The sequence below is a fragment of the Leifsonia sp. GW821-FHT13C09 genome (assembly GCF_058806435.1).
The window spans coordinates 274,784-328,462 of sequence record NZ_JBXAPS010000004.1 but is presented as its reverse complement, the minus strand read 5'-3'; the positions used below and the strand labels follow the sequence as shown (position 1 = coordinate 328,462).

Below are 53,679 nucleotides of genomic sequence, written 5' to 3'. Positions count from 1 at the left end.
AGCGCGAACACGAAGAACAGCGACTGCGCCGGCAAGAGCTGGAAGGCCGACACCAAGAACGTCCCGACCACGACCACGGCGACCAACAGGACCGTCACCAGCAACAGCGGCTCGCCGAGCACCGCGACCAGGACGCCGAGCGCGATGCACGTCAGCAACGCGACCGCCGCCACCGAGACGCTGCGCAGGCGCAGCCGGTACGGCTCGTTGCGGCCGTACAACGCGGTGAATGCGCCGAACGTCGCGTACGCGGCGAGGTCGAGACGACCGACGGCGAACAGCACCAGCAGCGGCACCGCGACCGCAGCAGCTGCCCGGAAGCCGACCTCGACGCTCATCAAGGCGAGGTGGCGCCTCACAGCTTGTCGATCGGTGCGATCTTGATGAGGAGCTTCTTCGCGCCCACCTTCTCGAACTGGACGTGCGCGACGCGCTTGGCGCCCTCGCCGGTGACGTTGGTCACCCGGCCGTCGCCGAAGTCGGAGTGGCGGATGCGGTCGCCCGGCGCGAGCTCCAGGTCGCCGTTGTCGCGGACCTTGCCGGTCACCCGGTTCGGCCACTCCGCCTTGGGGCGCTCGGCCGGGGCGCTGCCGCCGACCGGGTAGCTCTCATTCCAGCGCCCGGCCGTGCCGCCGCCGAGGCCGGGCCGGCGGGCGTTCAGGGCGCGCGACTGCGAGCCGCCACGTCCGTTGGCCGCGCCAGGCGACTGGCGCCAGTCGATCAGATCGGCCGGGATCTCCTGCAGGTACCGGCTCGGCATCGCGACCGCGGTCTCGCCGAACTGCGCGCGCGTCATGGCCAGCGACAGGAACAGACGCTTCTTGGCACGCGTGATCCCCACGTAGAACAGCCGCCGTTCCTCCGCCGGGCCGCCCGGCTCGTTGGCCGACATCCGGTGCGGGAGGAGGTCCTCCTCGATGCCGGTCAGGAACACCGCGTCGTACTCCAGCCCCTTGGCCGTGTGCAGGGTCATCAGGGACACCGAGCCGCTGGAGTCGTCGATCTCGTCCGCCGCGGCGACGAGCGACACCTCCGTGAGGAAGTCGACCAGAGTGCCGTCCGGGTTGTTGCGCGCGAACTCCTTCGTCACCGCGACGAGCTCGTCCACGTTCTCGGCGCGCGCCTCGTCCTGCGGGTCGCGGCTGTTGCGCAGCACGTCGAGGTAGCCGCTGCCGTCGAGCAAGAACGTGAGCACGTCCGCGACCGGCGCGACGCCTGCCGGGTTGGCCGGGTCGATCTTCGCCGCCGCCTCGTCCAGCAGCCCGGAGAGCTGCAGGATCGCGCCGGTCACCTTGGGGCCGAGGCCCAGCGAGCCGGCGTCGCGCATGGCGTCGCGGAACGTGAAGCCGTTGTCTTCCGCGTAGCTCGCGAGCTGCGTCTCCGTCGCCGGGCCGATGCCGCGCTTCGGAGTGTTCAGGATGCGGCGGAGCGCGAGGGTGTCGTCCGGGTTGGCGACCGTGATCAGATACGCCATCGCGTCCTTGATCTCGGCGCGCTCGTAGAACTTGGTGCCGCCCATGACCTTGTACGGCAGCGCCGAGCGGATGAAGATCTCCTCCAGCGCACGGGTCTGCGCGTTGGTGCGATAGAAGACCGCCATGTCCTTGTAGTCCATGCCGGCGGCGTGCAGCTTCTCGATCTCGTCGGCCACGAACTGCGCCTCGTCGTGACCGGAGTAGCCGGTGTAGCCGACGATCTTGTCGCCGTCGCCGACCGCCGTCCACAGCTTCTTGTCCTTGCGGTCGAAGTTGTTGGAGATGACGGCGTTGGCCGCGCTCAGGATGTTCTGCGTCGACCGGTAGTTCTGCTCCAGCAGCACGACCTTGGCGCCGGGGAAGTCACGCTCGAACTCCACGATGTTGCGGATGTCCGCGCCGCGGAACGCGTAGATGGACTGGTCCGAGTCGCCCACCACGGTCAGCGAGGCCCCGGGGATCGCGCCGACCACATCGCGCAGCTTGCTGACGTTGCGGCCGTGCTGCTCCATCTCCTCGGCGACGTCCGGCGCGACCGGCATCGTCAGTTCGCGGATGAGCGAGTACTGCGCGTGGTTCGTGTCCTGGTACTCGTCGACCAGGATGTGCCGGAACCGCGTCTGATACAGCGCGGCGACCTTCGGGAAGGCGCGGAACAGGAACACCGTCTCGGCGATGAGGTCGTCGAAGTCGAAGGCGTTGGCCCGGCGGAGCGCCCGGGTGTACTGCCGGAAGATCTCGAGGAACATCACCTCCTGCGGGTCGCTCAGGTTGGCCGAGCGCGCGAAGGTCTCGATGTCGGTCAGCTCGTTCTTGAGCTTGGAGATACGGCCGGCGGTCCCCGCCACGGTGAAGCCGAGCGTGTCGGCGTCCAGCTCCTTGATGATGCGCTTGAGCAGCGCCCGGGTGTCGCCGGAGTCGTAGATGGTGAAGCTCTGCGTCTTGCCGATCGTCTCGGCCTCCCGGCGCAGGATGCGGACGCACGCCGAGTGGAACGTCGAGATCCACATGCCCTGCGCCCGGCCGCCGAGGAGCTGCTCGACGCGCTCGCGCATCTCGTTCGCCGCCTTGTTGGTGAACGTGATCGCGAGGATCTCGCTCGGCCAGGCCTCCCGGCTCTCGATGAGCCCGGCGATGCGGCGGGTCAGCACGCTGGTCTTGCCCGAGCCGGCGCCGGCGACGATGAGCAGGGCGGCGCCACGGTACTCGGCGGCCTCGCGCTGCTGCGGGTTGAGGCCGGCGAACAGGCGCTCGTCGGGCCCGCGCCGGCCGCCGGCGTCGCCGTTCCCGCCGCTGGAGCCGCCACGCGCGGCGCCGTCGCCGGGGCGCACGTCGCCCTCCCAGCCGTCGAGGATGATCGGCACGGAGGAGGGCACCGTGGAAGAGGAGGAGGGGGCGTCGGGGAGGCTCGTCATGTCTCCAGCCATTTTAGCCGCCGCCACCGTCATCGCGGCCGGGAGCCGGGACCGCGCGCGTTCGCCGGGAGGCCGCCCCGCTCAGCGCCCGTCGCGCACGGCCACCGCGAGGTCCGGATGGTCGGCGAACACCCCGTCGACGCCGGAGTGCAGCAGGATCGCGTACAGCCGCCGCCAGTCGCCCCACTCGTCGTCCCGGCCGGCCCGGCGGAAGTCGGCAGGCAGCATGCCGTTCTCCGGCCGGAGCGTCCAGCAGTAGACGAACAGCCCGGCGGAGTGCGCCAGGTCGACCAGGTCGGAGGTGACGGCGCCGATGTCGACGCCGCCCTCGTCCTCGCCGAACAGGCCCACCGCCACCGAGCCCGAGTGCAGGATCTGCGTGACATCCACGCTGATCCCGTCGACCCGCTCGGCGGGAGCGGCCGCCGAGCCCAGGGCGTACAGCCCGCGCAGCGTCAGGTCGGAGGCGTAGCCGGGCGCCGCCGCTCCCAGCGACGCGACACGGTCGGCGGGAGCGCCCTCCGACTCGAGGAGGTAGACGCGGCGTCCGCGGAAGCCGCCGTCATGCAGGCGGCCGAGCACCGTCTTCTCGAAGCTCTCCGCGACCAGCCCGGGATGGTCGGACCAGCCCGCCGCGGCGAGTTCGCCCAGGAACAGCTCGTGCAGAGGCAGGCCCGCCGCCTCGAAGTAGGTGGCGTGCTTCAGCTCGGCGACCAGGCCGAGCGCCCGGCCCGCGGAGTCCGAGGCCGCGTCCACGACCTCCAGCACGTCCGAGAGCCGGAGGATCGGGTAGCGGTCGTCGAACGTCGCGCTCGCCTGGCGCAGGCGCGGCACCCGCTCCCTGGCACGCAGCGTCGCCAGCTCGGCCCACGTGAAGTCCTCGGTGAACCACCCGGTCAGCGGCATCCCGTCGACCTCCTTGGTCGTGCGCCGGGCGGCGAACTCGGGATGCTCGGCCACGTTCGTCGTGCCGGAGATCTCGTTCTCGTGCCGCACGACCAGGACGCCGTCCTTCGTCGCGACGACGTCGGGCTCCACCGAGTCGGCGCCGAGCGCGAACGCCAGCTCGTAGGCCGCGCGGGTGTGCTCGGGACGGTAGCCGGGCGCGCCGCGGTGACCGATGACGGACGGTCGCGAGCGGGCACGCATGTGGCGATACTAGCCGGGCGTCTGACCCGTTCCGGTGCGCACTCCCGGGTGAAACAATCGGAGTGTGCCCGACCCCGATGGTCTCCCGGCCCCGATGCCGGAAGCTGCAGCGCCGCCCGAGGCGGCAGCGCAGGCGCCCTCCGCGTTCCACGCCGAGGCGCCTGTGCCGACCCGCGCCTGGCGCGAGCCGACGCGCTCGCTCGACCTGCGCTGGGGCACGTACCGCTCCCGCTGGATCGCCGGGCTCGCGATGATCGTGGTCGGCACGGCGTGCGTCCTGGTCACCACCGCATACAGCCTGCCGTTCCTCCTGGTCGGCTCGCTCCTGCAGCCCGCCGGGTGGGCGGTCATGCCTTCGACCATCGGCCGGAGGGTCGCCGTCGTCGTCCCTGTGCTCGGCTTCACCTGGCTCATGCTCGGCGGCTCCGGCTTCGCCTGGTGCTACGCCGTCATGCTGGCGGCGTGGCTGCTGGTGCGGCTTCGGCCGCTCCCGTCGTTCGCCGTCCTCGTGCTGCCGATCGCCGCCAGCCTGATCCTCCCGTCGTTCGTGACCACGTACGGGCAGGGCTGGATCACCATCCTGGTCATGAGCGTCGTCGTGGTGGGCTCGGCGTGGCTGGCCCGCGCCGGCGCCATCGCAGTCGATTCATGGCAAGCTGTCAGAACTCTCAGAATTCGACCCGATAGATTTGACGGACCGAGACCGTAAGCGGTCCCCGACAGAGCGAGGAACCCATGGCACTCACCAACCCGGCATTCTCCACGAATCCGGCCTTCCAGAACAACGGGCAGGCCGCGACGGCCACCACGGTCAGCGCCGAGAACCTCGAGCAGATGTACCAGGCGCCGTCCGCGACCTCCGCGGACACCGATCGCATGACGATCGAGGACACCATCAACAAGAGCGCGATCTCGTTCGCCCTCCTGGTCGCGGGAGCGGTCGTGGGCTGGATGGTCCCGGCGCTCGTGCTGCCCGCGGCGATCGTGGGCTTCGTCCTCGCGCTGGTCAACATCTTCAAGAAGAAGCCGTCGCCCGCGCTCATCCTGAGCTACGCCGGCGCGCAGGGAATCTTCGTCGGCGGTATCTCCGCCGTGTTCGAGTCGCTGTACCCGGGCATCGTCATTCAGGCGGTCATCGGCACGCTCGCGGTCGTCGGCGTGACGCTCGCTCTCTTCGCCTCGGGCAAGATCCGCGCGTCGGCCAAGGCGACCAAGGTCTTCCTGATCGCGATGGTCGGCTACCTGGTCTACTCGCTCGTCAACGTCGTCCTGATGTGGACCGGCGTGACCCACGGCATGTTCGGCCTGAGCAGCGATGTCAAGCTGTTCGGAATCCCGCTCGGCGTGCTGATCGGTGTGGTCGTCGTCATCATGGGCGCCTACTCGCTCGTGCTCGACTTCGACTTCATCCAGCGCGGCGTGAAGAACCGCGCCCCGCGCGTCTACGGCTGGTCCGGCGCGTTCGGGATCATGGTCACCGTGATCTGGCTGTACCTCGAGATCCTGCGACTGCTCGCAATCTCCCGTAACTAGCCGCGGCACACGCAGAAGGGCCGGGATGCTGTAGCAGCATCCCGGCCCTTCTCACGTCTCAGGGAGACTCACTCCCATTCAATGGTCCCCGGCGGCTTCGACGTGACGTCGAGCACCACTCGGTTGACCCCGTCGACCTCGTTGGTGATCCGGTTGGAGATGGTGGCCAGCAGGTCGTACGGCAGGCGCGTCCAGTCGGCCGTCATGGCGTCCTCGCTGGAGACCGGGCGCAGCACGATCGGGTGACCGTAGGTGCGGCCGTCGCCCATCACACCGACCGAGCGGACGTCCGCCAGCAGCACGACCGGGCACTGCCAGATCTCGGCGTCGAGGCCCGCGGCGGTCAGCTCGGCGCGCACGATCGCGTCGGCGTCGCGGAGCAGGTCGAGACGCTCCTGCGTCACCTCGCCGACGATGCGGATGCCGAGGCCGGGGCCGGGGAACGGCTGGCGGCCCACGATGACCTCCGGCAGGCCCAGCTCGCGGCCGATCGCGCGCACCTCGTCCTTGAACAGGGTGCGCAGCGGCTCGACGAGCTCGAACTGGAGGTCCTCCGGGAGGCCGCCGACGTTGTGGTGGCTCTTGATGTTGGCCGTGCCGGTGCCGCCGCCCGACTCCACCACGTCGGGGTAGAGCGTGCCCTGCACCAGGAAGCGGATCGGGTCGCCGTCGTGCTCGGCCTCGGCGATCAGGTCGGCCTGGGCCTTCTCGAACACGCGGATGAACTCGCGGCCGATGATCTTGCGCTTGGTCTCCGGGTCGGAGACGCCCGCGAGTGCGGACAGGAACTGCTCCTGCGCGTTCACGGTGACGAGCCGCACGCCCGTCGCGGCGACGTAGTCCTCCTCCACCTGGCGCGCCTCATCCTTGCGGAGCAGGCCGTGGTCCACGAACACGCAGACGAGCTGGTCGCCGACCGCCTTGTGCACGAGCGCGGCGGCGACCGCGGAGTCGACGCCGCCGGACAGCGCGCAGAGCACGCGCCCGCTCCCCACCTGGGCGCGGATCGCGGCGACCTGGTCGGCGATGACGTTGCCGCTGTTCCAGTCGGCCGGGATGCCCGCGGCGCGGTGCAGGAAGTTCTCCAGCACGGCCTGGCCGTACTGCGAGTGCTTGACCTCGGGGTGCCACTGCACGCCGTACAGCCGGCGCTCCTCGTTCGCGAACGCGGCGACCGGGGTGTCCTCGGTGGAGGCGAGCACCTCGAAGCCCTCGGGCGCCCGGGAGACCGAGTCGCCGTGGCTCATCCATGCGGTCTGCTCGGCGGGCTGGCCGTCGAGAAGGCTGCCCGAGCCGTCTGCGGCGGCGCCGGTGACGCGCACAGCGGTGGAGCCGTACTCGCGGCGGCCGGTCCGCGCGACCTCGCCGCCGAGGGCGGTGGCCATCACCTGGAAGCCGTAGCAGATGCCCAGGACGGGGACGCCGAGCTCGAAGATCGCCTCGTCGAGGTGCGGGGCGCCCTCCTCGTACACGCTGGAGGGGCCGCCGGAGAGGACGATGCCGGCCGGACGCTTGGCCGCGACCTCCGACGCCGTCACGGTGTGCGGCACGATCTCGGAGTAGACGTTCGCCTCGCGCACGCGGCGCGCGATCAGCTGCGCGTACTGGGCGCCGAAGTCGACCACCAGGACCGGCCCGGCGGGCGCGGCCGAGTCGGCTCCCCCGAGGATGTCCGAGAACACTGCGTCGGTGCTAATTTGCGGCCTCCACGTACGTCGCTGCCTCGGCCTCGCGGCCGGCCAGATAGCTCTTGACCTGCTTGCTGATCCTGGCCTCCACGAAGAAGGACAGGAAGGGGATGACACCGCCGAGGGCGATGGTGATGAACTTCGAGAACGGCCAGCGCATCAGGCTCCAGAGCCGGAAGTCCGAGAACAGGTACACGACGTACAGCCAGCCGTGGGCGATGAGGATGCCCGTGCTCAGGTCCACGCCGGTCGGGGCGACGGCGGTCTTGACGGGCACGAGCGTGAGGGCGCCGTAGTTGCTGAAGGCGAAGAGCTGGTAGCCGAGGCCGTACTTCACGATCATCTCCACGCAGAGCAGCAGGAGCATGATTCCGGTGACGTAGGCGAACACCTGGTAGAACTTCAGCGCCCCGCGGACCTTCGGGAAGTCTTCGAGCTTGGGAGCGAGGGGCATGGAGTCTATTCTACGTTCCCGGCGTGTGCCCTCGCGCCGTCGCCTGCGCCACCGTCTGCGGCCGCCTCGGCCGCCAGCTCGCGCTCCTCGTCCTCCCGCTGCTTGGCGTCGCGGACGAGCCGGTACCAGAGGAAGATCGCGAACCCGGCGAAGATGATCCACTCGGCCGCATAGAACAGGTTGAGCCAGTTGAGCTCGGTCTGCTGGATGGGCGGCGGCGAGTCGATCCTGTCCAGCCCGGCGGGCGGGGTCCGGTCGACCACGTACGCGTTGTAGACGTCCATGCCGTCCACCCCGGTCCACAGGTTGTAGAGCTGGCCGACGCCGAGGCTCTTCATCGCGGTGGGGTTCTTCTTGTCGTCCGGGACCTGCGGCTGCTCGTCGGGGAGGATGCGGCCGACGATCTTCTGCGGATCCTCGGGCTGCTCGGCGAGCCGGGCCATGACCGACTTGGCGGTCGCCTCGTCGGGCGCCCAGCCGCGGGCCACGGCGAGCGCGATGCGGTGGCCGTCGCCGGCGTCCACGTCGACGTGGGAGACGACCCACCAGCCGGTCCTGCCGAGGTTGATCCGGTCGTAGAGGAGCTGGTCGTCGCCTGCGACGAACGTGCCGGTGAACTCCACGAGCTGGCCGACCGACTTGTCGGTCATCGGCCCGTTCGGCTTCGCGACCCGCGCGAGCGGGAGCACCGTCTCGGTCGGGGCCACGACCGCCTTGCCGGACTCGATCGCGCGCTCGAGCTGCCACTGCCCGAGGCCGGCGAACCCCGCGGCGAGCGCGAGGGCGAACACCAGCGCCCCGATCCAGCGGGGACGCAGCATCATCTGCAGCATGGTGGAGCCGCCCTGGGGCGCCTGCGCGCCGGACGGACTGCCGGGGGTGGTGTCGATGGGTCAGTCCCGCTTTCGTTCGACGGTCGTGTCCTGCTGCTGCATGGCCTGCTCGACGATCCGGTCCACAGCCTGCCGCGAGTCGTGCGCACGCGCGTCGTCACGGCGCGTGTCGGAGTCGAGGTCCTCGGTGGCCGCCTCGACGAGTGCGATCTCCTCGTCGAACATGGGATCGCGCTTCTTCCGCCGGTCGCGCCGCTTGGACGATCCGGACCGGAGAATCATCCCACCGATCTTCTCGGAGTTCGCTGCGAGGATCGGCCCGAGCACGGACATGATGAGCACGTAGAGGCCGGCGAACGGCGCGATGCGGGGATCGAGTCCGGCGCTGAGCGACAGCGTCGCCAGGATGAGCGCGAACTCCCCGCGGTTCTGCAGGATGACGGCGGTGTTGATCCCGGCCTGCGCACCGAAGCCGTTCAGCCAGGCGACGAACTGCCCGGCCAGGATGTTCAGCACGATCGTCATCGCGACCGCGATGAGCACCGGCCCGAGCACCGCCGGGAACTTCGCCGGGTCGAGCGCGAGCCCGAAGTTGAGGAAGAAGAACGCCGCGAACACGTCGCGCAACGGGAGGGCGATGTGCTCGATCTTGTTGCGGTACTTGGTCGCGCCCAGCACGAGCCCGATCAGGAACGCGCCGATCGCGTCGGTCACGCCGAGGATCTCGCCGATTCCGGCGAACAGCACCGCCAGCCCGAAGAACAGGATGGTGAAGAGCTCGTCGTCCTTCGTCCGGAACAGCCGGGAGACGTACCTCCCGCCGAACCGGGCCAGGGTGAACATCGCGACCAGGAACAGGAACGCCACCGTCAGCTTGCCGACCACCGGCCAGAAGTCGGTCTCCCCGCTGAGGACGACGGAGACGATCGCGAGGTAGATCGCGATGAAGATGTCCTCTACGACCGTCACGCCGAGGATCATCGGCGTCTCGGTGTTGGGGAGGCGGCGCAGCTCGATCAGCAGCTTGGTCACGATCGCGGACGACGACGTCGCCGTCATCCCGGCGATGATGAGCGCCTCCCTCGTGCCCCAGCCGACCCAGAAGCCGAACGCGAGGCCGACGCCCATGTTGATCAGGATGTAGGAGCCGCCGGAGACGACCAGCTTGCCGAAGTTGCCGAAGAACTCGTCCTGGTCGAACTCCAGGCCCAGGTTGAACAGCAGCAGGATGAGCCCGAAGATCGCGATGAGCTCGATGTAGTTGCTCTCGAAGTCGAGCGGGAACCAGCCGGTGTGCGGGCTCGCCAGCAGGCCGACGAGCATGTAGATGGGGATCGCGGGGAGCCCCACCAGCTTGCCGAGGCGTCCGAGCACGTACGCGACGAGCAGCAGGATGCCGAGGATGACGAGGTCTTCTCCGAGATGCATGGATCAGCCTCCCGGCGGAGCGTCGGAAGTGGCCCGCGCGGTCTGACCGGTGCGGAAGAACGCGAAGGCCTTGGCGACCTTCTCGGGGGTGCCCGCGACGACGAGGGTGTCGCCGGGGAAGACCTTGAAGTCGGGGGCGGGCGCCGGATTGGCGGAGTCCCCGCGGACGACGGCGACGACGGTGAGCCCGACGAAGCCGCGGTCGCCGGGGGCGCCGAGCTGCTGCCCGGCGATGTAGTCCTCGTAGTCGACGGTGAACCAGTCGATGCTGAGCCCGGGGATCTGGTCGAGCGCGGTGAGCGACTCGGTGATCTGGGTGCCGCCGAGGAGTTCGGCGAGGGTGTGCGCCTCATCCTCGTTGAGCCGCAGGGAGACCTTGGTCACGTCGGCGCCGTCCTCGTGATCCGAGAACGTGATCAGGTCGCTGTGCCCCGAGCGGTGCGCGATGACGCCGACCTTGCCCCCGTCGTCTGTGACGAACGTGTGCAACACCCCGACGCCGGGCAGTTTGACCCGTCGAACGTCAACCATTTTCCGTCTCCATCCGTCGCGGGCACTGGTGTCCAGTTTACCGGAGGAGGCGGGCGATCGTACAAACTACACGTATTGCAGCAAAATGTACAAAATGGTGCTATCGTCGGCGTATGAGCCAGATCGCCATTTCCGAGGCCCGGGCACGGCTCTCGTCGTTGATCGACGAGTCGCACACCGAGCCGGTCTACCTGACGCGCCGCGAACGCGCCGTCGCGGCGATCGTGGACGCCGACCAGCTCAAGCGCCTCTTGGAGGACGCGGAAGAGCTCGCCGACATCCGCGCGGTCGACACCGCGTGGGAGGAGACCGAACGGCTGCGCGAGACCCCCATCCCGTGGGAGGACGTCAAGCGCGAACTCGGCCTTTCGTGACCTACGACGTTCGGCTCCTGCCCGCAGCGATCCGTTCGATCAAGAAGCTTCCTCCCGAGGGCAAGCGACGGGTCCAAGCCGTCATCGAACTGCTCGGGGACGACCCGCGACCTCCCGCAGCCAAGAAGCTGACCGGCCGCGTGGAATGGCGGGTGCGCACGGGCGACTACCGCGTGCTCTATCGCATCGAGGACCACGTGCTGACCGTCGTGGTCGTCGATGCGGGTCACCGCCGCGAGAGCTACCGCTGAGGCGGCTCACCCCTCCTTCGGCGACGCGTCCGCCGACTTCCCCGCGGCCGCCTTCGCCGCCGGAGTCTTCGCCGACGCCGCCTTCGCCGTGCGCGTGACCGCGCCCGCCTTCGCGGCGGCGGCGTCCACGTCCACGATGTCCGGGGCCTCCAGTCGCACGCGGTCGGCGGACTCGTCGTCCGGCTGCTGCTGGCTGGCGCGCTCGGCCGCGACCCGCTTGAGGTAGGTCTGCACCTCGCGCTCCTCGCGGGCGGTGTCCCAGCCCAGGACTCCCGCCATCAGCGACGCGGCCACGGGCGCTGCCGAGACGCCGCGGTCCCAGGCCTCGATCGAGATGCGGGTGCGGCGGGCGAGGACGTCCTCCAGGTGCAGGGCGCCCTCGTGGCTGGCCGCGTAGACGACCTCCGCGCCGATGTAGTCGTCCGCGCCGGGCAACGGCCGGGCCAGCGTCTCATCCGCGCGGATCAGGGCGAGGATGTCCTCGGTCATGGTCCCGTAGCGGTTGAGCAGGTGCTCCACGCGCGCCGGGTGGAGGCCCGACTCGCTCGCGATGCGGCCGCGCCGGTTCCACGCGGCCTGGTAGCCCTCCGCGCCGACGAGCGGGATCTCCATCGTCGTGCTGGCCGGGATCTTGCCGTCGAGCGCGTCCACCGCCGCGTCGATCGCATCCTTCGCCATCACCCGGTACGTCGTCCACTTGCCGCCGGCGATCACGACCAGGCCCGGCACCGAGTGCGCGACGAGGTGCTCGCGGGACAGCTTCGAGGTCTCCTCCGACTCGCCCGCCAGCAGCGGGCGCAGACCCGCGTAGACGCCTTCCACGTCCTCCCGGGTGAGCGGGACGTTGAGCACCTCGTTGACGTGCGCGAGCAGGTAGTCGATGTCGGCCGCCGTCGCCGCCGGGTGCGCTTTGTCGAGGTGCCAGTCGGTGTCGGTCGTGCCGATCAGCCAGTGCCGGCCCCACGGGATCACGAAGAGGACGCTCTTCTCGGTGCGGAGGATGAGGCCCATCTTCGACTGGAACCTGTCGCGCGGGACGACCAAATGGATTCCCTTGGACGCGCGGACCTTGAACTGGCCCCGCTCCCCCACCATCGCCTGGGTGTCGTCCGTCCACACGCCGGTCGCATTGACGACCTGCTTGGCGCGGATCTCGAACCGCTCGCCCGTCTCCTGGTCGACCGCCTGCACGCCGACGACGCGCTCGCCGACCTTGAGGAAGCCTTCCACGCGGACGCGCGGCGCCATGTGCGCGCCGTAGTGGGCGGCGGTGCGGGCGAGCGTCGCGGTGTAGCGCGCGTCGTCCACCTGGGCGTCGTAGTACGTGATCCCGCCGACCAGCGCGCTCGGGGACATGCTGGGGATCGCCTTCAGCACCTGCCGCTTGCTGAGGTGGCGGTGGTGCGGCACCCCCGGCGGGCGGAGGCCGCTGTAGGAGAAGATGTCGTACAGCATCATGCCGGCGCCGATGTAGAAGCGCTCCCACACGTGCTTGTGCAGCGGGTAGAGGAACCGGACCGGCTTGACCAGGTGCGGGGCGATGCGCTGCAGCAGCAGGCCGCGCTCGATGAGCGCCTCCCGGACGAGCCCGAAGTCGAGCTGCTCCAGGTAGCGGATGCCGCCGTGGACGAGCTTGGACGATCGGCTGGACGTGCCGGACGCGAAGTCGCGGGCCTCCACCAGGCCGACGCTCAGGCCGCGGGTGACCGCGTCCACCGCGCTGCCGACGCCCACGATGCCGCCGCCGACGACGAGGATGTCGAGCTCGGTGCTCTTGAGGGCTTCGATCGCGGCGGCCCGCTCGGCGGGGCCGAGCCGTGAGGGGTAGGCCACCGCCGTGTTACCGGAAGCCGCCGTGTTACCGGAAGCCGCAGTGGAGCCGGACGGAGATGCTGTCGCCATCGTTTCCTCCTCCCCGGCCGCCTTCGGCCGGAAACTAATGCCCTTGGTACGGCGCGACGACCACCTCGACGCGCTGGAACTCCTTCAAGTCCGAGTATCCCGTCGTTGCCATGCTCCTGCGCAAGGCCCCCACCAGATTCGCAGTTCCCTCCGCGACCGCCGCGGGGCCGTACAGGATCTCCTCCAGCGGGGCGACCTGCCCGACCGAGACGCGGTTGCCACGCGGGAGCTGCGGGTGCTGCGCTTCGGCGCCCCAGTGCCAGCCGCCTCCGGGAGCGTCGGTCGCGCGCGCGAGAGTGGTGCCGAGCATGACCGCGTCGGCGCCGCACGCGATGGCCTTGACGATGTCGCCCGAGCTGCCGAGGCCGCCGTCGGCGATGACGTGCACGTAGCGACCGCCCGACTCGTCCATGTAGTCGCGGCGGGCGCCGGCGACGTCCGCGACGGCCGTGGCCATCGGGGCGTGGATGCCGAGGGTGGAGCGGGTGGTGGAGGCTGCGCCCCCGCCGAAGCCGACGAGCACGCCGGCCGCCCCCGTGCGCATGAGGTGCAGCGCCGCCGTATAGGTCGCGGCGCCGCCGACGATCACGGGGACGTCGAGCTCGTAGATGAACTTCTTGAGGTTGAGCGGTTCGACGTTCTTGGAGACGTGCTCGGCCGAGACGGTGGTGCCGCGGATGACGAACAGGTCGACCCCGGCCTCCACAACGGTCTGGTAGAGCTCCTGGGTGCGCTGCGGCGAGAGCGCGCCGGCGACGGTGACACCGCCCTCCCGGATCTCGGCGAGCCGGCGCGTGACCAGCTCGGGCTTGATCGGCTCGGAGTAGATCTCCTGCATGCGCCGGGTCGCCGTCTCGGCGGGCAGCTCGCGGATCTCGGCGAGCAGGGGCTCCGGGTCCTCGTACCGGGTCCAGACGCCCTCCAGGTCGAGGACGCCGAGTCCGCCGAGCTGGCCCATCATGATCGCGGTGGTCGGCGAGACCACGGAGTCCATCGGGGCGGCCAGGAACGGGATGCCGAACTGGTACGCGTCGATGGTCCAGGAGACCGAGACGTCCTCGGGGTCGCGCGTGCGCCGGCTGGGCACCACCGCGACGTCATCGAAGGCGTACACGCGGCGGGCACGCTTGGCCCGCCCGATCTCAATCTCCATACTCACGGGTTCAGTCTATGGCGCGGCACTGGCAGAGTAGGCAGGTGACCGTCGACGCCGAGCCCCTCGCCCGCCTCCGTCAGCGCACGAGCGAGAAGTGGTCGCTCTATCCGGACGACGTGCTCCCGCTGTTCGTGGCCGAGACGGACTACCCGCTGGCCCCGCCGATCGCCGCAGCCCTGCACGCGGCGATCGACCGCGGCGACACCGGCTACATCGGCGAGGACGACCGCGCCAAGAGCGCGTTCGCCCGCTACGCGCACGACACCTGGGACTGGGAGGTCGAGCCGTCGTCTGTCCTGACGACGACGGACGTGAGCGTGGTCATCGCGGAGGCGCTGCGCATGCTGATCGCACCGGGCGACCGGGTCGTCATCACGCCGCCGGTGTACCCGCCGTTCTTCGAGTTCATCCCGGAGGCGGGTGGTGTGGTCGAGGAGGTGCCGCTCCTGGATGACGGAACGACCTGGTCGCTCGACCTCGACGGCCTGGAGCGCGCCTTCGCCGGCGGCGCCCGGGCGTTCCTGCTGTGCCACCCGCACAACCCGCTCGGCCTCGTCCATCCGCGGGCGGACCTGGAGGCGGTCGCGGCGCTGGCGGCGCGGTACGACGTCGCGGTGGTGAGCGACGAGATCCACGCGCCGCTGACGCACTCGGACGCAAGCTTCACGCCGTTCCTGTCGGTGTCGGACTCGGCGCGTCGGGTCGGCGTGGCGGCGCACTCGGCGAGCAAGGCGTGGAACCTGGCGGGGGTGAAGTGCGCGCTGATGATCGCCGCGTCGCCGGAGCGCACCGCGCAGCTCCACGCCTTGCCGGTCGAGGTGGAGGTGCGCACGAGCCTGCTCGGCCGGATCGCGACGGAGGCGGCGTTCGACGACAGCCGCGACTGGTTGGCGGGGACGCTGGAGTCGATCGAAGCGAACCGCGTCTTGTTCGGGCGCCTGCTCGCCACGTATCTTCCCGAGGCGGTCTACCGCGAGCCGCACGCGAGCTACCTCGCCTGGGTCGACTTCCGCGGCCTCGGCTGGGGCGACGAGCCGGCGGCGCGCATCCTGTCGGAGGCGAGGGTCGCGCTGGTGCGCGGGCTGGACTTCGGGAAGGAAGGCGCGGGCTTCGCGCGGCTGAACCTGGCGTGCTCGCCCGAGGTACTGATGGAGGCGGTTGAGCGCATCGCTCGGTTGCGCTCTGAGTAAAATACTGAAGTGCAGATTCTAAATCTCTAAGCTGGTTGAGAGGCCCGCGATGGTCCTCGACAGTAGAAAGCAGAATCTGTAACCTCATGTCCGGCGCGGCAGCCTCAGCGATTACCTGGCCCGAGAAGATCGGCGCCAATCCGGTGAACTCGACCAAGTGCGGGATCACCGATCTCTACCTCATCGATACCGACAGACCTCAGGTGGTCCTCATGACCATCCGAGTCCTCGCCTCGTGGGCGACCAACATCGATCGGCTGATTACCGCGTACCCCACGTCGAAATCGTCCTGCTGAGGCTCGGGCGCCGGCGGCTTTCATCGCCTTCGGCGCCCTAACAGCCCGCGCGACCTCCCGTTGCTCGCCCACGCCCGCTGCCCCGCTGCCGCAGCGCGGCCTCGTCGTCCGGGAAGCGGAACGCCCTGATCGCGGTCGCCCGCCCAGCCAGCTCGTCCACCAGCCGCACCAGCAGTAGATCGCCCTCGTCCTCCCACTTCGCCAGCGCGGCAGTACCCACCCACCGTCGTTCGGGGTCTCGCGAGTAGAGGTACTCCCACCGGGCATGCCACTCCCGAAGGGCGTCATCCAGCTCGGCGCTCAACCCGAGTTCCTCGCCGTCCAACGGCCCTTCGACACCCCAGAGCGGCCAGAAGTGCCCCCACTCGTTCCAGATCCAGACCTCGCGCAACTCCACCATCACCGCACCCTCTCCACCCGCCCCTCATCCCACACCGGCTCCCCCGCCTCGTACACATTCCCATCCGCCCCGAACACCAGGTACCGGTCGAACCCCCCGCGCGAACCACCGGTCGTGCGTCACCGCCACCACGGTCCCCTCGTACCCCGCCAGCCCGTCCTCCAGCGCTTCCGCCGACACCAGATCCAGGTTGTCCGTCGGCTCGTCGAGCAGCAGCAGGGTCGCGCCCGACAGCTCCAGCAGGAGGATCTGGAGCCGCGCCTGCTGGCCCCCTGACAGCGACTCGAAGGTCTGCTCCGCCGACGCCGCGAGACCGTAGCGGTCGAGCACGCGGCTGGCCGCCTCCCGCGGCATCCCGGCCCGGCGGTCGTCGCCGCGGTGCAGGATGTCGAGGAGCGTCCGCCCGACCAGCTCGGGGTGCTCGTGGGCCTGCGCGAACAATCCCGGGGCCACTCTCGCGCCGAGCTTTGCTATGCCGGAGTGCGGCACCGGGGCGCCCGCGACGTCCGCGGAGGCCAGGTGACCGGCGGACGGGTCCGGGTCGGTTCCGCCGGCCGCGAGGAGCCGGAGGAAGTGCGACTTTCCGGAGCCGTTGGAGCCGAGCACGGCGATGCGCTCGCCGAACCAGACCTCCAGGTCGAAGGGGCGCATCAGGCCGGTCAGTTCCAGGTCGTCGCACTCGATCACCCGGCGGCCGGTGCGGGAGCCGGTGAGGCGCATGCGCACGTTCTGCTCGCGCGGCCGCTCCTGCGGTGGTCCGGCCTGCTCGAACTTGGCCAGCCGGGTCTGCGCAGCCTGGTAGGCCGAGGCGAGGTCGCTGTTGTATTTCGCCTTCTCTTTGAACCGCAGCACCAACGCCTTCAGCTTCGCGTGCTCCTCGTCCCAGCGCCGGCGGAGCTCCTCCAGCCGCGCCATCCGCTCCTCGCGGGCGGCGTGGTAGCTACCGAACCCGCCGCCGTGCGTCCAGGTGGTGTTGCCGGCTGCGCCGAGCTCCAGCGTGACGATGCGGTCGGCGGCGCGCGCCAGCAGCTCCCGGTCGTGCGAGACCAGCAGCACGGTTTTCGGTGTCGCGCGCAGCTGCTCCTCCAGCCAGCGCTTGGCCGGGACATCGAGGTAGTTGTCCGGCTCGTCCAGCAACAGCACCTGCTCGGGACCGCGCAGCAGCGCCTCCAGCACGAGCCGCTTCTGCTCGCCACCGGACAGCGAGCGGACGCTGCGGTGCTGGGCGCGCTCGAACGGGATGCCGAGGGCGGCGACGGTGCAGTGGTCCCAGACGACCTCCTGGTCGTAGCCGCCTGCGTCGGCATAGTCGGTGAGCGCGGTCGCGTAGCGGAGCTGCGTGGCGGTCTCGTCGCGCTCGGCGATCGCCTCCTCCGCGGCGGCGAGCGCCTCCGCCGCCCGGCGGACCGCGGGCGGCGCGACCAGCACCAGGAGGTCGCGGACGGTACGGCCGTCGCGGACGTGCCCGACGAACTGGTCCATCACCCCGAGGCCGCCGTCGATGACGACGCCGCCGCTGTCCGGCCGCAGCTCGCCGCGGATGATCCGCAGCAGCGTCGACTTGCCCGCGCCGTTCGCGCCGATCAGCGCGGAGACACTGCCGTCGCCGACCCGGAACGACACGTCGTCCAGGAGCGGCCTCCCGTCGGCGAGTGCGTACGAGACGCCCGAGACGTCGATGTGACCCATGACCGTTCCTCTTCCCCCGTGGACAAAGCCTTCCAGCTTAGGGGCCGGCGGCGGCGCCGACAACGGAGGAGATCCGGGTCGGGACACCCCCGAAACGCAGACAACGGAGGAGATCCGGGCCAGAGGAGGCCGGATCTCCTCCGTTGTCGGAGGGGTGGGTGCGTCAGCGGCGGTAGTTGGGCGCCTCGACGACCATCTGGATGTCGTGCGGGTGCGACTCCTTGAGCCCGGCCGCGGTGATCCGGACGAACCGGCCGCGCTCCTTGAGCTCGGGGATGGTGCGCGCGCCCACGTAGAACATCGACTGGCGGAGGCCGCCGACGAGCTGGTAGGCCACCGCGGAGAGCGGGCCGCGGTACGGGACCTGGCCCTCGATGCCCTCGGCGATGAGCTGCTCGTCGCTGGGGACGTCCGCCTGGAAGTACCGGTCGCGCGAGTACGAGGTCTTCTTGCCGCGGGTCTGGAGGGCGCCGAGCGACCCCATGCCGCGGTAGTTCTTGAACTGCTTGCCGTTGACGAACACGAGGTCGCCGGGCGACTCGGCCGTCCCCGCCAGCAGCGAGCCGAGCATGACGCTCTCCGCGCCCGCGACCAGCGCCTTGGCGATGTCGCCGGAGTACTGGAGGCCGCCGTCGGCGATGAGCGGGACGTCCGCCGCGCGTGCGGCCAGCGACGCCTCGTACACCGCGGTCACCTGCGGCACGCCCACGCCCGCGACGACGCGGGTGGTGCAGATGGAGCCCGGGCCGACGCCGACCTTGATGGCGTCCGCGCCCGCGTCGATCAGCGCCTGGGCGCCGGAGCGGGTCGCGACGTTGCCGCCGATGACGTCGACATGCGAAGCCCGCGGCTCGTGCTTGAGCCGGTGGATGATGTCGAGCACGCCGGCGGAGTCGCCGTTGGCGGTGTCGACCACGATGACGTCCACGCCCGCATCGACCAAGGTCATCGCGCGGTCCCAGGCGTCGCCGAAGAAGCCGATCGCCGCACCGACGCGGAGGCGGCCCTCGTCGTCCTTGGTGGCGTTCGGGTACTTCTCGCTCTTGTCGAAGTCCTTGACGGTGATGAGTCCGCGGAGCCGGCCGTCCGCGTCGACCAGCGGGAGCTTCTCGATCTTGTGCTCGGCGAAGATGGCGACCGCAGAGTCCGGGTCGATGCCGACCGGCGCCGTGATGAGCGGCATGCGGGTCATGACGTCGCGCACGAGGGTGGTGGACCGCTCGAACGGGGAGACGAAGCGCATGTCGCGGTTGGTGATGATGCCGACGAGCTTGCCGTCGCCCTCCACGACCGGGAGGCCGGAGACGCGGAACTGACCGCAGAGGAGGTCGACCTCCTCGACGGTGGCGTCCGGCGTGGTGGTCACCGGGTTGGTGATCATGCCCGACTCGGACCGCTTCACCTTGTCCACGTTGGTGGCCTGGTCCTCGATGGAGAGGTTGCGGTGGATGATGCCGATGCCGCCGTGCCGGGCCATGGCGACGGCCATGCGCGACTCGGTCACGGTGTCCATGGCGCTGGACAGGAGCGGGGTCGCCATGCTGATCCGCTTGGTCAGGCGAGTCGAGGTGTCCGCCTCACTCGGGATGACGTCGGTGTGCCCGGGGAGGAGCATGACGTCGTCGTAGGTCAAACCGATGAATCCGAACGGATCCGCCTGGTCCATTTCACCCCTATCAAGGTCGCGCGAGTTGTGGATGATCCATGGTAACGGCACAAGCTGGGCGGTTATTCCGCCCGCGTATCACTCCACCGTCGCCAGGTCCAGCTCCGCCTGCTTCCGCCCTTGCCGGGCCGCCACGATCATGTCGACGCTGAGGATGGCGAGGGCCAGCCAGACGATCGCGAAGCCGACCCAGCGCTCGGGCGGCATCGCCTCGTGCAGCACGGCTACGCCCACCAGGAACTGGATGAACGGCGCGAAGTACTGGATGAAGCCCATGTAGACCAGCGGGAGCCGACGGGAGGCCGCGGCGAAGAACAGCAGCGGCACCGCCGTGATCACGCCCGCGCCGACCAGGGCGACCGTGTGCCACGCGCTCACCGTGCCGATCGTCAGGCCGGCCGTGAGGCTCACGACGACGAGCTGCACGATCGCGACCGGGGTCAGCCACATCGTCTCCAGGGTCAGCCCGGAGACCGCGTCCACCCGCCCTCCGACGCGCTTCTTGATGAGACCGTAGAAGCCGAACGAGAACGCCAGGATGAGGGCGATCCACGGGACCTGCCCGTAGCCCACCGCGAGCACGACGACCGCGACCACGCTGACGCCGACCGCCACCCACTGCGCGATGCGGAGCCGCTCGCGCTGGACGATGACGCCGAGGAAGACGGTCACGATCGGGTTGATGAAGTAGCCGAGGGCGGCCTCCACCACGTGCCCGCTGACGGTGGCCAGCACGTAGGTCTGCCAGTTGACGTAGATGAGCGCGCCGGCGAGACCCATCGTGAACAGGACCCTGCGGTCCCTCAGCAGTGCGCCGAACGTCCGCCACGCGCGCGTCACCGTGAGAGCGATCGCGCAGAAGACCAGCGAGAAGATCACGCGCCAGGCGACGATCTCCCAGGCGCTGGACGGCGCGAGCGCGAGGAAGTAGACGGGGAGGATGCCCCAGAGGACGTAGGCGGAGACCGCGTAGGTCAGGCCGGACCTGCGGTGTTCGGTGAGGGGCTGCGGCACTCCCACGACACTACTCCGAACCGGCGACACGGACGGACCCGTCGACAGCGTCGCCGGCGGCGGTGGAGGCCGCACCGCGAGCCCCGGAGGGACGACGAAGGCCCGGGCGCAGCAGCGCCCGGGCCTCGGCCGAAAGAAGGTGCGTCAGCGGACGACGACCGCGAGGACGTCGCGGGCCGAGAGGACCAGGAAGTCCTCGCCGCCGAACTTGACCTCGGTGCCGCCGTACTTGGAGTAGATCACCTTGTCGCCGACGGCGACGTCGAGCGGGACGCGGTTGCCGTTGTCGTCGATGCGGCCGGGTCCGACGGCGACGACCTCGCCCTCCTGGGGCTTCTCCTTGGCGGTGTCGGGGATGACCAGACCGGAAGCAGTGGTCTGCTCAGCCTCGACCTGCTTGATGACGATGCGATCTTCGAGCGGCTTGATGGAGACCGACACGGTTGACCTCTTTCTTTGGTGAACTCAGTCTTGCGAACTCAATGCTTAAGCGCGGCTTGCGTTAGCAAACTCGCACGGAGAGTGCTAACACGAGTCTAGGGGGTGCGTTAGCAGTCCCGCAACGTGAGTGCCAGAAGGTACCGTGGTGCACATGGACCGGTCCGAACTCGTCGAGCTGCTGAGCCCCGAAGGACTCCGGCTGCTCGATTCGCTGCCCCCGTACCGGTCCGAGAAGGACGTGCTCGCGATGGTCACCGACCTCCGCAAGCAGGGCCACTCCCCCGGGCTGGTCGCGGCGGTGCTGACGCAGGCGAAGCTGCGCAAGAAGGCGGTCGGCAAGTTCGGCGAGTTCGCCTCGCGGATGCTGTTCACCGAGGCCGGACTGGAGCAGGCGACGCGCCTCTCCGTCGCCGCCCGCCACGCCGGACGGTTCCGCGCGGCGGGGCTGACCCGTGTCGCGGACCTCGGCTGCGGCATCGGCGGCGACGCGCTCGCCCTGGCGGCCCTCGATCTGGAGGTCACGGCGGTGGACGCCGACGAGGTCACGGCCGCGATCGCCGCCTTCAATCTCGCGCCCTTCCCTTCGGCGACCGTGGAGCACCGCCGGGCGGAGGACGTCAGCCTCCGGGCGATCGACGGCGTCTTCCTGGATCCGGCCCGCCGCACGGCCGGCCACACGGACACCGACCGGCTCACCGACCCGGACGACTACACACCGTCGCTCGGCTTCGCCTACGAGCTCGCGACCGGCCGGTCGGTCGGGCTCAAACTCGGCCCGGGCTTCGACCGCGACCTCATCCCGTCGACCGCCGAGGCCCAGTGGGTGTCCGCCGACGGGCAGGTCGTCGAGCTCGGGTTGTGGTTCGGCGCGCTCGCCCGCACGGGCATCCGGCGCGCGGCCCTGGTGCTGCGCGGCGACGAGGCGAACGAGCTCACGGCGGAGGCCGACAGCGAGGACGCCGAGACCGGCGACCTCGGCGAGTACCTCTACGAGCCGGACGGGGCGGTCATCCGCGCGTGCCTGATCGGAGACCTGGCCCGGCGGCTCGACGGGCGGATGCTCGGCGACGGCATCGCCTACATCATGGCGGACGCACCCGTCGCGACGCCGTTCGCGGCGGGATTCCGCATCCTGGAGACGCTGCCGTTCGCAGAGAAGGACCTCAAGAAGGCGCTGCGGTCACGCGGGATCGGCACGCTCGAGATCAAGAAGCGCGGCGTGGACGTCGACCCCGCCGCGCTGCGGACGCGCCTCAAACTGTCGGGCGACCGCCCGGCGACCCTGATCCTCACCAGGGTCGCCGGACGTCACACCGCGTTGCTCGCCGAGCGCGTCTGATCCGCCCGCTCAGCGCGGGCCGGTCAGTACCCGCGATAGTTGTTCAGGTTGGCCAGCAGGATCCCCCAGAAGATCCAGAAGACGATCGCGATGGCGATCGCCACGAATCCGAGGATGATGCCGGTGAGCCAGAATCCCTTGGCCTGCGGCTCCTTGCTGCGGCCGAGGAAGCCGAGGACGACTGCGGCCACGGCGAACAGGGCGCCGATCCCGAACGCAAAGTTCAGGATGATGCCGGCGATGCCGGCGACGAGGGACAGGATGCTGAGGATCGGCGACTTGGTGGCCGGCGCCGTCGCGTAGGGCTGCGCGTAGCCGGGCGCGGGCTGACCGTAGGCCGGCTGGCCGTAACCGGGCTGGCCGGGCTGGCCGGGCTGCTGGCCGTAGGGCTGCTGGCCGTACGGCTGCTGCGGCTGCTGGCCATAAGGCTGCTGGCCGTAGGGCTGCTGCGGCTGCTGCCCGTACGGCTCCTGCTGGCCATACGGCTGCTGCGGCGCGCCGTACCCGGGGGCGGGCGGCGTGGGCTGAGCCGGCGGCGCGGGAGGCGCGACCGGGGGCGTCGGCGGGACGCCGTCGGGCGCCGCCGCGGGCGGGATGTCGGAGGACGGCGGAACCGGCTGGGCCGGTGTGCTGCCGTCCGTCCCTTCGGGCTCTGCGGCGCCGGACGGGGTGTTCGGATCGGACATGCTGCCCATCTCCTTCTCTGGTGAGTTCCTGAGAAATGTCTGTACCGAAACCATCGTCTCAGCGGCGCGACAGCGTGTCAACGCATGCAATTCTGCGCGGGCTCAGACCTCCGCGACCTGGATGTCCGTCACCGGGAGCGTGGAGTCCGCGCCGAAGTCCAGGCGGCTCGGCGCGCGGCCTGCCATGATGAGCTGAGCGCCGAGTGCGGCGATCATCGCGCCGTTGTCGGTGCACAGCGAGAGGGCCGGAATCCGCAGGGCCACACCCGCCTCCGCCGCCCGCTGCACCGCGAGCTGGCGCACCCGCGCGTTCGCGACGACACCGCCGCCGAGCAGCAGGCGCGGCACGTCGTGGTCGAGGCACGCGGCGATGGCCTTGGTGATCAGGACGTCCGCCACCGCCTCCCGGAACGACGCGGCGACATCCGCGACGGGAACCTCCTCGCCGGCGTCCTGGCGCTGCTCGACCCAGCGCGCGACCGCGGTCTTCAATCCCGAGAACGAGAAGTCGTAGCGGTGCCGCTCCAGGTCCTTCGGCTTGGTCAGCCCGCGCGGGAACCGGATGGCCTTCGGATCGCCGTCCGCCGCGACGCGGTCGATCTGCGGACCGCCCGGGTACGGGAGGCCGAGCACGCGGGCCACCTTGTCGAACGCCTCGCCCGCGGCGTCGTCGATCGTCTCGCCCAGCAGTTCCACGTCGGAGACCAGGTCGCGCACGAGCAGCAGCGAGGTGTGGCCGCCGGAGACCAGCAGTGCCACGGTCGGCACCTCGACCGGGTGCCCCGGCCCGCCCGCCGCGTCGAGGACGTCCGCGCCGACGTGCCCGACCAGGTGGTTGACGGCGTACAGCGGCTTGCCGAGCGACAGCGCGAGCGCCTTCGCGGCGCCGACGCCGACCATGAGCGCGCCGGACAGCCCCGGACCGCTCGTCACCGCGACCGCGTCGACGTCCGCGAGCTCGATCCCGGCGTCCGCGACGGCGGTGCGGAGCGTCGGGGTCAACGCCTCCAGGTGTGCCCGCGCCGCGACCTCCGGGACGACGCCGCCGTACCGGGCGTGCTCCTCCATCGAGGAGGCGATGGTGTTGGAGAGCAGGGTCGTGCCGCGCACGATGCCGACGCCGGTCTCGTCGCAGGAGGTCTCGATGCCGAGCACGAGCGGCCCGTCGCCGTGCGTTCCGTGCTGAGCGTCGTTCATGCGATCGTGGTCTCCGGGGTCGGGACGGTCAGACGCATGACGATCGCGTCCACTCCGTCGGGCTGGTAGTACCGCGGGCGCACGCCGATCTCCTCGAAGCCGAGCATGCGGTAGAGGTTCTGGGCGCCGGGGTTGTCGGCCCGCACCTCCAGGAACACCTCGCGGGCGCCGCGGTTGCGCGCCTCGCCGATGAGGGCGAGCATGAGGGCGCGCCCGAGGCCGTGGCGGCGCGCGTGCGGAGCGACGGCGATGGTCTGGATGTCGCCCTCGCCCGCGTCGCGCGGGGCGAGCAGTCCGGCGTAGCCGTCGATGCGGTCCGGGTCGTCGAGGCCGACGGCGACCAGGTAGTAGCCGTGGGCCCCGGTCACCTCGGAGCGCATCGACTGCTCGGACCAGGCGTCGCTGACGAACGTCGCGCGCTCCAGCAGCATGATCGCGTCGACGTCCGCCTCGGTGGCGCGGCGGAGCTGCCACGACGGAGCGGCGGTCGGCTCGCTCACGCGCTCACCCGCTTCGGGCCGGCGGAGAGCGTGACGTCCGGCGAGCGCAGGTAGAGCGGCTCGTCGCGGTCGAAGGGGAGGCCGGCGGCGAAGCGCAGCTCTGCGATCATGCCGAGCAGCCCCGCGGAGACCGTCGCGGCCTCCTCGCGCGGCAGCTCGGGGTGCGGCAGCGCGTCCGGCTTGTCCAGGCCTGGTCCGTCGAGCCGGATGGGGAGGCCGTGCTCGTCGACGCCCGAGTAGGCCGTCCAGTAGCGCTCGCGGCGGCGCGCGTCGGTCACGACCAGGAGCGGCCCCGCGTGCCCGGCCAGGTAGCGCTCGTAGGCGACGGCGTCGTGACTGACGACGGGGACCAGCGGGCGCCGGGCGCCGAACGCGAAGGCGGTCGCGGCCGCGATGCCGACCCGCAGCCCGGTGAACGGGCCGGGTCCCATCCCGGCGACCACGCCGGAGAGCTCGCCCGCCCGCGTGCCGGACGCGTCGAGCGCCGCGGCGATCAGGTCGCCGATCACCTCGGCGTGCCGCATGGTGTCCGGCTCCGTCACTTCGACGAGGATGCCGCCGTCCCTGTCGACCACGGCGACACTCGTGCCGGCGGAGGTGTCGATGGCGAGGAGCATGCCTCCAGCCTAGGCGGGATGCGCTTCCACTGCGGAGTCAGGCGCCGTCGCGTGTGCGAAGCTGTCGGCATGGCGTCCTCACCGTCCGGTTCTCTCGTCTCGGCCGACGTCCGCCGCCACAATCTGGCGCTCGTGGCGCACCGGCTCGCGCAGCACGGCCCGCTGTCGCGCAGCCAGCTCGCGGACGCCACCGGGCTCGCCCGCGGCTCGGTGACCGCGCTGGTCGCCGCGCTCGTGGCGGCCGGGGTCATGCGCGAGTCGGAGGAGCCGGAGACCACGCCGCGCGGGTCGGCCTCCCGCGGCCGGCCGGTCACGCTGCTGCGCCTGGCGGCCGACGACGTCGCCGTGCTCGTCCTCCAGCTCGACGCCGACCGGGCGACGGCCGCTCTCACGGCGGTGGACGGTCGCGCGCTGTTCCGGGCGTCGGAGCACCACGGACGCCCGATGGGCGACCCCGCCCCCGTGCTCGACGTGCTCGCGCGCGTGCTGGCGCGCGCCCTCGAGGCAGCGGCCGGACTCGCCCGGCGGGTGGTCGACCTGACGGTGGTCGTGTTCGCGCCGGTCGGCGGAACACCTCCCGTGGTGCTGGCCGACACCGACTTCGACTGGGGCGTCGTGGATGTCCTCGACGGACTCCGGCAGCGTGTCCCTGAGCTGCCGCCCGCCGCGCTGACGAGCGACGGCGCCGTCGCAGCGCTGGCCGAGCTCGCCGAGCTGGAGGCGGCGGCCGGGGGCGTCCGCGACCTGGTCTACGCCAAGAGCAACTCGGGCATCGGCGGCGCGGTGGTCGCGGGCGGCGCACTCGTCGCCGGCGCGCACGGCTTCGCGGCCGCCTTCGGCCATCTCGCCGTCGACCCCGGAGGCGCGCGCTGCCTGTGCGGCCAGCGGGGCTGCCTGGTCACCGTCGCCGGGCCGGACGTCGTGCTGGCCGAGGCCGGGCTGACCGCCGAGGTCGCCGAGCACGGGCTGACGGAGGCGCTGCGCGAGCTCGTCGCGCGCGTCCATGCCGGGGAGCCCCGTGCGAGCGGCGCGTGGCAGGCCGCACTGCCGTGGATCGCGCGCGCACTCCGCATCGTGACGATGACCGTCGATCCGGAGCTCGTCGTGCTGGGCGGCTACTGGGCCGAGCTGGCGGAGTCGATCGCGGAGGCGTTCGCGCTGGACGGCCCGGCGATCGCGGGGACGGCGACACGGATCGCCGTCGTGCCGGGCAGGCTGGGCGAGGACGCCGCCCTGGTCGGCGCCGCGCGCGTCGCCCGCGACACTCTTCTGGAGGATCCCCTCGCGCTGACTGCGAACGAGGTGACGTCGTCCACCATTTGATTCGACGCTTGAATTATTCTGCGTCATGAGTCATGCTTACGCGGGTAAGCACACTCGCCCATCCGACCGCCGAGTAGGAGAACACCCGTGACAGACAGCACCCTCGACCGCCCCGAGGTCACCACCACGGCGGGACGCGTGCGCGGCCGCCTCCGCGACGGCTCGGCCGCCTTCCTCGGCATCCCGTTCGCCGAGCCGCCGGTGGGCGACCTGCGCTTCGCCGCCCCCGTCCCGCACCGCCCGTGGGAGGACGTGCTCGACGCCGGCGAGCACGGGGCGACCCCGCAGCGCACGGCGCTTGCAGAGATCACGCTGATCCCCGAGCCGTCCTACCCCGGGGACTCGACCCTCAACGTGGATGTCTTCACCCCGCGTCCCGGCGACACCGACGCCCGGCTGCCCGTGCTGGTCTACATCCACGGCGGCGGTTACGTCGCCGGGTCCCCTGCCAGCCCCTGGTACGACGGCGCCGCCTTCAACCGCGACGGGATCGTGACCGTCAGCGTGTCCTACCGGCTCGGCTTCGACGGTTTCGGCTGGATCGAGGACGCTCCCGCGAACCGCGGCGTCCTCGACTGGATCCTCGCGCTGGAGTGGGTGCGCGACAACATCGCGGCGTTCGGCGGCGACCCCGCGTCGGTCACCATCGCGGGCCAGTCGGCCGGCGGCGGCGCGGTGCTCACCCTGCTGACCGTGCCGAGCGCGGCAAGCCTGTTCCAGCGGGTCTACGCGATCTCCGCCACCACTGCGAGCGTTCCGTTGGAGGACGCCGAACGCTACGGTCGCGCTCTGGCCGCCGCCGCGGGCGTCGCACCCACCCGCGCCGGGCTGTCCACGCTGAGCGAGGAGCGCATCCTGGCTCTCCAGGGCGAAGGCGGCGCGGCCACCTCGGCGGACGCGCCGGCGGACCCGCTGGCCCCGCTGCGGGCGCTGGCCTCCGGAGCGGCTCTGCGCTGGGCGCCGGTGGTGGACGGCGACCTCGTGCCCACCTCGACCGGGGAGGCCATCGCCGCGGGCGTCGGCGCGGACAAGGCCCTGGTGCTCGGCGCGACCGACAACGAGTTCAACATGGCGACGGCCGACCTGCGCGACACTCTGGCCGACGCCGACGCGGCCGGGCTGCTGACCGCGGTCGGCGTCCCGGAGGAGGCCGCAGGCGCCTACGTCGCCGGCCACCCCGGACTCGACACCGCCGGGACTCTCGGACAGTTCGTCACGGACGCCCTGTTCCGCGCGCCGGCCCGAGCGATCGCCGAGTCGCGCGCGGCGACCGGGACGCCCGCGTGGGTCTACAGGTTCGCCTGGACGTCGCCCACCTTCGGCGCGGCCGTGCACTGCCTCGACGTGCCGTTCTTCTTCGACTGCCTCGGCAGCGAGCGCGTCGGCTACCTCGCGGGCGAGCAGCCCCCGGCCACCCTCGCCGACGAGGTGCACGGGGCCGCGGTGCGGTTCATCGCCGCAGGAGACCCGGGCTGGTCGGCCTACGCGATGCCGGAGCGCGACGTGCACGTGTTCGACGTCCCGACCACGACCGCGCGGGACGGGCTGGCCGACGTGGGCGTGCTGCAGGGGGCGCGCTGACGGCAGCGCCTCCGTCGGCGCCCGCGATGGGCCTCAGGCGGCCCAACGGGGCCCGAACCCCGTCACCGTGACCGTCCGCGGCTCGTCCGCGTCGAGGTCGGCATCGCCGGGGTCCGCTGCACCGAGGTCGTCGTGCCCCGCATCGGCCGCGCCCGTCGGCCGCACGATGTCGACCTCCAGCCAGGACTCCGCGACACCGTCGAGCATCCCGCTGCCCCACTCCACGACCACCACCGAGCCGGCGAAGTCGATGTCGAGGTCGTCGAGCTCCACCGCGCTGCCGAGCCGGTACGCGTCGACGTGCACCAGGGGCGCGCCGTCGACGAGGCTCGGGTGGGTGCGGGCCAGCACGAACGTCGGGCTCGTGACCGGGCCGCGGACGCCGAGGCCCTCCCCGATCCCGCGGGTCAGGGTCGTCTTGCCGGCGCCGAGCGGGCCGGTCAGCACCACGAGGTCGCCGGCGGCCAGCATCCCGGCCAGCTCCAGCCCCAGCGTACGCATGTCGTCGCCGGTGTCGACCGTGCGCTCGAACAGGACACGGCTGCTCACGCCGCTCCCCCGCGGTACGTGCGCCGCAGCCGGCCGCCCAGCCGGGTGACGATCTCGTAGTTGATCGTGTCCGCGGCCTCCGCCCAGTCGTCCGCGCCCGGAACACCCGTGGCGGGGTCCCCGAACAGCACGACCTCGTCGCCGACGTGGACCTCGGCGTCGCCGACGTCCACCACGAACTGGTCCATCGCGACCCGGCCGGATATGCGGTACCGCGTGCCTGCGATGGACACCGGGCCCCGGCCGGAGGCGTGGCGCGGGATGCCCTCGGCGTAGCCGAGCGGGACGAGCGCGAGCGTGGTCTCGTTCTCGGTGCGATACGTGTAGTCGTAGGAGACGCCGGTGCCCGCGGCCACCCGCCGCACCGCCGCGACCCGGCCGCGCAGCGTCATCGCCGGCCGGAGCCCGAGCTCGGCGGCCGAGGCGGCGCCGAACGGGCTGAGCCCGTAGACCGCGATCCCGAGGCGCACCAGGTTGAACCGCGACTCCGGAAGGCTGAGCGCAGCGGCGCTGGCGGCGATGTGCCGCAGCTCGGGACGAAGGCCTGCCGCCTCGGCGCGCTCGACGCCCCAGGTGAACCGGTCGATCGCCGCCCGGTCGTCGGCGGGCGACGCGTTCGACAAGTGGCTGAACAGGCCGCGCACGACGAGCGTCCCCGACTGCTCGAGCTCGTGCGCTCGCGCGACGACGCCCTCCCATTCGGCAGCGGGGATGCCGTTGCGGCTGAGCCCCGTCTCCAGTTTGAGCTGCACGAACGCCGGGCGGTCGGCCGCGCCTGCCGCGGCTGCGGCCTCCAGCTGCGCACGCGACGAGATGCCCACATCCAGCGCGGCGGCGATGGCGGACGCGAAGTCCTCGTCGGGGTCGTGCAGCCACGCGAGAACCGGGGCGTCGATGCCCGCCGCGCGCAGCGCGAGTCCTTCGGAGACGTCCGCGACACCCAGCCAGTCCGCGCCGCCGGCGAGCGCCGCGCGGGCGCACTCGACCGCGCCGTGCCCGTAGGCGTTCGCCTTCACCACGGCCATCACGTGCTCGGTGCCGACGAGTTCGCGCAGGCGCACGACGTTCGCGGTCACCGCGTCCAGGTCGACGACGGCCTCACGGAAGGCGGCGCTCACGCGTCGCGCTCCAGCACGACGAACGCCGAGGCGATGCCGGCGTCGTGCGACATCGACACATGGATGTGCGCGATGCCGCGCTCGGCGACCTGACGTCCGACCACGTTGTGCAGCACGAAACCCGGGTTCCTCTCTTCGTCGGGCACGATCTCCATGTCGTGCCAGCGCACCCCCTGCGAGCCGCCGAGCGCCTTGATCAGCGCCTCCTTGGCGGCGAAGCGCGCGGCGAGGGAGTGTACCGGCAGGCCGCGCTCGGCCTCCGTGAAGAGGCGCTCGCGCAGCTTCGGGGTGCGCTCGAGCGATCGGGCGAAGCGCGCCAGATCGACGACGTCGATCCCGATGCCGGCGATCACGGCGGCCTACTCCACAGTGACGGACTTGGCCAGGTTGCGCGGCTGGTCCACGTCCAGGCCCTTGGCCGCCGACAGCTCCATGGCGAAGATCTGCAGCGGCACCACCGACAGCAGCGGCTCGAACAGCGGCGCGGCCAGCGGGATGCGGATGACCTCGTCGGCGAACGGCAGCACGGCGGCGTCCCCGGCCTCGGCGATCGCGATCACGCGGGCGCCGCGGGCGCGGATCTCCTGGATGTTGGAGACGACCTTCTTGTGCAGCTCGTCCGACCAGCGCGGGCTCGGCACCACGACGAACACCGGCTGACCCGGCTCGATGAGCGCAATCGGACCGTGCTTCAGCTCGCCGGCGGCGAAGCCCTCGGCGTGGATGTACGCGAGCTCCTTGAGCTTGAGCGCACCCTCCAGCGCGATCGGGTAGCCGACGTGACGGCCGAGGAACAGCACCGAGCGGGTGTCCGACATCCAGTGCGCGAGCTGAGCGATCGTGCTGTGCGCTTCGAGCACGGTGGCGATCTTCTCCGGCACGGCCTGCAGCTCGGCGACGGCGTCGCGCTGCTGCGCAGGGGTCAGCGTGCCGCGTACGCGACCGAGGTGGAGGCCGAAGAGGTAGAGCGCGGTGATCTGCGCGACGAACGCCTTGGTCGAGGCGACCGCGACCTCCGGGCCGGCGTGCGTGTACAGCGCCGCGTCGGACTCGCGCGGGATGGTCGCGCCCTGGGTGTTGCAGACCGAGATCGCCTTGGCGCCGGCCTCGCGGGCGTACTTGACGGCCATCAGCGTGTCCATTGTCTCGCCGGACTGGCTGATCGAGATGACCAGCGTGCCGGGCGTGAGGACGGGCTCGCGGTAGCGGAACTCGTGGCTGAGCTCGACCGTGACGGGGACGCGCGCCCACTTCTCGATCGCGTAGCTGCCGACCAGGCCGGCGTAGGCGGCGGTGCCGCAGGCGACGATCGTGATGCGGTCGATGCCCTCCAGGAAGGCGTCGCCGATCGCGTCGAGCTCGGGGATGTGCACGGCGTCGTCGACGATGCGGCCGCGCAGTGTGTTCGCCACGGCGTCCGGCTCCTCGGCGATCTCCTTGGCCATGAACGACGACCAGCCGCCCTTCTCGGCGGCGGAGGCGTCCCAGGCGACCTCGAAGGGCTCCACCTCGACCGGGGCGCCGGCGAAGTCCGTGACGGTGACGGAGTCGGGGGTGATCGTGACGATCTGGTCCTGGCCGATCGCGAGTGCGCGGCGGGTGTGCTCGACGAACGCGGCGACGTCGGAGCCGAGGAAGTTCTCGCCCTCGCCGAGGCCGATCACGAGCGGGGAGTTGCGCCGCGCGCCGACGACGACGTGCGGCTGGTCCTGGTGCAGCGCGAGCAGCGTGAACGCGCCCTCCAGGCGGGAGACGACGCGCTGGAACGCCTCGCTCAGGTCGCCGGTGGCGCGGTACTCACGGCCGAGCAGTACGGCCGCGACCTCGGTGTCGGTCTCGGACTCGAAGGCGAAGCCGTCGGCGAGCAGCTCGTCCTTCAGGCTCGCGAAGTTCTCGATGATGCCGTTGTGGATGACCGCGAGGCGGCCGTCGTCGCCCAGGTGCGGGTGCGCGTTCCGGTCGGTCGGTCCGCCGTGCGTCGCCCAGCGGGTGTGGCCGATGCCAGTGCCGCCGTTGGGGATGGGGTTGGCCTTCAGGTCGTCGGCGAGCACGGACAGCTTGCCGGCCTTCTTGGCGGTCCCGAGGTGGCCGTCGGGGGCGATGACGGCGACGCCGGCCGAGTCGTAGCCGCGATACTCGAGGCGCTTCAGGCCGCCGAGCAGCACCTCCAGGCTCTTGTCGGTACCGACGTACCCCACGATTCCACACATGCACCCGAGTCTACGTGACGCGCACCTTAGACTTGTCGCCTATGGCTGAGAACGGCGCCGCTCGCGGCGGATCCACGGCGAACGGCGAGTCCAGCACCCCCTTCGTGGAGCTGAGCCGTTCGGACTGGGCCGAGCTGGCGCAGAACACTCCCCTACCGCTCAAGGAGACGGAGGTCGTGCAGCTGCGCGGCCTCGGCGACCCGCTGGACCTGCGCGAGGTGGAGGAGGTCTACCTGCCGCTCAGCCGGCTGCTCAACCTGTACGTCGGCGGCACCAAGCAGCTCCACCGGGTCACGAGCGACTTCCTCGGCGAACGCGCCCAGCCGACCCCGTTCGTGATCGGCGTCGCCGGGTCCGTGGCCGTCGGCAAGTCGAGCATCGCGCGCCTGATGCGCGAGTTGCTCTCCCGCTGGGATGGCACCCCGCGCGTCGAGCTGGTCACCACCGACGGCTTCCTCCTCCCGAACGCCGAGCTCGAGCGACGCGGCCTGATGGAGCGGAAGGGCTTCCCCGAGTCGTACGACCGCCGTGCGCTGCTGCGCTTCGTCACGGAGGTGAAGAGCGGTGCGCCGGAGGTGCGCGCGCCCTTCTACTCCCACCTCAGCTACGACATCGTGCCGGACGCGGAGATCGTGGTCCGCCGGCCGGACGTCCTCATCGTGGAGGGCCTCAACGTCCTCCAGCCCGCTGGAGGCGGCAACCGGCTCGCGGTGAGCGACCTCTTCGACTTCAGTGTGTACGTGGACGCCCGGACGCGCGACATCGCGCACTGGTACGAGGAGCGCTTCCTCAAGCTCCAGCGCGGGGCGTTCGCCAACCCCAAGTCGTACTTCCACCGCTACTCGCAGCTCACCGAGGAGCAGGCCAGAGCGCGCGCGGCCTCGATCTGGACGGCCATCAACGAGCCCAACCTCATCCAGAACATCCGGCCGACGCGGTCGCGCGCAAAGCTCGTGCTGCGCAAGGAGGCGGACCACACCGTCAGCTCGGTGCTCCTGCGCAAGCTCTGACCGGGGTCCGAAGACTCTGGTCCGGCGCTCCGGCATCCCGTAGGCATGAGGCATGGCTACACCTCGATCGCACGCTGCTCTCCTCTTCGGCCGACGGGTCCGTCAGGCCCGGGTCGCACTGGGCGTCAGCCAGGAGGAGATCGCCCAGCTCGCGGACATGCACGTGACCAACTACGGCCGCGTGGAGCGCGGCGAGGCCAACTCGGAGCTGCACACCATCGTCCGCCTCGCGACGGCTCTCGACGTCGACCCGTCCGAGCTCATGGCCGGACTGTTCGGCGAGGGGATGCTGCCCGACCGCGAGCACGCCTACTCCGTCGCCGACTTCATCGCGGCGAAACGCGCGCAGGATACCTGAATAGGGCGTATATGCACCGCGGATAAGTGCGTATAGTGTTCATCCTCTGGGAAAAGACCACGCAGGAAAACAGAGTAGACGCATGTCGTCCCCGCGCTTCGAAGCAGCCCGCATCCTGGGCGGCCGCCTCCGGGCCCGTCGCGTCGAGCTGGGGCTCTCCCAGTACGAGGTGGCCAACCTCAGCCAGGTGGACGTCGCCAACTACGGCAAGGTCGAGCGCGGCGCCGGAAACCCGACCCTGCTGACCCTCCTGCAGCTCGCCGTCACGCTCGAGACGGAGCCCGGCACGCTGCTCGAGGGACTGGCGGACGTCAGCCTGCTGCCGGAGCGCACCCGGCCGTTCTCGGTCTCCGACTTCGTACGCGAGCAGAACGCCCGGCTCGACCGGGAAGCCGCCGGGAACTGACCCGGCGGCCGACGCCGGCGGGCTAGACGCCCAGGCGCTCCCGCACCACGTCGGCCAGCTCGTTGGCCAGCCGCTCGGCCGTGTGCTGGTCGGCGGCCTCCACCATCACGCGCACCAGCGGCTCGGTGCCGGACGGACGCAGGAGCACGCGGCCGGTGTCGCCCAGCGCCGCCTCGGCGGTCTGCACGGCGAGCTTCAGCGGTTCGTCGGTGTGGACGGCGTGATGGTCCACGCCCTTCACGTTGACCATCACCTGCGGGTAGACCGTCATCACCTTGGCCAGCTCGGACAGCGGCTTGCCCTGACGTGCCATCTCGCTGAGGAGGTGCAGGCCGGTGAGGATGCCGTCGCCGGTCGTCGCGAACTCGCGCATGATGACGTGACCCGACTGCTCGCCGCCGAGGGCGTAGTCGTTCTGGTTCATCTCCTCGAGCACGTAGCGGTCGCCGACGGCGGTCTCCACGATCCGGATGCCGTGCTCGCGCATGGCGATCTTGAGGCCGAGGTTGCTCATCACGGTCGCGACGAGCGTGTCGTCCTTGAGCTTGCCGCGCTCCTTCATGCCGACCGCGAGAATCGCCATGATCTGGTCGCCGTCGACGACGTTGCCGTCGGCGTCGATCGCGAGGCAGCGGTCCGCGTCGCCGTCGTGGGCGATGCCGACGTCCGCGCCGGCCGCGAGCACGGCGTTCGCCAGGTTGTCCAGGTGGGTCGAGCCGACACCGTCGTTGATGTTCATGCCGTCGGGCGAGTCGCCGATGACGGTCACGCGGGCGCCCGCGTCGGTGAACACCTCGGGCGAGATGCCGGCGGCGGCGCCGTGGGCGCAGTCGAGCACGACGTGGATGCCGTCGAGCCGGTGCGGCAGGCTCGCCAGCAGGTGCACGACGTAGCGGTCCTCGGCGTCGGCGAAGCGCCGGATGCGGCCGACATCGGCGCCGGTCGGGGTCAGCTTCTCCATGTCGAGGTGCTGCTCAATGCGGTCCTCGACGATGTCGGGGAGCTTGGTGCCGCCGCGCGCGAAGATCTTGATCCCGTTGTCGGGGGCGGGGTTGTGCGACGCCGAGACCATGACGCCGAAGTCGGCGTCGATGTCGGCGATGAGGAAGGCCGTGGCGGGCGTCGGGATGACACCGGCGTCGTAGACGTCGATGCCCGAGCTGGCCAGCCCGGCCGCGACGGCGGCCGAGAGGAACTCGCCGGAGACCCGGGGGTCTCTGGCGACGATCGCCAGCGGGCGCTTGCCCGCGGCGCGCCGCGCCTCGGCGCTGCGGCCTCGCGTCAGGACAGCAGCAGCTGCCTGCGCGAGGCCGAGCGCCAGGTCGGCGGTGAGCACACCGTTCGCGAGTCCGCGGACTCCGTCGGTTCCGAAAAGGCGGGGCATGGACCGAAGCCTAGACGCTGGGATGCGTCAACGCTTGGAGAACTGCGAAGCCTTGCGGGCCTTCTTGAGACCGGCCTTCTTGCGCTCGGTCACGCGGGCGTCGCGGGTGAGGAAGCCGGCCTTCTTGAGGGTCGGGCGGTTGTTCTCACGGTCGATCTCGTTCAGCGCGCGGGCGATGGCGAGGCGCAGCGCGCCGGCCTGGCCCGAGGGGCCGCCGCCGGTGATGCGGGCGACGACGTCGTACGAGCCGATGAGGTCGAGGACCTTGAACGGGTCGGTGATCAGCTGCTGGTGCAGCTTGTTCGGGAAGTAGTCCGCGAACTCACGCCCGTTGACCGTGATGGTGCCGGAGCCGGGGACCAGGCGCGCACGGGCGATGGCCTCCTTGCGGCGGCCGACGGCTGCGCCGGGCACGGAGAGGACGGGACGCGGGGCGGCCGGGGCCGCGCTCTCGGGGGTCTCGGTCGAGTAGGACTCGACGTTCTCGGCCTGGGCCGAGTCGATGCTGTCTGCGATCTTCGCCACGGTGGTGATAATCCTTTGTCTTTAAGTCAGTCGTGAAGGTCTGGATCGCTTACTGGGCGACCTGGCCGAGCGTGTACTGCTTCGGCTGCTGGGCGGCGTGCGGGTGCTCGCTTCCGGTGTAGACCTTCAGCTTGCGGAGCTGGGCCCGACCGAGGGAGGTCTTCGGCAGCATGCCGCGGACGGCCTTCTCGACGGCGCGGACCGGGTTCTTCTCGAGGAGCTCCGAGTACGTGGTCGCCTTGAGGCCGCCCGGGTAGCCCGAGTGGCGGTAGGCCTTCTTCTGAGCCGCCTTCTGGCCGGTGAGGGCCACCTTGTCGGCGTTCACGATGATGACGAAGTCGCCCATGTCCATGTGGGGGGCGAAGGTCGCCTTGTGCTTGCCGCGCAGGAGGGCGGCGGTGTGGCTGGCGAGACGGCCGAGCACGACATCGGTCGCGTCGATGACGACCCAGTCGCGCTGGATCTCGTCTGCCTTCGGGGTGTAAGTGCGCGTCACAGTAGTGGCTGCTTTCTGTATCGAACGGAGGAGTTCGTGAATCCCACTCCGATGGGGGTTGCCGTCTCGATGAGGCGGGAACCGAAGCCGGTGGAGGGCTCACGTTCGTGTGTCGCGCCGCAGTGAGGCGGCGACACCAAGGGTCAATACTACGCGACACGCCCGGAGGGGGTCAAACCGGGCTCAGAGCGACCGCAGCCCGCGGGTCTGCTCCGCGCGCATCGCGAGCTCGGCCTCGTCCGGGTAGCCGACCTCCATCAACGTCAGCCCGCGGGCCGGCATCACCTTGAAGGCGCTGGTGCGGACCCGCTGGTCGCGGAGCTCGACCAGGTCCCCCGGCGTCTGCGACCCCTCGCCGACCTCGACGCACGCGCCCACGAGCGCGCGGACCATGCTGTGGCAGAACGCGTCGGCCACGACCTCCCCCACCAGCACGCCGTCGTCGTCGCGCCGCCACGCGTAGTCGAGGAGGGTGCGGATCGTGGTCGCGCCCTCGCGCGCCTTGCAGTAGCTCGCGAAGTCGTGGAGGCCGAGCAACCCGTGCGCGGCGATGTCCATCGCGTCGGCGTCGAGGTCCGCCGAGACCCACGCGGTGCGATGCCGCTGCAGCGGGTCCCGCAGCGCCAGGCGGTCGGCCACCCGGTACTCGTAGCGTCGCCAGACCGCCGAGAACCGCGCGTCGAAGCCGGTCGGGGCCTCACCCGCGCGCAGGACCACCACGTCGGCGACCGGGCCGAGGATGCCGTTCAGGCGGCGGGCCAGCGCTTCGCGCGCGGTCAGCGGAGGCCGCTTGCCGTGCGGTTTGCGCAGCACGGCGACCTGCTCGGGCGACAGGTCGACGTGCGCCACCTGCCCACGCGCGTGCACGCCGGCGTCGGTACGGCCGGCCACGGTCAGCAGCGGAGCCTCGCCCGCGCGCCGGAAGATCGTGGCGAGCGCGGCCTCCAGTTCGCCCTGCACGGTGCGGAGGGCGGGCTGACGGCCCCAGCCGTTGAAGTCGGTGCCCTGGTAGGCGATGTCGAGCCGGAATCGCGTCGCCTGGTCGGTCATCCCTCGATTCTAGGGAACGCCGGCTCAGTACTCCCGGACCAGTGCGGTCTCGCCGAACGTCGTGACGAACCCCATCCCGGTGTAGAGGCTGTCGGCCCCGGTCGGGCTGGCGGCGTCCACATCGAGGACGGCCTTCTGCCAGCCGCGGCGCGCGCTCTCGGTGAGCACAGCGCCGAGCAGCGCCGGCGCGATCCGGCGGCCCCGGTGCGCCCGGGTGACGGCGACGGTCGAGATGTAGGGGCCGGAGAAACCCTGCCCGGGCCAGTCGTCCTCGTTCACGTCGCAGAGGATGACGCCCGCGACCTCCGCGCCCGCCAGCGCGACGAACGACACGTCGGGAGCGAACGTCCCGCCGATCAGCGAGGCCCACTGCTCGTCGCTCAGCGGCTGGCTCCCCCAGTGGTCGCGGAACGCCTCGTCCCGCGCCGCATGGACCGCGTCGGCGAGGTCGCTCGTGTACGGCACGATCCGCACGTCCTCCGTCGGGGCGACCTGCGGGATCGGCTCCGCCAGGTCGCGCTCCATGGTGTGGAACCAGCGCACCGCCGTGAACCCCGCGGCCGTCAGCAGCCGCTCACGCTCCGGCGCGCGCCGGTCGGCGTAGCCCACCAGCCAGCCCGGCAGCACGGCGTCGAGCGCGGCCAGCTTCTGCTCCCCGCGCGCCCGCTGCCAGGCGATCAGTTCGCGCCCGATGCCCTTCCCGCGATGTGCGGGGTGCACCGTGCCGTTCATGAACTCGCGCACCAGCGAGACCTGCCGCGGCGGCTCCAGCACCGAGCCGACCGCCAGCACCGCCCCGTCGTGGCCGACGGCGAGGAGGGTGTCCCGCTCCCGATCGAGGAAGCTGAAGGCGAGCTCGTCCTCCAGCTCCTCCCGCGTGGTCAGGTAGTTCGGGTGGTCGGCCGCGTCGCTCGCGCGCAGCACGGCGAGCACCGCGTCGATGTCCGCCTCGGTGATCGGGCGCCACTCGGCGACCAGGGGATGCCGCGGCCGGTACGTCGGCGGCGCCGCCACGCGCTCGCTCAGCGGTCGGAGGTCCTCGTCGATCGTCTCTGTCCCGGGCATCCCGCCAGCCTACCGACGACGCGGCCTAGCGACGGCACAGCCTAGCGACGACCGAGTTCCGCCGTGGGCGTCCGCGCCGTCTCCCGCGCCGTCAGCGCCGCCAGCGTCACGACCACCGCGATCACCGCCGTGAACACCGAGATGACGATCCAGCCGTCCGGCCCGGTGCCACCCATCGCCGTCACGATCGTGGGTGCGAAGCCGGCCATCAGGAAGCCCAGCTGCGTCCCGATCGCGACGCCGGAGAAGCGCACCTCGCGCGGGAACATCTCGTTGTAGAACGACGGCCAGACCGCGTTCGCGGCGGCATACCCGCAGGAGAACACCGCGACGGCGAGCAGGAACGTGACCCCGACCTCGGACCCCGACATCGAGCGCAGGTAGAACGGCATCAGCGCCGCGCTGGCCAGTGCGCCGTAGATGAACACGGGCTTGCGGCCGATCCGGTCGGCCAGCATCCCGAACAGCGGCTGCGTGACGAGTGCCACGATGTTCGCGACGACGACCAGCCAGAGCGTCACCGACGCCTCCAGCCCGGCGTCCGTCCCGTACGCGATCGCGAGGTTGCCGAACACCGTGGAGACCGCGGCGATCATGGCGAGAACCACCACACGCAGCACGTCACGCCAGTGCGAGCGCAGCAGGCCGACCAGCGGCAGCTTCTCGATCTCGCCGCCCTCCGCGGCGCTGACGAACTCCGGCGACTCCGGCAGCGACCGACGCACGACGAACGCCACGACCACCACGACGGCAGACAGCCAGAACGGGATGCGCCAGCCGACGGAGTACAGCACGTCCTCCGGCATCGCCATGATCGGGATGAACGCGATGGCCGCCAGCACCTGGCCGCCCTGGGTGCCGGTCAGCGTCCACGAGGTGAAGAAGGCGCGGCGCCGTTCGGGAGCGTGCTCCAGTGTCATGGAACTCGCGCCGGCCTGCTCGCCCGCGGCGGACAGCCCCTGCAGCAGCCGGCAGAGCACCAGCAGGACGGGCGCGAGCCAGCCGACCGCGGAGAACGTGGGCAGGCAGCCGATCGCGAACGTCGAGAAGCCCATCAGCGCGAGCGTGAAGACCAGCACCTTCCTGCGACCGATCCGGTCGCCGAAGTGCCCCAGGATCACCGCGCCGATCGGCCGCGCCACGTAGGCGAAGCCGAACGTCGCGAACGACATCACCCGCGCGGTGGTGTCGGCGTCGGGGAAGAACACGTGCGGGAAGATCAGCGCGGCCGCCGACCCGAAGATGAAGAAGTCGTAGTACTCGACGGCCGAGCCGAGGAATCCGGCGAAGGCCGCGCGCACAGGTGTGCGGGTGCGCGTGGGGGAAGGAGCGAGGGTGGTCATCGTCGACACTCGTTTCTTTCGTAGCTATTCGATCCGTGCCGGGCGCGCCCGGCACGGGTCAACGGTCCGCGGTCAGGAGCGCGACGATCATGTCGCCGAGCATCCGCCGGTAGTGCGGGGCGCGCGCCTGGTTCAGCAGATCGCGGCCGAAGAGGTACCCGAACGTGTGGCGGTTGGCCACCGGGAAGACGCAGAAGGAGCTGATCGCCAGGTGCACGTCCGTGGCGTCGAGGTCGTCGCGGAACAGGCCGGCGGCCCGGCCGCGGCGCAGCACCTCGTCGATCAGCTCCAGGGCCGGGAGCGCGAGGCTCTCCGGCTCGCCCACCTCGCGCAGGAACGCGGCACGGTGGATGTTCTCGATCGCCACGAGCCGGACGAAGTCCTGCCGGCTGGTGTGGTGGTCGAAGGTCCGCTCGGCGATGGCGCGAATGGCCTCCACCGGCTCGAGATCGGACACGTCGAGCTGCTGCTCGTAGCCGCGCATCTCGGCGTAGGCGGCCTCCAGCACGCTCACGTAGAGCTGCTCCTTGCCGCCGAAGTAGTAGTAGATCATGCGCTTGGTGGTGCTCATCCGGCGCGCGATCTCGTCCACGCGGGCGCCGGAGTAGCCACGATCGGCGAACTCCTGGGTCGCCACGGCGAGGATCTCGGCACGAGTGCGCTCCGCATCGCGGATCCGCTCGTGATCCAGCCGGGCCATCCTGCCTCCTCGCTAATGAACTATCTGGTACGTTAAGAAACCTCGCAGCCCTTTGTCAAGCGCGCGATGGTCGAGGAGGACGGATGAGCGTAGTCGGAGAGTCGTACCTGGTCGGGCTCCTGGGCGAGGGCGTGCTGCCGTCGCTGACGCCTCCGCTGCACGAGCGAGAGGCCGACGAACAGGGGCTCCGCTACCTCTACCGGCCCCTCGACCTGCTGGCGCTCGACGGCGCGATCGACCCCGACTCGACCAACTCCGACGCGATGATCGCCCGCGTCCTCGACGCGGCCGTTCTCCTGGGTTTCGACGCCCTCAACATCACCCACCCCTGCAAGCAGCGCGTCCTCGCCCACCTCGACGAGGTCACCCCCTCGGCGGCGGCGATCGGCTCGGTCAACACCGTGCTGCTCGCGGGCGGGCGGCGGGTCGGGCACAACACCGACGTCACCGGTTTCGCCTCCGCCCTCCGCGATGGCCTCCCCGGCGCCGACCTCGGTCACGTCGTCGTGATCGGCGGCGGCGGCGCCGGGGCCGCCGTGTCCGCGGCGCTGCTGGAGGCGGGCGCCGCCCGGCTGACGGTGGTCGACCTCGACGCCGCCCGCGCCGACCGCCTTGCCGTCTCGCTCGCGTCCCGGTTCCCGGAGGCCTCAGCAGCAGGCGTCTCGTCGGACGCTGTCCCCGCGGTTCTCCGCGACACGGCGCGTCCGGTCACCGGCGTGGTCAACGCCAGCTTCGTCGGCATGCACACCCATCCCGGCATCCCCCTCGCCGCAGCACTGCTGCACTCGGACCTCTGGGTGGCGGACGTCGTCTACCGGCCGGTCGACACCGAGCTCCTCCGCGCGGCACGGGAGGCCGGCTGCCGCACGCTCGACGGCGGCGGGATGGCCGTCGGCCAGGCGGCCGACGCGTTCCGGCTCATCACCGGCGCCGAGCCCGACCGGGAGCGGATGCGCGCCCACTTCGCCGCGATGATCCGGGAGGGCCGCTGATGCGCACCTCCATCGCGACGGTCTGCCTGTCAGGGACGCTGGTCGACAAGCTGCACGCCATCGCCGACGCCGGGTTCGACGCGGTGGAGATCTTCGAGCCCGACCTGATCGCCGCACCGCAGTCGCCGGAGGAGGTGCGGGCGCTGTGCGACCGGCTCGGCGTGGAGATCGCGCTGTACCAGCCGTTCCGCGACGCCGAGGGGGTGACCGAGCAGGAGTTCGCGCAGGTGCTGCGCCGCGCCGAGGCGAAGTTCGTGCTCATGGACCGGCTCGGCGTCGACACGATTCTGGTGTGCAGCAATGTCGCCACGGCCTCCGTCGACGACGACGCGGTGTCGGCCGCGCAGCTCGCGCGGCTCGCCGACCGAGCCGAGCTGCACGGCAAGCGCCTCGCGTTCGAGGCCCTGGCCTGGGGCCGGTTCATCGACGACTACCGGCGGGCCTGGCGGATCGTGGAGCGCGCGGACCATCCCGCGCTCGGCGTGTGCCTGGACAGCTTCCACATCCTCTCCCGAGGCCACGACCCCTCGGACATCGAGCGGATCCCCGGCTCGAAGATCTTCTTCGTGCAGCTCGCGGACGCCCCGCTGCTGTCGATGGACGTGCTGTCCTGGAGCCGGCACTATCGGCTCTTCCCCGGCGAGGGCGGTTTCGACCTGCCGGCGTTCGTCGGCCACACCCTGCGAGCCGGTTACACCGGCCCGCTCTCGCTGGAGGTCTTCAACGACGTCTTCCGGCAGACCGACCCGGCCCGCACCGCCCGGCACGCCCTGCGCTCGCTGACCGTCCTGGAGGACGCACTGCGATCCGACGCGGCCGGTGCGGCGGCCGAGCCCCGTGGGCTCGACCAGGTGGAGGTCAAGGCGCAGGACACCGACGCCGTCGCCGCCGTGCTGGAGCGGATCGGCTTCGCGCCGCGCGGCCGCCACGTCACGAAACCGGCCTGGCTCTACGCGGCCGCCGGAGCGCGGATCGTCCTCAACGAGCACAACGCCGCGGGCACGAGCCCGCATGTCGCAGGCTTCGGCATCCGCGCCGACCGGCCGGAAGAGGCCGCTTCGCGGGCGCAGCGCCTCGGGGCGCAGCGCGCGCACCGCCGCGTGCTCACCGGGGAGGCCGACCTCCCGGCCGTGCTCGCGCCGGACGGCACGGAGATCCTGATCAGCGGCCCGGAGAGCGGGGAGGCGTGGCCCGACGAGTTCAGCGGCGGTCGGGGCATCGCCGATCCCGCGATCCGCGGCATCGACCACGTCAACCTCACGGAGCCGGCGGCAGACATCGAGGAGGCCGTGCTGTTCTACGGCACCGCCCTCGGGCTGACGCGCGAGTCGTCGGCGGAGCTGCCCGGTCCCGCGGGCCTGGTCCGGAGCCAGGTGCTCCGCTCGACCGACGGCTCGGTACGCCTCGCGCTGAATGTCGTACCCCCCTTCGCCGAGCGCACGTCCACGCAGCGGCACGCACAGCACGTCGCGATCGCCTGCGACGACCTCCACGGGCTGATCGGCCGAGCGCGGGCGCGTGGCCTGCGAACGATCCCGGTCTCGGCGAACTACTACGACGATCTCGCCGCGCGCTTCGAGCTGGCGCCCGGCGAGCTGGAACGCCTGCGGGACGCCGGGCTGCTCTACGACCGCGACGCGTCAGGCGAGTACCTGCACTGCTACACGGAGACGGTCGGCGCCGTCTTCTTCGAGCTGGTGGAGCGCCGCGGCCGCTATGACGGCTTCGGCGCCGCCAACATCCCGGTCCGGCTCACCGCGCAGCACCAGTCGCACTGACCCCGCCAGGTCGCGAAAGAGCCCCGCATCCGATCGGATGCGGGGCTCTTTCGACAGGATGCGGAAGGCTCAGGCCTTCTCGGCCTCCGCCTCGGCGGTGGTCTCCTCGGCGGCCTCGGCGTCGCCGGTGGCCTCCTCGACGACCTCGGCCTCAGCGGCGGTGGTCTCCTCGGACGCAGTGTCCTCGGCGGCGGTGTCCTCGGCGGGGGTCTCCTCGGCGACGGGCTCCTCGGCCGGAGCGGCCTTCGGGGCTGCGGCCTTCTTGGCCGGCTTCGCCTTCGGGGTGACGGGCTCGAGCACGAGCTCGATCTGCGCCATGGGCGCGTTGTCGCCCTTGCGGAAACCGAGCTTGGTGATGCGGGTGTAGCCGCCCTCGCGCTCGGCGACCAGCGGCGCGATCTCCGTGAAGAGCTCGTGCACGACGGTCTTGTCGCCGATGACCGCGAGCACGCGACGGCGGGCGTGCAGGTCGCCGCGCTTCGCGAACGTGATCAGACGCTCGGCGTAGGGACGCAGGCGCTTGGCCTTGGTCTCGGTCGTCTTGATGCTCTTGTGCGTGAACAGCGCAGCGGCCAGGTTGGCGAGCATGAGGCGCTCGTGCGCGGGACCGCCTCCGAGGCGGGGGCCCTTGGTGGGCTTAGGCATGATCGGTTATCTCCAGTAGTGAAAAGTCGAAGGCTTCGCTGACGCGGCCTCAGATGGTGGATTCGTCTTCTTCGTACCCGCTGTAGAAGTGGGCGCCGTCGAATCCGGGAACCGAGTCCTTGAGCGACAGGCCCATCTCGGTCAGCTTGTCCTTGACCTCATCCACCGACTTCTGGCCGAAGTTGCGGATGTTCATGAGCTGCGTCTCCGAAAGCGAGACGAGCTCGCTGACGGTGTTGATGCCCTCACGCTTGAGGCAGTTGTACGAGCGGACCGACAGGTCGAGGTCCTCGATCGGCATCGACAGCTCGGAGCTGAGCACCTGGTCGACCGGCGCGGGGCCGATCTCGATACCCTCGGCCGCGCTGTTGAGCTCGCGGGCCAGACCGAACAGCTCGGTGAGCGTACGGCCGGCGGACGCGATCGCGTCGCGCGGGCTGATCGCCGGCTTGGTCTCGACGTCGACCACGAGGCGGTCGAAGTCGGTGCGCTCGCCGGCACGGGTGGCCTCGACGCGGTAGGTGACCTTGAGGACCGGGGAGTAGATCGAGTCGATCGGGATCTGGCCCGCCTCGCTGTACTCGTTGCGGTTCTGCTGGGCCGAGACGTAGCCGCGGCCGCGCTCGATGGTCAGCTCGACCTCGAACTTCGCCTTGTCGTTGAGCGTCGCGATGACCAGCTCGGGGTTGTGGATCTCCACGCCCGCCGGAGCCGAGATGTCGGCCGCGGTGACCTGGCCGGAGCCGGTCTTGCGGAGGTAGGCGGTGATCGGCTCGTCGTGCTCGCTGGAGACGACCAGACCCTTGATGTTCAGGATGATCTCGGTGACATCCTCCTTGACACCCGGGACGGTGCTGAACTCGTGCAGCACGCCGTCGATGCGGATGCTGGTCACGGCGGCGCCGGGGATGGAGGAGAGCAGGGTGCGGCGCAGCGAGTTGCCGAGGGTGTAGCCGAAGCCCGGCTCGAGCGGCTCGATGACGAACCGCGACCGGAACTCGGAGATGTTCTCTTCGGTGAGCGTAGGACGCTGTGCAATGAGCACTATTGATTCCTTTCGGCTGAGTGTCCGCTATATGACACTCGCGTGAGTGAGGTGGGGTTCGTCACGCCGTCAGGCGGCGGCCCGGGTGGACCGCCGCCTGGGCGGACGTGGAAGAGAACTAGACGCGGCGACGCTTCGGCGGGCGGCAGCCGTTGTGCGCCTGCGGAGTGACGTCGTTGATCGAGCCCACCTCGAGGCCGGCGGCCTGGAGCGAGCGGATCGCGGTCTCGCGGCCCGAGCCCGGGCCCTTGACGAAGACGTCGACCTTCTTCATCCCGTGCTCCTGCGCCTGGCGGGCGGCCGACTCGGCTGCCAGCTGCGCGGCGAACGGGGTGGACTTGCGCGAGCCCTTGAAGCCAACTCCACCGGAGGACGCCCACGAGATGACCGCACCGGTGGTGTCGGTGATCGAGACGATGGTGTTGTTGAAGGTGCTCTTGATGTGGGCCTGGCCCACAGCGATGTTCTTCTTTTCCTTCTTGCGCGGCTTGCGAGCGGCCGACTTGGGTGCTGCCATTTTGTTTCTCCTTCAGTCCTGTTGTCGGCCTAGCGAGCCTTCTTCTTACCGGCGACCGTGCGCTTCGGTCCCTTGCGGGTGCGCGCGTTCGTCTTGGTTCGCTGGCCGCGGACCGGGAGGCCCTTGCGGTGGCGGATGCCCTCGTAGCTGCCGATCTCGACCTTGCGGCGGATGTCGGCGGCGACCTCACGGCGGAGGTCACCCTCGACCTTGAAGTTGCCCTCGATGAAGTCGCGCAGTGCGACGAGCTGGTCGTCGGTCAGGTCCTTGACGCGGATGTCGCCGGAGATCCCGGTCTCGCGAAGGGTCTGCAGCGCACGCGTGCGCCCGACGCCGTAGATGTAGGTGAGTGCGACCTCCACGCGCTTCTCGCGCGGGATGTCGACGCCTGCTAGACGTGCCATGGTGTGGCTTCTCCTGTGATGAGTGGAGGTCTTCAGCGATCCCGGTGCCCCGGCCTCCTCCGAGGGTGTCCCCCGCAGCCGCGCTAGACGGTTGCGGGTTCTGGGATCGCTTCGTTATTCAGTTGAGTCTTGCTGGCTGCGATCAGCCCTGGCGCTGCTTGTGGCGCGGGTTCTCGCAGATGACCATGACCCGGCCGTTGCGACGGATGACCTTGCACTTGTCGCAGATCTTCTTGACGGAGGGGTTGACCTTCATAGTTGTTACCTTTGTTCGCTGTCCTCGTACCTCGCCAGGGGCTACCCGGTGGCGGGGCCGTTACTTACAGCAATCCGTTACTTGTAGCGGTAGACGATCCGGCCGCGGGTCAGATCGTAGGGGCTCAGCTCCACGATCACGCGGTCCTCAGGGAGGATACGGATGTAGTGCTGGCGCATCTTGCCGGAGATGTGGGCAAGAACCTTGTGACCGTTGGTGAGCTCCACGCGGAACATCGCGTTGGGGAGCGCCTCGATCACAGATCCTTCGATCTCGATGACACCGTCTTTTTTGGCCATAGCCTCACTGTCGCTACTAGTAGTGGTTTGCTGGTCGTGCGTTGACTGGTGCCGGACATGCAGAAAGCACGCCTAAGACACCAAGGATCAATCTTATGGGATACCGGCGCATTTCGCCAATTCTGGGTTATCATCCGCGACTGCTCTGAGCGAACAGGCCCGGAATCGCCGGTCACGGGATGGGCGTAGGCGTGATCCCGAACGGCGCGAGCTCCGCAGCCCCGCCGTCGAGGGCCGTCAGCACCCAGATGCCGTCGGTGTGCACCGCCACGCTGTGCTCCCAGTGCGCCGCGGCCGAACCGTCCTCGGTGGCGACGGTCCAGCCGTCGTCCTTCACGTAGGTGTCCTGCTCCCCCAGGACGACCATCGGCTCGATCGCGACCACGAGCCCGGGGCGCACTTCGGGGCCCTTCGAGCGCACCCGGTAATTGAACACCGGCGGCTCCTCGTGCATCCGGCGCCCGATCCCGTGGCCGATGTAGTCGGTGAGGATGCCGTAGTCGCCCTGCGACATGATGTGGTCCTCGATCGCCTCGCCCACTTCGTTGAGGTGCCGCGCGGTCGCGAGCCGGGCGATGCCGTGCCACAGCGACTGCTCGGTGACCTCGGAGAGCTTCTGCCGCTCGGCGACGCGCTCCGGATTCGCCGGGTCGGGAAGCACGAACGTGCGCGCCGCGTCGCCGTTCCAGCCCTCCTGGATGGCGCCGCTGTCGACCGAGAGGATGTCCCCCGGCTGCAGGATGCGCGAGCCGGGGATGCCGTGCACGACCTCGTCGTTGACCGACGCGCAGATCGTGTGGTGGTAGCCGGCCTCCAGCTTGAAGTTGGACGTGCCGCCGGCCGCCTCGATCGCGGCCTCCGCGATCCGGTCGAGCTCGAGCGTCGAGACGCCTGCGGCGACCGCCGCGGCGACGGCGTCCAGGGACGCGGCCGTCGCCCGGCCCGGCGCGACCATCAGTCGGAGCTGGGCGGGCGACTTGTAGAACGACCGTCGGAAAGCCATGGAGCTGTTCAGGCGACCGGCTCGCCGGCGCCCTCCAGCGGGTGGATGCCGCGCTCGGCGAGCGCCGCACGGATGCGCGCCGCGACCTCGTCCATGTCGCCCAGCCCGTCCACCTCGACCAGCAGACCGCGGTCGCGGTACACGTCGATCAGCGGCGACGTCTCGCGGACGTACACCTCCTGGCGGTGCCGGATAGCGTCCTCGGAGTCATCGGCGCGACCCTGTTCCTGTGCGCGCTTGGTGAGGCGCGCGACGATCTCGTCCTGATCCGCGACGAGCTGGATCACCGCGCCGAGCTCGTGGCCCTGGGAGGCCAGCAGCTCGTCGAGGTACTTCACCTGCTCGAGCGTGCGCGGATAGCCGTCGAGGAGGAAGCCGTCCTTCGCGTCGTCCTCCGCCAGGCGGTCGGTGACGAGCTGGTTGGTGAGGCTGTCCGGAACGTAGTCGCCCGCGTCGACGATCGCCTTGACCTGCTGGCCGAGCGGGGTCTCGTTCTTGATGTTCGCCCGGAAGATGTCGCCCGTGGAGATGTCGGGGATCCCGTACGTGCTGGTGATGCGGGAGGCCTGAGTGCCCTTGCCCGCTCCGGGAGGTCCGACGATCAGCATACGGGTCAACGCAGAAGCCCTTCGTAGTGCCGTTGCTGGAGCTGGGAGTCGATCTGCTTGACCGTCTCGAGTCCCACACCGACGATGATGAGGATGGACGTGCCGCCGAACATGAAGTTCTGGCTGGCGCCGAGCAATGCGAACGCTATCAGCGGGATCAGGGCGATGATGCCGAGGTAGATCGAGCCGGGCAGCGTCACGCGCGTCAGCACGTAGTCGAGGTACTCGGCGGTGGGGCGGCCCGCCCGGATGCCGGGGATGAAGCCGCCGTACTTCTTCATGTTGTCGGCGACCTCCTCCGGGTTGAACGTGATCGCGACGTAGAAGTACGTGAAGCCGACGATCAGGAGGAAGTAGAGCAGCATGTAGAGCGGGTGGTCGCCCTTGGTCAGGTAGTTCGTGATCCAGGTCACCCACGGGGCCGGGGCCTTGCCGGCGGCCGGCTGGTTGAACTGGGCGATCAGGGCCGGCAGGTACAGCAGCGACGACGCGAAGATGACCGGCACGACGCCCGCCATGTTCACCTTGATCGGGATGTACGTGTTGTTGCCGCCGTAGGTGCGGCGACCGACCATGCGCTTGGCGTACTGCACGGGGATGCGGCGCTGCGACTGCTCGACGAACACGACCGCGGCGACGATCAGCAGACCGATCGCGATCACCACCAACATCACCTCGATGCTCTGCGACTGGCCGATCGCCCACAGGGAGCTCGGGAACTGCGCGGCGATGGAGGTGAAGATCAGGAGGGACATGCCATTGCCGATGCCGCGCTCGGTGACGAGCTCGCCCATCCACATGATGAGGCCGGTGCCGGCGGTCATCGTGATGACCATGAGCATGATGGCGTACCAGGAGTCGTCGGTGATCAGCTGCGTGCACTGGGAGACGGCCGTGGTGCCGAAGAGGGCGCCCGAACGGGCGACGGTGATGAGGGTCGTCGACTGGAGGACGCCCAGCGCGATCGTGAGATAGCGCGTGTACTGCGTGAGCTTCGCCTGGCCGGCCTGGCCCTCCTTGTAGAGGGTCTCGAAGCGCGGGATGACCACGCGGAGAAGCTGCACGATGATCGACGCGGTGATGTACGGCATGATGCCGAGCGCGAAGATCGAGAGTTTGAGGAGAGCGCCACCGGAGAAGAGGTTGACCAGGGAGTAGAGCCCCGAGGTGTCCTGGTTGGCGTTCAGACAGGTCTGCACGTTGGCGAAGTCGACGAACGGCGCAGGGATGAAGGAGCCCAGCCGGAACAGGGCGATGATCCCCAGCGTGAAGAAGATCTTCCGGCGGAGGTCCGGGGTGCGGAAGATCCGCGCGACGGCGCTAAACAAAAGTGCGTCCTGCTTTCCTGTAAGAGTCAGTCGGGTGACCGGGAGTCCCGGCCACCCGACTGCGCTGCTTTACGGGCGGCTACTTACTTGACGGAGCCACCAGCGGCGACGATCTTCTGCTCGGCAGAGCCGGAGACCTTGTCGACCGCAACGTTCAGCTTAACCGCAATGTCCCCGTTACCGAGAACCTTGACCTTCTCGTTCTTGCGAACGGCGCCCTTGGCGACGAGGTCGGCGATGGTGACATCGCCACCGGCCGGGTACAGCTCGGCCAGCTTCTCGAGGTTGACCACCTGGTACTCGACGCGGAACGGGTTCTTGAACCCGCGCAGCTTCGGCGAACGCATGTGGAACGGGAGCTGACCGCCCTGGAAGCCCGGGCGGACCTGGTAGCGGGCCTTGGTGCCCTTCGTGCCACGGCCCGCGGTCTTGCCCTTGGAACCCTCACCGCGTCCGACGCGGGTCTTGTCCTTCTTGGCGCCCGCGGCGGGACGGAGGTGGTGCACCTTGAGGACCTGCTCGCGGGGCTCCGCGACGTCCTTCTTGGCCGGGGCCTTCTTCGCCGGGGCGGCGACGGTCTCGTCCTTGGTGCTTGCGGCGGCCTTGTCGGCAGCGGCCTTCGCCGGAGCCTTCTTGGCCGGAGCCTTCGCGGCGGCCGGCTTGTCGGCGGCAGCCTTGGCGGTGCTCTTCTTGGCGGCCGGCTTCTCGGCGGCGGCAGCCTCAGTGGTCGGCTTGTCGTCAGCCATTAGTCGATCTCCTCAACCTTCACCAGGTGAGCGACGGTGTTGACGTACCCGCGGTTCTGCGGGGTGTCCTCGCGGACGACGACGTCACCGATGCGCTTCAGTCCCAGACTGCGCAGCGTGTCGCGCTGGTACTGCTTCTCGCTCACTTTCGACTTGATCTGCGTGATCTTCAGGCGCGCGGCCATCAGGCACCTACCTTCTCTGCCTTCTTGGCGGCAGCAGCGGCCTCGGCCGCCTCGGCCTCGGCACGCAGCAGGCGCGCGGGCGCGACCTGGTCGTAGTCGAGACCACGGCGAGCTGCGACGGCACGGGGCTCCTCGAGCTGCTGCAGCGCCTCGACGGTCGCGTGCACGATGTTGATCGTGTTGGACGAGCCGAGCGACTTGCTCAGCACGTCGTGGATGCCGGCGCACTCCAGGACGGCGCGCACCGGGCCACCGGCGATGACACCGGTACCGGCGGCGGCCGGACGCAGGAGGACGACGCCGGCGGCGGCCTCACCCTGCACCGGGTGCGGGATGGTGTTGCCGACGCGCGGGACGCGGAAGAAGTTCTTCTTCGCCTCCTCGACGCCCTTCGAGATCGCCAGCGGCACCTCGCGGGCCTTGCCGTAGCCGACGCCCACCAGGCCGTTGCCGTCGCCGACGACCACGAGAGCGGTGAAGCTGAAGCGACGACCGCCCTTCACGACCTTGGAGACGCGGTTGATGGTGACGACGCGCTCCAGGAACTGGCTCTTGTCGGCGTCACGGCTGCCGCGATCACGGTTGGGGTTGCGCTCCCGGCCACCGCGGCGCGGCTCGCGCTCACGGTTGTTGTCGGTCGACGCAGCGGTCTCGACCGGCTGCGCGGTCTCCGTTACCTCAGCGGCCACGGTCTGCTCCTTGTTGTTCTCGTCGCTCACAGGTTCAGCCCACCTTCACGAGCGCCTTCGGCGACGGCCGCAACGCGACCGGCGTACTTGCTGCCGCCGCGGTCGAAGACCACGGCCTCGACACCGGCGGTCTTGGCGCGCTCAGCGACCAGTTCACCGACCTTGCGGGCCTTGGCGGTCTTGTCACCGTCGAAGCCGCGCAGGTCGGCCTCCATCGTCGACGCGGAGGCCAGCGTGTGGCCCTTGGCGTCGTCCACGATCTGGACGAAGACGTGACGGGCCGAGCGGGTGACGACCAGGCGAGGACGGACCTCGGTGCCCACGATCTTCTTGCGCAGGCGGGTGTGACGACGGTCGCGAGCGGCCGCCTTGCTCTTTCCTCTGGTACCCAGAGCCATGATTACTTACCAGCCTTTCCGGCCTTGCGACGAACAACCTCGCCGGCGTAACGCACACCCTTGCCCTTGTACGGCTCGGGCTTGCGGATCTTGCGGATGTTCGCGGCGACCTCGCCCACAGCCTGCTTGTCGATCCCGCTCACGGTGAGCTTGTTGTTGCCCTCGACCGTGAAGGTGATGCCGGCCGGCGGCTCCACGTTGACCGGGTGCGAGAAGCCGAGGGCGAACTCGACGCCCGCGCCCTTCTGCGCGACGCGGTAACCGGTGCCGACGATCTCCAGGCCCTTGGAGTAGCCCTGGGTGACGCCGATGATGTTGTTGTTGATGAGGGTGCGGGTGAGGCCGTGGAGCGAACGCGAAGCGCGCTCGTCGTCCGGACGGGTGACCAGGACCTGGCCCTCCTCCAGCTTCGCCTCGATGGGGCTCGCGACGGTGAGCGTGAGCTCGCCCTTCGGGCCCTTGACAGTGACGGTCTGACCGTCGATCTTCACATCGACCCCAGCGGGGATGTCGATGGGCAGTCTTCCAATACGCGACATGGCGGGATCACCACACGTAGGCGAGGACTTCCCCACCCACGCCCTTCTTCTCAGCCTGGCGGTCCGTGAGGAGCCCCGAGGAGGTGGACAGGATGGCGACGCCGAGGCCGCCGAGGACCTTGGGGAGCTCCGTGGACTTCGCGTAGACGCGGAGGCCGGGCTTGGAGACGCGCTTGATGCCGGCGATGGAGCGCTCACGGTTCGGACCGAACTTGAGGTTGAGCGTCAGGGTCTGGCCGACACGGGCGTCGGAGACCTCCCAGCCGGAGATGTAGCCCTCGTTGGTGAGGATCTCGGCGATGTGGGCCTTGAGCTTGGAGTGCGGCATCGACACGGTGTCGTGGTGCGCCGAGTTCGCGTTGCGCAGTCTGGTCAGCATGTCTGCGACCGGATCTGTCATCGTCATTGCAGATTCCTTTGTTCACCAGGTTTCGTGCAGCCGTTACACGACTGACGACCTGTGGTGGAAGTGGGCCGGCCGGGCGGCCGGCCCACAAAGAGACAAGACTACTAGAGTCAGTTGCTCGTCTCGTTCGAACGGAACGGGAACCCGAGCTGCTTGAGCAGCGCGCGACCCTCGTCGTCGTTCTTCGCGGTGGTCACGACCGTGATGTCCATACCGCGGACACGGTCGATCCGGTCCTGGTTGATCTCGTGGAACATCGACTGCTCCGTGAGACCGAACGTGTAGTTGCCGTTGCCGTCGAACTGCTTGTCGCTCAGGCCGCGGAAGTCCCGGATACGGGGCAGCGCGAGCGAGAGCAGGCGGTCGAGGAACTCCCACATGCGGTCGCCGCGCAGCGTGACGTGCGCGCCGATCGGCTGGCCCTCGCGCAGCTTGAACTGCGCGATGGACTTGCGGGCCTTGGTGACCTGCGGCTTCTGGCCGGTGATCAGGGTGAGGTCGTTGATCGCACCGTCGATCACCTTGCCGTCACGAGCCGCCTCGCCGACGCCCATGTTGACGACGATCTTCACGAGACCGGGCACCTGGTGCACGTTCGTGAAGCCGAAGTCCTTGGACAGGCTCGCGGCGATCTCGTTCTTGTACTTCTGCTTCAGGCGAGGCTGGATTTTGCCAGCACTCGTTGCAGTGTCCGTCATTACAGGTCCTTACCAGACTTCTTGGCGTAACGAACGCGGACCGTCTTGGTGACGCCGTCCTTCGTAACGGTCTCGGTGCGGAAGCCGACGCGGGTCGGCTTCTTGGTCTCGGGGTCGACGAGCGCCACGTTGGACACGTGGATCGGAGCCTCGTGGGTCTCGATGCCGCCGGTCTTCGTGCCACGCTGCGTCTGGCCGACGCGCACGTGCTTGGTCACGAAGTTGACGCCCTCGACGATCACGCGGTTCTTCTCCACGAGGACCTCGATGACACGACCCTGCTTGCCACGGTCGCCACCGCGGGCCTGCGAACGGCCCGAGATGACCTGGACCAGGTCGCCCTTCTTGATGTTCGCCATGGGTTACAGCACCTCCGGGGCCAGCGAGATGATCTTCATGAACTTCTTGTCGCGAAGCTCACGGCCGACCGGGCCGAAGATGCGGGTGCCACGGGGGTCACCGTCGTTCTTCAGGATCACGGCGGCGTTCTCGTCGAACTTGATGTAGGAACCGTCCGGGCGGCGGGTGTTCTTCCGCACGCGCACGACGACGGCCTTGACGACATCGCCCTTCTTGACGTTGCCGCCAGGGATCGCGTCCTTGACCGTGGCGACGATGACGTCACCCAGGCCGGCGTAGCGACGGCTCGAGCCGCCGAGGACGCGAATGGCGAGAAGCTCCTTGGCGCCGGTGTTGTCGGCGACCTTGAGTCGGGATTCCTGCTGAATCACTTGGCCTTCTCCAGAATCTCAACCAGGCGCCACCGCTTGGAGGCGCTCAGCGGACGGGTCTCGTTGATGA

Annotated in this window: 62 protein-coding genes and 1 pseudogene (2 of these 63 only partly in view); 14 read left to right on the top strand and 49 right to left on the bottom strand. The window is 70.2% G+C overall.

Annotated elements, in window-relative coordinates; all coding sequences use genetic code 11:
* From AC1ROW_RS15395 to AC1ROW_RS15385, 3 genes are all read right to left on the bottom strand, one after another.
* Positions 1-338, bottom strand: the 5' portion of a protein-coding gene (locus tag AC1ROW_RS15395; RefSeq protein WP_493019770.1) for an FUSC family protein. 682 nt of this gene lie to the left of the window's left edge; 338 of the gene's 1,020 nt are visible here — the first part of the coding sequence; the start codon lies at positions 336-338; the stop codon falls past the left edge of the window.
* A 17-nt stretch (positions 339-355) separates the two neighbouring features.
* Positions 356-2,890: an ATP-dependent helicase gene (locus AC1ROW_RS15390; protein ID WP_493019769.1), complete on the bottom strand. Its 2,535-nt coding sequence runs from the start codon at positions 2,888-2,890 to the stop codon at positions 356-358.
* Between the two features lie 81 nt (positions 2,891-2,971).
* Entirely contained in the window at positions 2,972-4,039 is a 1,068-nt protein-coding gene (locus AC1ROW_RS15385; protein WP_493019768.1) for a glycerophosphodiester phosphodiesterase family protein, read from the bottom strand.
* A gap of 64 nt (positions 4,040-4,103) precedes the next feature.
* Here AC1ROW_RS15385 and AC1ROW_RS15380 point away from each other — a divergent pair, with 64 nt between their 5' ends.
* The gene (locus AC1ROW_RS15380; protein ID WP_493019767.1) at positions 4,104-4,748 is read left to right on the top strand and encodes a hypothetical protein; all 645 of its coding nucleotides are present in this window, start codon (positions 4,104-4,106) and stop codon (positions 4,746-4,748) included.
* Positions 4,749-4,774: 26 nt separating this feature from the next.
* The gene (locus AC1ROW_RS15375) at positions 4,775-5,572 is read left to right on the top strand and encodes a Bax inhibitor-1/YccA family protein (protein ID WP_493019766.1); all 798 of its coding nucleotides are present in this window, start codon (positions 4,775-4,777) and stop codon (positions 5,570-5,572) included.
* 68 nt (positions 5,573-5,640) lie between these two features.
* On the opposite strand, the gene guaA is transcribed toward AC1ROW_RS15375, so the two are convergent.
* The 5 genes from guaA to AC1ROW_RS15350 all read right to left on the bottom strand — a co-directional run bounded on the left by guaA (position 5,641) and on the right by AC1ROW_RS15350 (position 10,506).
* Positions 5,641-7,254: a glutamine-hydrolyzing GMP synthase gene (gene guaA, locus AC1ROW_RS15370; RefSeq protein WP_493019765.1), complete on the bottom strand. Its 1,614-nt coding sequence runs from the start codon at positions 7,252-7,254 to the stop codon at positions 5,641-5,643.
* Positions 7,255-7,264: 10 nt separating this feature from the next.
* On the bottom strand, positions 7,265-7,714 hold the full coding sequence (locus AC1ROW_RS15365) for a DUF3817 domain-containing protein (RefSeq protein WP_493019764.1): 450 nt from the start codon (positions 7,712-7,714) through the stop codon (positions 7,265-7,267).
* 5 nt (positions 7,715-7,719) lie between these two features.
* Positions 7,720-8,538 carry an SURF1 family cytochrome oxidase biogenesis protein gene (locus AC1ROW_RS15360; RefSeq protein ID WP_493019763.1) on the bottom strand — a complete coding sequence of 273 codons (819 nt, stop codon included), beginning with the start codon at positions 8,536-8,538 and terminating at the stop codon, positions 7,720-7,722.
* A gap of 69 nt (positions 8,539-8,607) precedes the next feature.
* Positions 8,608-9,975: a cation:proton antiporter gene (locus tag AC1ROW_RS15355; RefSeq protein ID WP_493019762.1), complete on the bottom strand. Its 1,368-nt coding sequence runs from the start codon at positions 9,973-9,975 to the stop codon at positions 8,608-8,610.
* A 3-nt stretch (positions 9,976-9,978) separates the two neighbouring features.
* Positions 9,979-10,506 carry a cation:proton antiporter regulatory subunit gene (locus AC1ROW_RS15350; protein WP_493019761.1) on the bottom strand — a complete coding sequence of 176 codons (528 nt, stop codon included), beginning with the start codon at positions 10,504-10,506 and terminating at the stop codon, positions 9,979-9,981.
* A 113-nt stretch (positions 10,507-10,619) separates the two neighbouring features.
* Here AC1ROW_RS15350 and AC1ROW_RS15345 point away from each other — a divergent pair, with 113 nt between their 5' ends.
* Both AC1ROW_RS15345 and AC1ROW_RS15340 read left to right on the top strand, forming a co-directional pair.
* Positions 10,620-10,880: a type II toxin-antitoxin system Phd/YefM family antitoxin gene (locus AC1ROW_RS15345; RefSeq protein WP_493019760.1), complete on the top strand. Its 261-nt coding sequence runs from the start codon at positions 10,620-10,622 to the stop codon at positions 10,878-10,880.
* Complete coding sequence (locus AC1ROW_RS15340) at positions 10,877-11,131, top strand: type II toxin-antitoxin system RelE family toxin (RefSeq protein WP_493019759.1); 255 nt, start codon at positions 10,877-10,879, stop codon at positions 11,129-11,131. The genes AC1ROW_RS15345 and AC1ROW_RS15340 overlap by 4 nt, the downstream gene beginning before the upstream one ends.
* 6 nt (positions 11,132-11,137) lie before the next feature.
* On the opposite strand, the gene AC1ROW_RS15335 is transcribed toward AC1ROW_RS15340, so the two are convergent.
* Together AC1ROW_RS15335 and AC1ROW_RS15330 are read right to left on the bottom strand one after the other, a co-directional pair.
* Positions 11,138-13,033 (bottom strand): glycerol-3-phosphate dehydrogenase/oxidase, encoded by a 1,896-nt coding sequence (locus tag AC1ROW_RS15335; protein ID WP_493019758.1) that lies wholly within the window; start codon positions 13,031-13,033, stop codon positions 11,138-11,140.
* Positions 13,034-13,067: 34 nt separating this feature from the next.
* Positions 13,068-14,186: a GuaB3 family IMP dehydrogenase-related protein gene (locus AC1ROW_RS15330; protein ID WP_493019843.1), complete on the bottom strand. Its 1,119-nt coding sequence runs from the start codon at positions 14,184-14,186 to the stop codon at positions 13,068-13,070.
* A 44-nt stretch (positions 14,187-14,230) separates the two neighbouring features.
* Here AC1ROW_RS15330 and AC1ROW_RS15325 point away from each other — a divergent pair, with 44 nt between their 5' ends.
* Together AC1ROW_RS15325 and AC1ROW_RS15320 are read left to right on the top strand one after the other, a co-directional pair.
* The gene (locus AC1ROW_RS15325; RefSeq protein ID WP_493019757.1) at positions 14,231-15,379 is read left to right on the top strand and encodes a MalY/PatB family protein; all 1,149 of its coding nucleotides are present in this window, start codon (positions 14,231-14,233) and stop codon (positions 15,377-15,379) included.
* Between the two features lie 86 nt (positions 15,380-15,465).
* Positions 15,466-15,675 carry a hypothetical protein gene (locus tag AC1ROW_RS15320; RefSeq protein WP_493019756.1) on the top strand — a complete coding sequence of 70 codons (210 nt, stop codon included), beginning with the start codon at positions 15,466-15,468 and terminating at the stop codon, positions 15,673-15,675.
* 37 nt (positions 15,676-15,712) lie between these two features.
* On the opposite strand, the gene AC1ROW_RS15315 is transcribed toward AC1ROW_RS15320, so the two are convergent.
* The 5 genes and pseudogenes from AC1ROW_RS15315 to groES all read right to left on the bottom strand — a co-directional run bounded on the left by AC1ROW_RS15315 (position 15,713) and on the right by groES (position 20,885).
* Positions 15,713-16,075, bottom strand: coding sequence for an immunity protein CdiI family protein (locus tag AC1ROW_RS15315; protein WP_493019755.1), 363 nt, complete (start codon positions 16,073-16,075; stop codon positions 15,713-15,715).
* Positions 16,075-17,764 (bottom strand): annotated as a pseudogene (locus tag AC1ROW_RS15310) (ABC-F family ATP-binding cassette domain-containing protein). The gene AC1ROW_RS15315 and the pseudogene AC1ROW_RS15310 overlap by 1 nt, the downstream one beginning before the upstream one ends.
* 163 nt (positions 17,765-17,927) lie before the next feature.
* Positions 17,928-19,430 (bottom strand): IMP dehydrogenase, encoded by a 1,503-nt coding sequence (gene guaB, locus AC1ROW_RS15305; RefSeq protein WP_369962302.1) that lies wholly within the window; start codon positions 19,428-19,430, stop codon positions 17,928-17,930.
* Positions 19,431-19,508: 78 nt separating this feature from the next.
* Complete coding sequence (gene rarD / locus AC1ROW_RS15300; RefSeq protein ID WP_493019754.1) at positions 19,509-20,444, bottom strand: EamA family transporter RarD; 936 nt, start codon at positions 20,442-20,444, stop codon at positions 19,509-19,511.
* A 144-nt stretch (positions 20,445-20,588) separates the two neighbouring features.
* Positions 20,589-20,885: a co-chaperone GroES gene (gene groES, locus AC1ROW_RS15295; protein WP_022889766.1), complete on the bottom strand. Its 297-nt coding sequence runs from the start codon at positions 20,883-20,885 to the stop codon at positions 20,589-20,591.
* 151 nt (positions 20,886-21,036) lie between these two features.
* On the opposite strand from groES, the gene AC1ROW_RS15290 reads away from it, so the two are divergent.
* Positions 21,037-22,224: a THUMP-like domain-containing protein gene (locus AC1ROW_RS15290; protein ID WP_493019753.1), complete on the top strand. Its 1,188-nt coding sequence runs from the start codon at positions 21,037-21,039 to the stop codon at positions 22,222-22,224.
* A 23-nt stretch (positions 22,225-22,247) separates the two neighbouring features.
* On the opposite strand, the gene AC1ROW_RS15285 is transcribed toward AC1ROW_RS15290, so the two are convergent.
* From AC1ROW_RS15285 to tsaB, 4 genes are all read right to left on the bottom strand, one after another.
* On the bottom strand, positions 22,248-22,910 hold the full coding sequence (locus AC1ROW_RS15285) for a DUF4190 domain-containing protein (protein ID WP_493019752.1): 663 nt from the start codon (positions 22,908-22,910) through the stop codon (positions 22,248-22,250).
* 102 nt (positions 22,911-23,012) lie between these two features.
* The gene (gene tsaD, locus AC1ROW_RS15280) at positions 23,013-24,107 is read right to left on the bottom strand and encodes a tRNA (adenosine(37)-N6)-threonylcarbamoyltransferase complex transferase subunit TsaD (RefSeq protein WP_493019751.1); all 1,095 of its coding nucleotides are present in this window, start codon (positions 24,105-24,107) and stop codon (positions 23,013-23,015) included.
* Positions 24,104-24,538, bottom strand: a complete 435-nt coding sequence (rimI, locus tag AC1ROW_RS15275) for a ribosomal protein S18-alanine N-acetyltransferase (protein WP_493019842.1) — start codon at positions 24,536-24,538, stop codon at positions 24,104-24,106. Before rimI ends, tsaD begins: the two co-directional genes overlap by 4 nt.
* A gap of 65 nt (positions 24,539-24,603) precedes the next feature.
* Entirely contained in the window at positions 24,604-25,224 is a 621-nt protein-coding gene (tsaB, locus tag AC1ROW_RS15270; protein ID WP_493019750.1) for a tRNA (adenosine(37)-N6)-threonylcarbamoyltransferase complex dimerization subunit type 1 TsaB, read from the bottom strand.
* Between the two features lie 69 nt (positions 25,225-25,293).
* Between tsaB and AC1ROW_RS15265 the strand changes: the two genes are divergently transcribed.
* Both AC1ROW_RS15265 and AC1ROW_RS15260 read left to right on the top strand, forming a co-directional pair.
* Entirely contained in the window at positions 25,294-26,547 is a 1,254-nt protein-coding gene (locus AC1ROW_RS15265; protein WP_493019749.1) for an ROK family protein, read from the top strand.
* 87 nt (positions 26,548-26,634) lie between these two features.
* On the top strand, positions 26,635-28,128 hold the full coding sequence (locus AC1ROW_RS15260; protein WP_493019748.1) for a carboxylesterase/lipase family protein: 1,494 nt from the start codon (positions 26,635-26,637) through the stop codon (positions 28,126-28,128).
* 33 nt (positions 28,129-28,161) lie between these two features.
* On the opposite strand, the gene tsaE is transcribed toward AC1ROW_RS15260, so the two are convergent.
* The 4 genes from tsaE to glmS are packed head-to-tail and all read right to left on the bottom strand — an operon-like array spanning position 28,162 to position 32,005.
* The gene (gene tsaE / locus AC1ROW_RS15255) at positions 28,162-28,629 is read right to left on the bottom strand and encodes a tRNA (adenosine(37)-N6)-threonylcarbamoyltransferase complex ATPase subunit type 1 TsaE (RefSeq protein WP_493019841.1); all 468 of its coding nucleotides are present in this window, start codon (positions 28,627-28,629) and stop codon (positions 28,162-28,164) included.
* A gap of 44 nt (positions 28,630-28,673) precedes the next feature.
* A complete protein-coding gene (gene alr, locus AC1ROW_RS15250) occupies positions 28,674-29,795 on the bottom strand; it encodes an alanine racemase (RefSeq protein WP_493019747.1) in 1,122 nt (373 codons plus the stop codon).
* Complete coding sequence (locus AC1ROW_RS15245) at positions 29,792-30,148, bottom strand: holo-ACP synthase (RefSeq protein ID WP_493019746.1); 357 nt, start codon at positions 30,146-30,148, stop codon at positions 29,792-29,794. The genes alr and AC1ROW_RS15245 overlap by 4 nt, the downstream gene beginning before the upstream one ends.
* Before the next feature lie 6 nt (positions 30,149-30,154).
* The gene (glmS, locus tag AC1ROW_RS15240) at positions 30,155-32,005 is read right to left on the bottom strand and encodes a glutamine--fructose-6-phosphate transaminase (isomerizing) (protein WP_493019745.1); all 1,851 of its coding nucleotides are present in this window, start codon (positions 32,003-32,005) and stop codon (positions 30,155-30,157) included.
* A 41-nt stretch (positions 32,006-32,046) separates the two neighbouring features.
* On the opposite strand from glmS, the gene coaA reads away from it, so the two are divergent.
* The 3 genes from coaA to AC1ROW_RS15225 all read left to right on the top strand — a co-directional run bounded on the left by coaA (position 32,047) and on the right by AC1ROW_RS15225 (position 33,779).
* Positions 32,047-33,015, top strand: coding sequence for a type I pantothenate kinase (coaA, locus tag AC1ROW_RS15235; RefSeq protein ID WP_493019744.1), 969 nt, complete (start codon positions 32,047-32,049; stop codon positions 33,013-33,015).
* Positions 33,016-33,067: 52 nt separating this feature from the next.
* Complete coding sequence (locus AC1ROW_RS15230) at positions 33,068-33,373, top strand: helix-turn-helix domain-containing protein (protein WP_493019743.1); 306 nt, start codon at positions 33,068-33,070, stop codon at positions 33,371-33,373.
* 82 nt (positions 33,374-33,455) lie between these two features.
* On the top strand, positions 33,456-33,779 hold the full coding sequence (locus tag AC1ROW_RS15225; RefSeq protein WP_493019742.1) for a helix-turn-helix domain-containing protein: 324 nt from the start codon (positions 33,456-33,458) through the stop codon (positions 33,777-33,779).
* A gap of 22 nt (positions 33,780-33,801) precedes the next feature.
* Here the strand turns inward: AC1ROW_RS15225 and glmM are convergent, their stop codons facing one another.
* The 7 genes from glmM to AC1ROW_RS15190 all read right to left on the bottom strand — a co-directional run bounded on the left by glmM (position 33,802) and on the right by AC1ROW_RS15190 (position 40,342).
* The gene (gene glmM / locus AC1ROW_RS15220; RefSeq protein ID WP_493019741.1) at positions 33,802-35,163 is read right to left on the bottom strand and encodes a phosphoglucosamine mutase; all 1,362 of its coding nucleotides are present in this window, start codon (positions 35,161-35,163) and stop codon (positions 33,802-33,804) included.
* 27 nt (positions 35,164-35,190) lie between these two features.
* Entirely contained in the window at positions 35,191-35,688 is a 498-nt protein-coding gene (rpsI, locus tag AC1ROW_RS15215) for a 30S ribosomal protein S9 (RefSeq protein WP_493019740.1), read from the bottom strand.
* Positions 35,689-35,737: 49 nt separating this feature from the next.
* Entirely contained in the window at positions 35,738-36,184 is a 447-nt protein-coding gene (gene rplM, locus AC1ROW_RS15210; RefSeq protein WP_179605025.1) for a 50S ribosomal protein L13, read from the bottom strand.
* Positions 36,185-36,367: 183 nt separating this feature from the next.
* The gene (gene truA, locus AC1ROW_RS15205) at positions 36,368-37,234 is read right to left on the bottom strand and encodes a tRNA pseudouridine(38-40) synthase TruA (RefSeq protein WP_493019739.1); all 867 of its coding nucleotides are present in this window, start codon (positions 37,232-37,234) and stop codon (positions 36,368-36,370) included.
* Between the two features lie 24 nt (positions 37,235-37,258).
* Positions 37,259-38,299: a GNAT family N-acetyltransferase gene (locus AC1ROW_RS15200; RefSeq protein WP_493019738.1), complete on the bottom strand. Its 1,041-nt coding sequence runs from the start codon at positions 38,297-38,299 to the stop codon at positions 37,259-37,261.
* Between the two features lie 41 nt (positions 38,300-38,340).
* Positions 38,341-39,642, bottom strand: coding sequence for an MFS transporter (locus AC1ROW_RS15195; RefSeq protein WP_493019737.1), 1,302 nt, complete (start codon positions 39,640-39,642; stop codon positions 38,341-38,343).
* Positions 39,643-39,700: 58 nt separating this feature from the next.
* Positions 39,701-40,342: a TetR/AcrR family transcriptional regulator gene (locus AC1ROW_RS15190; protein ID WP_493019736.1), complete on the bottom strand. Its 642-nt coding sequence runs from the start codon at positions 40,340-40,342 to the stop codon at positions 39,701-39,703.
* Positions 40,343-40,425: 83 nt separating this feature from the next.
* Between AC1ROW_RS15190 and AC1ROW_RS15185 the strand changes: the two genes are divergently transcribed.
* Positions 40,426-41,334 (top strand): shikimate dehydrogenase, encoded by a 909-nt coding sequence (locus tag AC1ROW_RS15185; RefSeq protein ID WP_493019735.1) that lies wholly within the window; start codon positions 40,426-40,428, stop codon positions 41,332-41,334.
* Positions 41,334-43,112, top strand: coding sequence for a bifunctional sugar phosphate isomerase/epimerase/4-hydroxyphenylpyruvate dioxygenase family protein (locus AC1ROW_RS15180; RefSeq protein ID WP_493019734.1), 1,779 nt, complete (start codon positions 41,334-41,336; stop codon positions 43,110-43,112). The genes AC1ROW_RS15185 and AC1ROW_RS15180 overlap by 1 nt, the downstream gene beginning before the upstream one ends.
* 69 nt (positions 43,113-43,181) lie before the next feature.
* On the opposite strand, the gene rplQ is transcribed toward AC1ROW_RS15180, so the two are convergent.
* From rplQ to rpsQ, 19 genes are all read right to left on the bottom strand, one after another.
* Complete coding sequence (rplQ, locus tag AC1ROW_RS15175) at positions 43,182-43,757, bottom strand: 50S ribosomal protein L17 (protein ID WP_493019733.1); 576 nt, start codon at positions 43,755-43,757, stop codon at positions 43,182-43,184.
* Positions 43,758-43,806: 49 nt separating this feature from the next.
* Positions 43,807-44,802 carry a DNA-directed RNA polymerase subunit alpha gene (locus tag AC1ROW_RS15170; RefSeq protein ID WP_493019732.1) on the bottom strand — a complete coding sequence of 332 codons (996 nt, stop codon included), beginning with the start codon at positions 44,800-44,802 and terminating at the stop codon, positions 43,807-43,809.
* A 118-nt stretch (positions 44,803-44,920) separates the two neighbouring features.
* Positions 44,921-45,319 carry a 30S ribosomal protein S11 gene (gene rpsK, locus AC1ROW_RS15165; RefSeq protein WP_018191944.1) on the bottom strand — a complete coding sequence of 133 codons (399 nt, stop codon included), beginning with the start codon at positions 45,317-45,319 and terminating at the stop codon, positions 44,921-44,923.
* 29 nt (positions 45,320-45,348) lie between these two features.
* On the bottom strand, positions 45,349-45,723 hold the full coding sequence (rpsM, locus tag AC1ROW_RS15160) for a 30S ribosomal protein S13 (RefSeq protein ID WP_179605016.1): 375 nt from the start codon (positions 45,721-45,723) through the stop codon (positions 45,349-45,351).
* Positions 45,724-45,865: 142 nt separating this feature from the next.
* Complete coding sequence (gene rpmJ / locus AC1ROW_RS15155; RefSeq protein WP_011186712.1) at positions 45,866-45,979, bottom strand: 50S ribosomal protein L36; 114 nt, start codon at positions 45,977-45,979, stop codon at positions 45,866-45,868.
* A 77-nt stretch (positions 45,980-46,056) separates the two neighbouring features.
* Positions 46,057-46,278, bottom strand: coding sequence for a translation initiation factor IF-1 (gene infA / locus AC1ROW_RS15150; RefSeq protein ID WP_011186713.1), 222 nt, complete (start codon positions 46,276-46,278; stop codon positions 46,057-46,059).
* Between the two features lie 172 nt (positions 46,279-46,450).
* Positions 46,451-47,281, bottom strand: a complete 831-nt coding sequence (gene map, locus AC1ROW_RS15145) for a type I methionyl aminopeptidase (RefSeq protein ID WP_493019731.1) — start codon at positions 47,279-47,281, stop codon at positions 46,451-46,453.
* Between the two features lie 8 nt (positions 47,282-47,289).
* Positions 47,290-47,898, bottom strand: coding sequence for an adenylate kinase (locus tag AC1ROW_RS15140; protein WP_493019730.1), 609 nt, complete (start codon positions 47,896-47,898; stop codon positions 47,290-47,292).
* A complete protein-coding gene (gene secY / locus AC1ROW_RS15135; protein WP_179605010.1) occupies positions 47,895-49,217 on the bottom strand; it encodes a preprotein translocase subunit SecY in 1,323 nt (440 codons plus the stop codon). Before secY ends, AC1ROW_RS15140 begins: the two co-directional genes overlap by 4 nt.
* 83 nt (positions 49,218-49,300) lie before the next feature.
* Positions 49,301-49,963: a 50S ribosomal protein L15 gene (gene rplO, locus AC1ROW_RS15130; RefSeq protein ID WP_493019729.1), complete on the bottom strand. Its 663-nt coding sequence runs from the start codon at positions 49,961-49,963 to the stop codon at positions 49,301-49,303.
* A complete protein-coding gene (gene rpmD, locus AC1ROW_RS15125; protein WP_021759561.1) occupies positions 49,963-50,148 on the bottom strand; it encodes a 50S ribosomal protein L30 in 186 nt (61 codons plus the stop codon). The genes rplO and rpmD overlap by 1 nt, the downstream gene beginning before the upstream one ends.
* Positions 50,148-50,867: a 30S ribosomal protein S5 gene (gene rpsE, locus AC1ROW_RS15120; RefSeq protein ID WP_179605009.1), complete on the bottom strand. Its 720-nt coding sequence runs from the start codon at positions 50,865-50,867 to the stop codon at positions 50,148-50,150. Before rpsE ends, rpmD begins: the two co-directional genes overlap by 1 nt.
* Positions 50,864-51,235, bottom strand: coding sequence for a 50S ribosomal protein L18 (gene rplR / locus AC1ROW_RS15115; protein ID WP_493019728.1), 372 nt, complete (start codon positions 51,233-51,235; stop codon positions 50,864-50,866). Before rplR ends, rpsE begins: the two co-directional genes overlap by 4 nt.
* A gap of 2 nt (positions 51,236-51,237) precedes the next feature.
* The gene (rplF, locus tag AC1ROW_RS15110) at positions 51,238-51,774 is read right to left on the bottom strand and encodes a 50S ribosomal protein L6 (RefSeq protein ID WP_493019727.1); all 537 of its coding nucleotides are present in this window, start codon (positions 51,772-51,774) and stop codon (positions 51,238-51,240) included.
* Positions 51,775-51,781: 7 nt separating this feature from the next.
* The gene (gene rpsH, locus AC1ROW_RS15105) at positions 51,782-52,180 is read right to left on the bottom strand and encodes a 30S ribosomal protein S8 (protein WP_179605006.1); all 399 of its coding nucleotides are present in this window, start codon (positions 52,178-52,180) and stop codon (positions 51,782-51,784) included.
* Positions 52,181-52,290: 110 nt separating this feature from the next.
* Entirely contained in the window at positions 52,291-52,878 is a 588-nt protein-coding gene (gene rplE / locus AC1ROW_RS15100; protein ID WP_493019726.1) for a 50S ribosomal protein L5, read from the bottom strand.
* Positions 52,878-53,237, bottom strand: coding sequence for a 50S ribosomal protein L24 (gene rplX / locus AC1ROW_RS15095; protein WP_158865608.1), 360 nt, complete (start codon positions 53,235-53,237; stop codon positions 52,878-52,880). The genes rplE and rplX overlap by 1 nt, the downstream gene beginning before the upstream one ends.
* A gap of 3 nt (positions 53,238-53,240) precedes the next feature.
* Positions 53,241-53,609, bottom strand: a complete 369-nt coding sequence (rplN, locus tag AC1ROW_RS15090; RefSeq protein ID WP_018191958.1) for a 50S ribosomal protein L14 — start codon at positions 53,607-53,609, stop codon at positions 53,241-53,243.
* On the bottom strand, positions 53,606-53,679 hold the 3' end of the coding sequence (gene rpsQ / locus AC1ROW_RS15085; protein WP_018191959.1) for a 30S ribosomal protein S17. It continues 232 nt past the right edge of the window; the window shows 74 of its 306 coding nt (coding positions 233-306); its start codon lies beyond the right edge, outside the window — the gene reads right to left on this strand; the stop codon is at positions 53,606-53,608. Before rpsQ ends, rplN begins: the two co-directional genes overlap by 4 nt.

Excerpts from the sequence above, each read along its gene's own strand:
- AC1ROW_RS15390 (WP_493019769.1), bottom strand. The coding sequence starts at position 2,890 with ATGACGAGCCTCCCCGACGCCCCCTCCTCCTCTTCCACGGTGCCCTCC.
- AC1ROW_RS15385 (WP_493019768.1), bottom strand. The coding sequence starts at position 4,039 with ATGCGTGCCCGCTCGCGACCGTCCGTCATCGGTCACCGCGGCGCGCCC.
- AC1ROW_RS15375 (WP_493019766.1), top strand. The coding sequence starts at position 4,775 with ATGGCACTCACCAACCCGGCATTCTCCACGAATCCGGCCTTCCAGAAC.
- AC1ROW_RS15365 (WP_493019764.1), bottom strand. The coding sequence starts at position 7,714 with ATGCCCCTCGCTCCCAAGCTCGAAGACTTCCCGAAGGTCCGCGGGGCG.
- AC1ROW_RS15360 (WP_493019763.1), bottom strand. The coding sequence starts at position 8,538 with ATGATGCTGCGTCCCCGCTGGATCGGGGCGCTGGTGTTCGCCCTCGCG.
- AC1ROW_RS15355 (WP_493019762.1), bottom strand. The coding sequence starts at position 9,975 with ATGCATCTCGGAGAAGACCTCGTCATCCTCGGCATCCTGCTGCTCGTC.
- AC1ROW_RS15350 (WP_493019761.1), bottom strand. The coding sequence starts at position 10,506 with ATGGTTGACGTTCGACGGGTCAAACTGCCCGGCGTCGGGGTGTTGCAC.
- AC1ROW_RS15345 (WP_493019760.1), top strand. The coding sequence starts at position 10,620 with ATGAGCCAGATCGCCATTTCCGAGGCCCGGGCACGGCTCTCGTCGTTG.
- AC1ROW_RS15335 (WP_493019758.1), bottom strand. The coding sequence starts at position 13,033 with ATGGCGACAGCATCTCCGTCCGGCTCCACTGCGGCTTCCGGTAACACG.
- AC1ROW_RS15330 (WP_493019843.1), bottom strand. The coding sequence starts at position 14,186 with ATGGAGATTGAGATCGGGCGGGCCAAGCGTGCCCGCCGCGTGTACGCC.
- AC1ROW_RS15320 (WP_493019756.1), top strand. The coding sequence starts at position 15,466 with ATGTCCGGCGCGGCAGCCTCAGCGATTACCTGGCCCGAGAAGATCGGC.
- AC1ROW_RS15315 (WP_493019755.1), bottom strand. The coding sequence starts at position 16,075 with ATGGTGGAGTTGCGCGAGGTCTGGATCTGGAACGAGTGGGGGCACTTC.
- guaB (WP_369962302.1), bottom strand. The coding sequence starts at position 19,430 with ATGGACCAGGCGGATCCGTTCGGATTCATCGGTTTGACCTACGACGAC.
- AC1ROW_RS15290 (WP_493019753.1), top strand. The coding sequence starts at position 21,037 with ATGGACCGGTCCGAACTCGTCGAGCTGCTGAGCCCCGAAGGACTCCGG.
- AC1ROW_RS15285 (WP_493019752.1), bottom strand. The coding sequence starts at position 22,910 with ATGTCCGATCCGAACACCCCGTCCGGCGCCGCAGAGCCCGAAGGGACG.
- tsaD (WP_493019751.1), bottom strand. The coding sequence starts at position 24,107 with ATGAACGACGCTCAGCACGGAACGCACGGCGACGGGCCGCTCGTGCTC.
- rimI (WP_493019842.1), bottom strand. The coding sequence starts at position 24,538 with ATGCTGCTGGAGCGCGCGACGTTCGTCAGCGACGCCTGGTCCGAGCAG.
- tsaB (WP_493019750.1), bottom strand. The coding sequence starts at position 25,224 with ATGCTCCTCGCCATCGACACCTCCGCCGGCACGAGTGTCGCCGTGGTC.
- AC1ROW_RS15265 (WP_493019749.1), top strand. The coding sequence starts at position 25,294 with ATGGCGTCCTCACCGTCCGGTTCTCTCGTCTCGGCCGACGTCCGCCGC.
- tsaE (WP_493019841.1), bottom strand. The coding sequence starts at position 28,629 with ATGCGTACGCTGGGGCTGGAGCTGGCCGGGATGCTGGCCGCCGGCGAC.
- glmS (WP_493019745.1), bottom strand. The coding sequence starts at position 32,005 with ATGTGTGGAATCGTGGGGTACGTCGGTACCGACAAGAGCCTGGAGGTG.
- coaA (WP_493019744.1), top strand. The coding sequence starts at position 32,047 with ATGGCTGAGAACGGCGCCGCTCGCGGCGGATCCACGGCGAACGGCGAG.
- AC1ROW_RS15230 (WP_493019743.1), top strand. The coding sequence starts at position 33,068 with ATGGCTACACCTCGATCGCACGCTGCTCTCCTCTTCGGCCGACGGGTC.
- AC1ROW_RS15225 (WP_493019742.1), top strand. The coding sequence starts at position 33,456 with ATGTCGTCCCCGCGCTTCGAAGCAGCCCGCATCCTGGGCGGCCGCCTC.
- glmM (WP_493019741.1), bottom strand. The coding sequence starts at position 35,163 with ATGCCCCGCCTTTTCGGAACCGACGGAGTCCGCGGACTCGCGAACGGT.
- truA (WP_493019739.1), bottom strand. The coding sequence starts at position 37,234 with ATGACCGACCAGGCGACGCGATTCCGGCTCGACATCGCCTACCAGGGC.
- AC1ROW_RS15200 (WP_493019738.1), bottom strand. The coding sequence starts at position 38,299 with ATGCCCGGGACAGAGACGATCGACGAGGACCTCCGACCGCTGAGCGAG.
- AC1ROW_RS15195 (WP_493019737.1), bottom strand. The coding sequence starts at position 39,642 with ATGACCACCCTCGCTCCTTCCCCCACGCGCACCCGCACACCTGTGCGC.
- AC1ROW_RS15190 (WP_493019736.1), bottom strand. The coding sequence starts at position 40,342 with ATGGCCCGGCTGGATCACGAGCGGATCCGCGATGCGGAGCGCACTCGT.
- AC1ROW_RS15185 (WP_493019735.1), top strand. The coding sequence starts at position 40,426 with ATGAGCGTAGTCGGAGAGTCGTACCTGGTCGGGCTCCTGGGCGAGGGC.
- AC1ROW_RS15180 (WP_493019734.1), top strand. The coding sequence starts at position 41,334 with ATGCGCACCTCCATCGCGACGGTCTGCCTGTCAGGGACGCTGGTCGAC.
- rplQ (WP_493019733.1), bottom strand. The coding sequence starts at position 43,757 with ATGCCTAAGCCCACCAAGGGCCCCCGCCTCGGAGGCGGTCCCGCGCAC.
- rpsK (WP_018191944.1), bottom strand. The coding sequence starts at position 45,319 with ATGGCAGCACCCAAGTCGGCCGCTCGCAAGCCGCGCAAGAAGGAAAAG.
- rpsM (WP_179605016.1), bottom strand. The coding sequence starts at position 45,723 with ATGGCACGTCTAGCAGGCGTCGACATCCCGCGCGAGAAGCGCGTGGAG.
- rpmJ (WP_011186712.1), bottom strand. The coding sequence starts at position 45,979 with ATGAAGGTCAACCCCTCCGTCAAGAAGATCTGCGACAAGTGCAAGGTC.
- infA (WP_011186713.1), bottom strand. The coding sequence starts at position 46,278 with ATGGCCAAAAAAGACGGTGTCATCGAGATCGAAGGATCTGTGATCGAG.
- map (WP_493019731.1), bottom strand. The coding sequence starts at position 47,281 with ATGGCTTTCCGACGGTCGTTCTACAAGTCGCCCGCCCAGCTCCGACTG.
- rplO (WP_493019729.1), bottom strand. The coding sequence starts at position 49,963 with ATGGCTGACGACAAGCCGACCACTGAGGCTGCCGCCGCCGAGAAGCCG.
- rpmD (WP_021759561.1), bottom strand. The coding sequence starts at position 50,148 with ATGGCCGCGCGCCTGAAGATCACGCAGATCAAGTCGAAAGTGAGCGAG.
- rplR (WP_493019728.1), bottom strand. The coding sequence starts at position 51,235 with ATGGCTCTGGGTACCAGAGGAAAGAGCAAGGCGGCCGCTCGCGACCGT.
- rplF (WP_493019727.1), bottom strand. The coding sequence starts at position 51,774 with ATGTCGCGTATTGGAAGACTGCCCATCGACATCCCCGCTGGGGTCGAT.
- rpsH (WP_179605006.1), bottom strand. The coding sequence starts at position 52,180 with ATGACGATGACAGATCCGGTCGCAGACATGCTGACCAGACTGCGCAAC.
- rplE (WP_493019726.1), bottom strand. The coding sequence starts at position 52,878 with ATGACGGACACTGCAACGAGTGCTGGCAAAATCCAGCCTCGCCTGAAG.
- rplX (WP_158865608.1), bottom strand. The coding sequence starts at position 53,237 with ATGGCGAACATCAAGAAGGGCGACCTGGTCCAGGTCATCTCGGGCCGT.